This window comes from Streptomyces sp. NPDC102406 (assembly GCF_044765725.1).
Taxonomy (GTDB): Bacteria; Actinomycetota; Actinomycetes; order Streptomycetales; family Streptomycetaceae; genus Streptomyces.
In genome coordinates this window covers 110321-165007 of record NZ_JBIWKP010000001.1, presented here as the reverse complement: position 1 = coordinate 165007, position 54687 = coordinate 110321, and the positions used below count along the sequence as shown (strand labels likewise).

Here is a 54687-nt window from a genome sequence, read left to right as displayed (position 1 = left end):
CAGGGAGTTCACGGCGGCTACGTCATCGCCATGGGAGAGGTCCGGCATGTTCGTTAGCATAACTCATTACTGTGCCTAACGACTACCGGTAGGGCGCACGGTGCCCGTGATACGCGCCACCGAACCCCTTCGTCACTCGTACGAGTGAGCTGGCTCCAGAAAGTGACGCACCGGGCGCGGCCGGGCCGCGACCCTGTCCGCATGGGATCGACAGTGCTCAGCCTGCGGATAGACGGTGAGCTGCTCGACCGGCTCAAGGGGCATGCCGCGAAAAGGGGAATGAGCGTCCAGGACTATGTGGCCCGGACGCTCATTCGAGACGACTTCGACGAACGGTTCAAGACGTCCGTCGAGGAGACGGAGCGGTTCTACGGGGCGGTGTGACGCGCCCCGGGGAGCCGGATCACGTCAGACCGAGCGCCGGCATCAGGTAGTAGAAGGCGAAGACGGCCGAGACCGCGTACATCGCGACCGGCACCTCCTTGGCGCGGCCCGCCGCGACGCGCAGCACGGTGAAGGTGATGAAGCCCATGCCGATGCCGTTCGTGATCGAGTACGTGAACGGCATCATCAGCATCGTCACGAACGCCGGGATCGCGATGGTGTAGTCGCTCCAGTCGATGGCACGGATGCCGCCGGACAGGATCAGGAAGCCGACCGCGAGCAGGGCCGGGGTGGCCGCCTGCGACGGGACCATCGTGGCGATCGGCGTGAGGAACAGCGCGACGGCGAAGAGGCCACCGGTGATCACGTTGGCGAAGCCGGTGCGGGCGCCCTCGCCGACCCCCGCCGTGGACTCCACGAAGCAGGTGGTGGCGGAGGACGAGGAGGCGCCGCCCGCGGCGACGGCGATACCGTCGATGAACAGGACCTTGTTCATGCCGGGCATCTGGCCGCGCTCGTCGGTCAGGTGCGCCTCGTCGCTGATGCCCATGATCGTGCCCATCGCGTCGAAGAAGCACGACAGCAGCACGGTGAAGACGAAGAGGATGCCGGTCAGCACGCCGACCTTGTCGAAGCCGCCGAACAGGCTGACGTCGCCGACGAGCCCGAAGTCCGGGGTGGAGACCGGGTTGCCGGGCCACTTCGGGGAGGTCAGACCCCAGGAGGGCACCTTGGCGACGGCCTCCACGATCACCGCGACGACCGTCATCACGACGATGGAGATGAGGATGGCGCCCGGCACCTTGCGCACGAGCAGCGCCAGCGTGAGCAGCACACCGAGGACGAAGATCAGTACCGGCCAGCCGTTGAGGTGGCCGTCGGCGCCGAGTTGGAGCGGCACGGTGGTCTGCGCGGCGTCCGGCATCCGGGAGACGAAGCCCGAGTCGACGAGGCCGATCAGCATGATGAACAGGCCGATACCGATGGCGATGCCCTTGCGCAGGCCGAGCGGTACGGCGTTCATGACGCGCTCCCGCAGACCGGTGGCGACGAGCAGCATCACGACGAAGCCCGCGAGGACGACCATGCCCATCGCGTCCGGCCAGGACATGCGCGGCGCGAGCTGGAGGGCGACGACGGTGTTCACGCCGAGCCCGGCGGCGAGCGCGATCGGCACGTTGCCGATGACGCCCATGAGCAGCGTGGTGAACGCGGCGGTCAGCGCGGTCGCGGTGACGAGCTGCCCGTTGTCGAGCTGGTGCCCGTACATGTCCTTCGCGCTGCCGAGAATGATCGGGTTCAGCACGATGATGTAGGCCATCGCGAAGAACGTGGCGAAGCCGCCGCGGACCTCACGGCCGACCGTCGAGCCGCGCTCGGAGATCTTGAAGTACCGGTCGAAGCCGTTCTTCGGGGGAGACGGCGGCTGTTCGTGGGCATCGACCGGAGCGGTGGCCGAAGTGGACATGGGTGACCTCAGCGGTATTCGGAGCGGGGCTTCTGTGGGCGGGGAACGTGATCGAGTCTGGGCCTCGCTTGATCACCGAACGGTTTCCCCGGTGTTTCCGTTGGTGTTTCGTACGAACAGAAGTGGCCAGCCTCAGGCCGTTTCAGTATGAACATATGAGCCCCAAATCGCTATCTCCGCGCGTAGACCCTTGCGGCACCTGGGCGAAGCGGTGCCCCGAAGATGTCTGAAGCAGTGCCTGTCAGGCACAGAACCGGTCACTCGTAGACTGTGCGCATGGCGAAGTGGATCCCGCAGCACGAGGCACCGGAACCCCTGGAGGGTCCCGTCGTCGCCACCGTCACCGGCGGCACCATCCTGTGGTTCGTCCTCTTCCTCGTCCAGTTGCCGTTCTACGGCTGGTTCGACGACCACGGACGCACCTGGTGGGTGTGGACGTGCCTGGCCGGTGCCGGGCTCGGACTCATCGGCATCTGGTACGTCCGCAAGCGTGACGCCGCGATCAAACGGGCGGCGGCCCAGGTGTCCTGACCCCGCGCACCACCGCGGAATCGCCCGTACTGTCGGATTCATGACGCACATCGACGCGGGCGCCGAACTGGACCCGGTGCACCCGGTGCCTGTCCCGGGGCGGGCGACAGGGCTCACCGGCGCCGAGGTCGCGGAGCGCGTCGCCCGCGGCGAGGTCAACGACGTACCGGTACGCAGCTCACGCTCGCTCACCGAGATCGTCCGCGCCAACGTCTTCACCCGCTTCAACGCGATCATCGGCGTGCTCTGGCTGATCATGCTCTTCGTCGCGCCGATCCAGGACAGCCTCTTCGGCTTCGTGATCCTCGCCAACACCGGCATCGGCATCGTCCAGGAGTGGCGCGCCAAGCAGACCCTGGACGCGCTCGCCGTGGTCGGCGAGGTCCGCCCGACGGTACGCCGCGACGGGGAGGCCACCGAGGTCGCCACCTCCGACATCGTCCTGGGCGACCTCATCGAGGCCGGTCCCGGGGACCGCGTCGCCGTCGACGGCACCTGCGTCGAGGCCGACGGCCTGGAGATCGACGAATCCCTGCTGACCGGCGAGGCCGACCCGGTCGTGAAGCGGCCCGGCGACGCGCTCATGTCCGGCTCCTTCGTCGTCGCGGGCACCGGCGCGTACACGGCGACGAAGGTCGGACGGGAGGCGTACGCGGCCCAGCTCGCCGAGGAGGCCAGCCGCTTCACCCTCGTCCACTCCGAACTGCGCTCCGGCATCTCCACCATCCTCAAGTACGTGCAGTGGATGATGGTCCCGACCGCGATCGGCCTGGTCGTCAGCCAGCTCGTCGTCAAGGAGCACGGCTTCAAGGACTCGATCGCCCGCACCGTCGGCGGCATCGTGCCGATGGTCCCCGAGGGCCTCGTCCTGCTCACCTCCGTCGCCTTCGCGATCGGCGTCATCCGCCTCGGCCGCAAGCAGTGCCTCGTGCAGGAACTGCCCGCCATCGAGGGGCTGGCCCGCGTCGACACCGTCTGCCTCGACAAGACGGGCACCCTCACCGAGGGCAGCATGGACGTCGCCGCGCTGCGCCCGCTCGGCGACACCGACGAGGAGTACGTCCGCCGGGTCCTCGGCGCCCTCGGCGCCTGCGACCCACGGCCCAACGCCTCCCTCCAGGCCGTCATCGACGCCTACCCGGACCACGGACGGTGGCGCTGCACCCAGGCGCTGCCCTTCTCCTCCGCCCGCAAGTACAGCGGCGCCGCCTTCAGCGAGGACGACGGGACGCACAGCGCCTGGCTGCTCGGCGCCCCCGACGTCCTGCTGCCCGACGGCGACCCGGCCCTCGCCGAGACCGAGGAGCTGAACCGGCGGGGCCTGCGCGTCCTGCTCCTCGCCCGGGTGCGCGAGGACCTGGAGGACCCGCGCGTCAAGGAAGGTGCCGAACCGGCCGCGCTCCTCGCCCTGGAGCAGCGGCTGCGCCCCGACGCCGCCGACACGCTGCGCTACTTCGCCGAGCAGGACGTCAAGGCCAAGGTCGTCTCCGGCGACAACGCCGTCTCCGTCGGCGCGGTGGCCGCCAAGCTCGGCCTGAGCGGCGCCGAGCACACCGTCGACGCCCGGACCCTGCCCGAGGACCGCGCGGAGATGGCCGACGCGCTGGACGCGGGCACGGTCTTCGGCCGCGTCACCCCGCGGCAGAAGCGGGACATGGTGGGCGCGCTCCAGTCCCACGGGCACACGGTCGCGATGACCGGCGACGGCGTCAACGACGTGCTCGCGCTCAAGGACGCGGACATCGGCGTCTCGATGGGCTCGGGCTCGGAGGCGACCCGGGCCGTCGCCCAGATCGTGCTGCTCGACAACAGCTTCGCGACACTGCCCTCGGTCGTCGCCGAGGGCCGGCGCGTCATCGGCAACATCACGCGCGTGGCCACCCTGTTCCTGGTCAAGACCGTCTACTCGGTGATCCTGGCGCTGCTCGTCGTCTGCTGCCAGGTCGAGTACCCGTTCCTGCCCCGGCACCTGACGCTGCTGTCGACGCTGACGATCGGCGTCCCCGCGTTCTTCCTGGCCCTCGCGCCGAACACGGAACGCGCGGAGCCGCACTTCGTGCGCCGCGTCATGCGGTACGCGATCCCGGGCGGGGCCGTCGCGGGCCTCGCCACCTTCGTGATGTACATGATCGCCCGGCACTTCTACCGGGGCTCGGGCGCGCTCGACGCGGAGACCAGCTCGGCGACGCTGACGCTGTTCCTGATCTCGATGTGGGTGCTCGCCATCATCGCCCGCCCCTACACGTGGTGGCGGGTGTGTCTGGTGGCGGCGATGGGGCTCGGGTTCCTGCTGGTCCTGGTGGTGCCGTGGCTCCAGGACTTCTTCGCGCTGAAACTGGTGGGCTCCACCATGCCGTGGACGGCGGTGGGCGTCGCGGCGGTCGCGGCGGTCGCCCTGGAACTCCTGTGGAAGTGGGTCGGCCGCCGCTTCACCGGCTGAAAGCCTGTCGCCGAAAGGCTCTCAGTCGAACCAGCGGTCCCGCGCCAGCTCCGCCGTGCGGGACGGGTCCTCCAGGAGCGCCGCCACCTCGAACCGCCGCGGCCACTGCCCCGCCGCCCACGCGAGCCCCGCCGCGACACCCTCCAGGGTCGCCGCGTGCACGGTGCCGTCGGGGGTGCGACGCCAGTCGACCTCGGTCCCGGCGACGTACAGCTCCTCGTGTTCGACGTACGAGTCCGGGACCGCGGGCCCGAGGAGGGTGCGGACGGCGTCGGGCACCGGGTGCTCGACGCCCTCCCCGCTCACCTCGGCGTCGACGGCCTCGCTCAGGCGGCGCACCTGGAACAGCTCGGCGAGGTGCGCGGCCCCGGCCGGGGCGACCGGCAGCAGCGCGCGGCCACCGGCGAGCGGCAGCAGGTCGGGGGCGTCGGCGACGAGTGCGTCCCGGGCGTCCACGACGACCACCTCACCGTCGCGCACCGCGCGCACCTCGTCCGGGAGCGTCACCTGCTCGGGATCGAGCTCGGCCAACGCCCCGTAGATCGCGTGCAGTTGAGCCGCGCCCACCTCGCGGTCCGGATCGGCGAGGCGGTCCAGTAGTTCGGCGGCGCCGCCGGGCTCGTCGAGCAGCGCGGCGACGGAGGTGCGCACCCCGAGGGAGCGCAGCACCTGCTCGTCGTCGAAACCACCGGCGTCGGCGGACTCGTACAGGCCGACGAGGAGCGGGTCCGTGCCCGCGGCGCGCAGTCCGGCGGGGCGGCGGCCGTCGAGGACCGGGTTGCCGCGCAGCCACCACGCCGTGTACGGGCGGACGAGTTCATGGGTGCCGTCGGGCAGCAGGACGCGGACGGGCTGGGTGAGGGCGTCGCGCAGCGGCGGCCTGGACAGCAGGGCGAGCGCCTGCGGCCAGCGGTCCTCGTCGACCAGGTCGAGGTCGCGTACGGCGATCAGCTCGGTGGCGACGGGCGGTACCGGCGTGTCGGGCAGCCGGTCGAGGACGTCCTCGCACCACACGTCGACGGCGTCGAGGAGACCGGGATCGTCGGGCTCGGGGTAGTCGGAGTCCCCGGAGTAGCGGGGTTCGAGCTCGTCCGGGTCGAGGACCACGTCGGTGGCGCGGACCAGGGCGAAGGTGGCGAGCACCCCGCAGGCGGCGAGCGGCTGTTCGCCCCACCGCTCGGCCAGCTCCTCGTCGACGTAGGGGAGTTCCCCTTCCCGGACGACGGAGGCGAGGGGGCTGCCGGGCAGCAGCAGCTCGGCGGCGGGGGCGAGTTCACCGTTCTCGTCGGGCAGGGCGAGGGCGCCGAGCCACGGCTCGTCGACGGGGTCGAGGTGGGCGTCGCGCACCAGGGCGAGGACGACGTCGGCCAGCTCGTCGACGCTCAGGGTGCCCTCGTCGTCCCAGGCGGGCTCGTCGTCCAGGGACGCGGCGACGGCGGCCCGCAACTGCGGCGTCCGCAGCACGGCGCGGGGCGTCGCGGGCAGCGCGCCCAGCTTCTCCAGGAGCGGGTGTGCGGCGTCGGGGTGGGCGACCTTGAGGCCGAGCCGGGCGAGGGAGTCGCCGGGCGGCGTGGACGCCTCGCCGGTCGGCAGCAGCACCTGGCGCGGCCCGATGACGGTCCGGCCCCCGGCGAGCGGTACGGGCAGCCCGCTGAGCCGGTCGGGGTCGACCCCGGCGAGGGAGTCGTAGAGCCGCCGCCACCAGCCGGGCTCCTTCTCCAGGCCGGCCAGCCGGTCGATCGCCTCGGTCAGCGGGACCCGGGCGACACCGACCGTGCGCAGCTCCGCGCGGCGTTCGAGCCCGGCGGGCAGCAGGCAGGGCAGCACCTCGGCGAGGACCCGCACGGTGTCGGCGCCGACCCCCTCGACGACCTCCGCTTCACGCGGCCGGAGGGCGACGGGCCGCCCGGTGTCCTCGTCGTCGGCCTCGGCGACGGGTTCGAGCGCGGGCGGCAGGAACGCGACGCGGGGCAGGCGGTGCAGGATCGCGGCCCGCAGCGCCCCGTCCAGTTCGCTCTTGCCGAGCGGGCCCGGCACCAGGTCGAGGATGCCCGGGCCCACCGGCCGCCAGTCGCCGAGCAGTTCGGCGTACGCGTCGGCGGCCCGCTCCGTGAGGAACGCGGTGAGCGGGCCGGGCGCCACATGCCGCCGCGCGGTGTCCAGCGGGAACGAGCCGATGAGCAGCGCGGGCACCCCGAGGGCCTCGTCGCTCGGGGTGGGGGCGTACAGCACGGGCTCGCTGAGAGGCCGTCGCGGGGCACCCTCGTCGTCGACGGGCACCGCCCAGGTGACGGACCAGTGGGGGCGCAGCCGCTCCTCGACGGGCCGGTCGGCGAGCAGGTCGGAGGTGAGGGCACCGGAACGGGTGACGGTGCGCCAGCGCAGTTCGGCGGGTACCCGGGCGTCGTCCGAGACGACCGTGTACGCGTCCGCGGCGCGGCGGCGCAGCACGCGCGTCCCGGCGTCGGTGGTGACGGTGACCTCGGCGAGACCCGGCAGGGCCAGCAGCAGCGTGTCGTCGATGTCGGCGAGGAGGCGGGCCGCGAGCGCCTCCGCGGCCTCGTCGCGCAGCGGCAGGATCACGACGGTGTCGTACGGCTCGGGGGCCTGCCCCTCGGCCGCGAACGGGAGCCGCAGCAGCGGTACGTGGCCGTCCCTGCGGCGCAGTTCGTCGCCCAGGGCCGGGCTGTGCCGGGCGGTGTCGGCGGCGGCGATGCGCGCCTCCCCCAGCGACCACCGCACGCCCCCCGTACGGCCGACGACGGCGGGCTCGTCGCTGACGGCGAGCACGGCGGCGAACCCGACCCCGAACCGGCCCACCGCCCCCACCGCCCCGTCGACGGGCTCTCGCTTGGCGGACGCCCGCAGGGTGGACAGGGACTCGACCCCGGCGGCGTCCAGCGGCGCCCCGGTGTTCGCCGCGGCCAGCACCCCGCCGCGCAGGGTGAGCGCGAGCCGGCCCTCGACACCCGCGCGGGCGGCGGCGTCGGCGGCGTTCTGTGCCAGCTCCACGACGAGCCGGTCCCGGTAGCCGCCGAGCGCGAGATCTTCCTCGGCGTTGGCGTCCTCCCGGAACCGGGCCGCGCTCCCGGCCCACGCGTCGAGCACCCCGCGCCGCAATCTGGCGGTGCCGAACGGGTCCATGTGGCCCGGTGCGGCTTTGCTGACGCTCACGGGTGTCTCCTTCTGGGCGCTGTCATCGGTGGGCCCGCACGGTATCGCGGCGCTCGCGGGGGCCCGTTCGGCGCGTCGCCGGGTGCGGCCCGGTGGGGCTTCTCGCGCAGTTCCCCGCGCCCCTGAGGCATGCGGCTTCGCCGCAGCCCCATGAGGGCGCACGCAGTGCGCCTTCCAGGGGCGCGGGGCTACGAGTGCCCCAGATCCTCCACGCCGTCGGCCGGCGCCGCCCCGACCGAGCCCCCGTCCGCGTCCAGGCGCAGCGAGAACGGGTCGAGCCGGGTCTCGTCGATCACCGGCGGGGCCGGCCGCGGCGCCTTCGGCATGACCGCGGCCTCCGAGTGCCCGCCGCAGCCGTACGCCAGCGAGACCACTCGCCCGTCGGCCGGCGAGAACTCGTTCGCACAGACACCGAACGCCTGACCGAGCGAACCGCCGATCGGGGCGAGGAACCCGCACGAGACACAGGTCGCCGGGGCCGCCTGCGCCATCGGGGTCTTCGCCCCGAACGACTCCTCCCAGCGGTCGGCGGCGACGTGCAGGCCGTAGCGCGAGAGCACCCGCGCCCGGCGCATGCCCAGCTCCTCCGCGACCGCCGCGATCGAGCCGCGCGTCGGCACGACGGGCAGCTCCGACACCGGGCCCTCGGTGACCTCGGCGTCCTCGGCCTCGACGAGCTCGGTCATCTCCTCGGAGAGCAGCGCGTTCGGCGGCGGCGCGTCCTCGCCCGTGTAACCGGGCTCCAGCCGCAGATCGTCGGCCTCGGTGGGCAGCAGATCGCCGGGGCCCATGTCGCCGGGGCGCAGCCGCTCGCTCCAGGGCACCCACTCCGGGGCGAGGAGGGCGTCGGGGCCGGGCAGCAGCACCGTCTCGTCGAGAGTGACGTACTTGGCACGCGAGGCGCGGGCCACGGTGACGGCCCACCGCCAGCCGCGGTAGCCGAACTCCTTGCACTCGAAGAGGTGCGTGACGACACGGTCGCCCTCGACGACGATGTCGACGTGCTCGCCGACCACTCCGGGCGCGGCGGCCTCCTCGGCCGCTGTCCGGGCGAGGTCGACCGCCTCGGCGCACAGACGGTCAGGGGTGCGGCTACGCGTTGTCGCTGCGCTCACAGGTATCGCTTCTCTCCTACGCCGTCTCTCGAGTGCGCCATCCTGTGTGCGGGAGCGCGGACGGAGCGGACCGGAGGGCCGCGTCGACGTCCGCACCCGACGTTCCGGGCGCACCTACGTCATCCATTCTGCGGGATGGCCGAGAGGCGCGCGGCCGATAACAACCGCCGCGGGCGCGCTACGCACGCTACCTCCTCCCGCGCTCCGCGCCCACACCGACGTACGAGCCGCACCTGACGCGAAAGCCGACCCGCGTACCCATATCGGCACTAGTACGCCCGTTCCCGGGGCACTATGACGGGGTGGCAACCGCGCGGTCGGCATACGCACACAGCGGTTCGGGCCCGGTGCGCGGGGCCGTCCGCAGGATCGGGCGTGCGCTGCGACGCCCGTTCACCGGCACGGGACGCGGTATCCGAAAAGTGACACACGCGCACGGCGCGGGCGAGTCGGGTCTCGGAAAACTCATCGAACTCCACGCCGTGAACGGCGCGGGCGACGTCATGATCACGGTGGCGCTCGCCTCGACCGTCTTCTTCTCCGTCCCCACGGACGAGGCCCGCGGCCGTGTCGCCCTCTACCTCGCCATCACCATGGCGCCCTTCACCCTGCTCGCCCCCGTCATCGGCCCGCTCCTGGACCGGCTGCCGCACGGGCGGCGGGCCGCGATGGCCGGATCGATGGCCGCCCGGGCGCTGCTCGCCCTGGTCCTGTCGAGCGCCGTGGTGACCGGCGGCATCGAGCTGTACCCCGCCGCACTCGGCGTCCTCGTCGCCTCCAAGGCCTACGGCGTCGTCCGCTCGGCAGTCGTGCCACGCCTCCTCCCACCTCGCTTCTCCCTGGTCAAGGCCAACTCACGGGTGACGCTCGGCGGACTCCTCGCCACCGGGGCCGCCGCACCCGTCGGAGCGGGCCTCCAGATGCTCGGGCCGCGCTGGCCCCTCTACGGCGCCTTCGTCCTCTTCGTGGCGGGGATGTTCCTGTCGTTCACGCTGCCGCCCAAGGTCGACTCGGCCAAGGGCGAGAGCAGGGCGCTGCTCGCCGCCGACGAGGCCCATCTGCACGGCCCCGTGAAGCGACAGCGCAGACCGGGCCTGCGGACCGTCGGCACCGCCGTCACGCACGCCCTCGCCGCCAACGCCGCGCTGCGCTGCCTCTCCGGGTTCCTGATCTTCTTCCTCGCGTTCCTGCTGCGCGAGCATCCGCTGACCGGGCAGAGCGCGGCCGTCTCCCTCGGTCTGGTCGGCGTGTCGGCGGGCGCGGGCAACGCCCTGGGCACGGCCGTCGGGGCGTGGCTGAGAGCGCGGGCGCCCGAGGTCATCATCGTGACGGTCGTCGCCGTGGTGCTCGGCGCCGCCATCACCTCCGCGATCTTCTTCGGCGCCTTCATGACGGCCTGCCTGGCGGCCGTCGCCGGTTTCGCCCAGGCCCTCGCCAAGCTCTCCCTGGACGCGACGATCCAGCGCGACGTACCGGAGGCCGTGCGGACGTCCGCCTTCGCCCGCTCGGAGACCCTGTTGCAGGTGGCCTGGGTCCTGGGCGGAGCCATCGGCATCGCGCTGCCCCTGAACGGGACACTGGGCCTCTCCGTGGCGGCCGGGATCGTGGCACTGGGCTGGCTGTCGACGGCCCGCGGCCTCCTGTCGGCGGCCCGCAGAGGCGGACCGGCACGGTCGCGCGTGGCGTAGTCCGGGGCCCGTCCGCGCGGCTCACCCCGGGACCGGCCACGCCGACGGGCGACCCACCCCCGGGCCCACCGGCGGCGCCCGATAGCCTTCGGCCATGACCTCCCAGCGTTTCGTAGTGCGCCACAGGCGCACCGTGGCCGCCGTCGGTGCCGTCGGCGCCGGACTGCTCGTGCTCTCCGCCTGCGACAAGCCGACCCCGCTGGCCACCGTCACGGTGGGCCGCTCCTCGGTGAACTCCGACGCCTCCTGCCACAACGACGGCAAGGCCCTCAAGGCCTCGTCGCTCGAAGGCTGCCTGAAGGACAAGAGCGCCAAGACCATCAAGGTCGATCCCGACGAGACGGTCCGCTTCGGCGTCGACCCGGAGATCGCGGACAAGGGCTGGACGATCCTGATGAACGGTCAGCCCCTGACCGACGCCAGCAAGAAGACGTACCGCACGGTCCCCGGCAGCGTCTTCTTCAACCAGCAGTACGGCGCCACCGGCGGCTCCACCACCGTGACGATCCTGGAGGGCGGCAACTCCAAGGCGTACGGCCTGTGGTCGTTCAAGCTGAAGAAGGACTCCTGACGGACACCGGCACGACGCGCACCCGCGTACTGATCGCCACCGCCGTCCCGGCCGAACGGGACGCGGTGGCACGCGGACTGCCCGCACCCCACCCGGCGGTCGACGTCATCGCCGTCGGTGTCGGCCCCGCCGCCGCGGCGGCCGGCACCGCCACCGCACTCACCCGCGCCGCCCTGGCCGACCAGCCCTACACCCTGGTCGTCTCCGCCGGGATCGGCGGCGGTTTCGCCGCCCCGCCCGGCACGATCCTGGTCGCCGACGCGATCACCGTCGCCGACCTCGGCGCCGAGACCCCCGAGGGCTTCCTGCCGGTCACCGAACTCGGCTTCGGCACCGTCACCCACCGTCCCCCGGCGTCCCTCGTACGAGACCTCGCCGCGTCCACCGCCGCCACCGTCGGCACCGTGCTCACCGTCTCCACCGTGACCGGCACCGCCGACCGCGCCGCCCTGCTCGCCCAGCGCCACCCCGGCGCCGTGGCCGAGGCCATGGAGGGCTTCGGCGTCGCCGAGGCCGCCGCCGCGCACGACGTGCCCGTGGCCGAGATACGCACCGTCTCCAACGCCGTCGGGCCCCGCGACCGCGCCGCCTGGCGCATCGGTGACGCTCTCGCGGCGCTCACCGACGCGTTCGGGAAGGCGGCGCCCGTACTGGAGAGTTGGAAGACCACATGACGACACGCATCGCCTTCTCGCCCTGCCCGAACGACACCTTCGTCTTCGACGCCTGGGCCCACGGCCGCGTCCCGGGCGCCCCCGCGCTCGACGTGACGTTCGCCGACATCGACATCACCAACGGGGTCGCCGAGCGCCGCGAGGACACGTACGACCTCCTCAAGGTCAGCTACGCGGTCCTGCCGTACGTCCTCGACGACTACGCGCTGCTGCCGTGCGGCGGCGCGCTCGGCCGCGGCTGCGGTCCGCTGGTCCTGACCCGTGAGCCGGGCGTGGACCTGAGCGACAAGCGGGTCGCCGTGCCGAGCGAGACCTCCACGGCCTATCTCCTCTTCCGTCTGTGGGCGGCGGACACCGTCCCCGGCGGCGGGGTCGGCGAGATCGTCGTCATGCCCTTCCACGAGATCATGCCCGCGGTACGGGACGGCAAGATCGACGCCGGGCTCGTCATTCACGAGGCCCGCTTCACGTACCAGAACTACGGCCTGCACAAGCTCGCCGACATGGGCGAGCACTGGGAGGCCACGACCGGCCTGCCGATCCCGCTCGGCGCGATCATCGCCCGCCGCGACCTGGGCGCCGAGAAGCTGCGCGCGTACGCGGAGACGATCCGCGCCTCCGTCCGCGCCGCCTGGGACGACCCCGAGGCGTCCCGCCCCTACGTGATGGAACACGCCCAGGAGATGGACCCGGCCGTCGCCGACCAGCACATCGGCCTGTACGTCAACGAGTTCACGGCCGACCTCGGCGAGGACGGCTACGCGGCCGTCCGGGGCCTGCTGACGCGGGCCGCGGCCGAGGGCCTGGTCCCGGCCCTGGCCCCGGACGCGCTCACGTTCCCGTAGCCCCCCCGTGGAACCGCGGGGGCTCAGACGTCCAACTGGTCCGCCACCGCCCGCAACAGCCCAGCGATCTTCGCCCCCGCGGCCTTGTCGGGATAGCGCCCGCGCTCCAGCATCGGCGTGATGTTCTCCAGCAGCGTCGTCAAGTCCTGGACGATGGAGGCCAGTTCGTCCGGCTTGCGGCGCTGCGCCGCGGCGACGGACGGGGTCGGGTCGAGGATCGTGACGGAGAGCGCCTGGTCACCGCGCTGACCGGCGACCACTCCGAACTCGACGCGCTGGCCGGGCTTGAGGGCGTCGACACCGTCGGGAAGTACGGAGGAGTGCACGAAGACGTCGCCGCCGTCGTCGCGGGAGAGGAAGCCGAAGCCCTTCTCGCTGTTGAACCACTTGACCTTGCCGGTAGGCACCTGAAGTCCTCGTCCTCGTACTAGAAAGAAAACGCTCTGGATAGCAGTACAGCGGGTCGTGGTCCGACCCGCCGTGACCAAGACTATGGGTCCCGGGGCCGGTGGCAAGACGTCGCCGGACAGTCGGCTTGCTTGTCCCTCCGGCCTGGGAACTACCCTTGCGGGGTGCGCGACAAAACCCAAGTCAATTCCCGGGCGGCCGAGCCGGGGCCCGGTGACGGTCTCGTGAGGGCGGGGGGCATCGTCTTCGTCGTGGGGGCGATCGCCACCCTGGTCACGGTGGCCCCGCTGTTCCTCGACACCGACCCCTTCCCGCCCATCGCCTACGCCGTCTGCATGCTGATGGGCGTCGGTTTCCTGCTGGCCGCGGCCGGTGTGGTCCGGGGCGTCTCCGCTCAGCGGCGGGCGGCCCGCTCCACGTAGCCGTCCAGCCAGGCCGGGAAGGCGGTCAGGTCGGGGAGCACCACGTCGGCGCCCGCCGCCCGCAGCTCGGCGGCGTCGCAGGGCCCCGTCGTGACGGCCACCGAGAACGCGTCGGCCGCGCGTGCCCCGCGTACGTCGCCGACGTGGTCGCCGACGTAGACGCTCGCGCCGTGCTCGCGCAGCGCCTCCGCCTTGCCCTCGGCCCAGAGGTCGCCGACGACGACGTCCGCGTCGATGCCGAGGTGCGCCAGGTGGAGCTTGGCGTTCGGCTCGTACTTGGCGGTGACGACCATCGTGCGACCGCCCGCGGCGTGCACGGCGTCCATGGCTTCGTGGACGCCTGGCAGCACCAAGGTCGCCTCGATGGCGTAGGTGGGGTACATCGCGCGGTAGAGCTCGGCCGTCGCCGGGATCCGCTCGGCCGGGAACCACTCGGCGAGTTCGTCGACCAGGGGCGGCCCGAGCCGGCTGATGGCCAGGTCCGCGTCGACGTGCACGCCGGTCCGCTCGGACAGGGCCACCCAGGTCGCCCGGATTCCGGGGCGCGAGTCGATCAGCGTCATGTCGAGGTCGAACCCGACGGTGGGGGCGGGGTCTATGTGGGCAGCCATGCCCCCATTGTGCCCGCGCCCCACCACCGTCGATCAGAGGCGTACGCCTCTCAGACCCGGCCGCGCTGTGAGCGCCACACCAGGTACAGGGCGGAGCCGATCGCGGCGCACCGCAGGACCCAGGGCCATGTCTCGCCCAGCGCGGCGTTCATCTGTCCCTCGGCGATCGGGTCGCCCCATCTCCCGGTGCTGCGTCCCCAGAGCCAGCCGATGCCGCCGGCCACGGCGAGGGCCGGCATGCCGAACACGGCGAGTTTCTTCTGGCCCATGGTGAGGCGCCGGGAGAGGTAGACGACGGCCCAGCCGATGAGGAGCGCGAGTACGTTGCCGAGGACGGCGCCCGCGACGAGGGCCGCGGCGGCGAGCAGGAGCAGCGGGTTGGTCCAGCCGCCGGCCGGGGCGACGCGCGGCACGTTCCGTGGCATGAAGCGCCGCGTGCGGCGCGGCGCGTACTCCTCGGCGTCGCCTTCGTCGTCCCCGTCGCCGCTGCCGCTCGTGCCGCCCGTGTCGCTCGCGGGTTTGCCGAGCGGGACGACCGGCCGGGACGGTGTGGAGGGCGGGGGTTTGAGGATGTCCGGGATCTCGATGCCGCCCGTGAACCCGGGCACGCTGTCGGTGTCGGTGAGCGATCCGCCGCCTGCCCCGATCCGCCACCAGTCGGTCTCCTCGCCGGACGCGCCGAGTTCGTCGGTTCCGGCGAGGTGCGGTGGTGAGGGCAGGTCCGAGGGGGCGCGCGCGGGTTCGGACGTGGGGCCGCGCCGGGGGCGGGGCACGCCCGGGACGCGGGGGATCCTGCGGCGCGGGGAGCGGCTCTTGGGGTCGCCGTCGCGTTGCTCGGGAAGCGGGCGGGTGAGGGGTGCCGCCGGGTCGGTGGCGGGCCCGCCGTTCTGGGCGCCGCTGACTATCCGGTCGGGGGTGCCGAGCCGGTCCAGGATGCGGCGGACGGCGGCCGGGCTGTCGACGGTGGCCCGTGCGCGGTGCCGGTCGATCTCCCCGCGCAACTCCGTCACCAGGCGCATCCGCGTCGCCGACGGGAGTTGCCGCTGCTGGGCCAGGTCGCCGACCCGGCTCAGATAGTCGAAGACGAGCTGATCACTCTCGATCCCCACGAAGTCCCCTCCGGGGTGCAGCAGTTGTTGTCCCGACGGTATCGCGAATGCCGGGGGCCGCCAGAGCGCGCCCCGCAGCGCGGCGGCGAGAGAGCGAAGGCCGCGGGGCCCGGCCCGCTACCGTGGGTCAGATGAGCCCCAACGAGCAGAACCCGGCGGTGACCGCGACGACCCCGTCAGCCCCGCGTTCCCTGGCGGAGGCCCTCCGCGCCAGGGACGACGCCTCGCTGGCCCGCCTGCTGCGTGCCCGCCCCGATCTGCTCGGCCCGGTACCCAGCGATCTGACGCAGCTCGCCACCCGGGCGGGCACCCGTGCCTCGGTGGTGCGGGCGCTCGATCGTCTCGACCGGTTCACGCAGCAGGTGGCGCAGGCGCTGGCGGTGGTTCCGGAGCCGACGGCGTACGGGACGCTGCTGGGCTTGCTGCCGGGTGAGGACGCCGCGCGGGCGTTGCCGGGTGCGGTGGCGACGTTGCGGGAGCAGGCGTTGCTGTGGGGCGGCGACGATCAGCTCCGTCTGGTGCGCACGGCTCGTGAACTGCTCGCGCCGGGTCCGCAGCATCCTTCGCCCACGGGTCTGGGTCCGACGGTCGCGGAGGCCACGGCGGGTATCTCGCCGACCCGGTTGCAGGAGATCGTGGCGGCGGCGGGGCTGCCCTCGACGCACGACAGTGTGTCGGCGGTGGCGGCGCTGACGGAGTTGTTCACCGATCCGGACCGGATGTCGGCGTTGCTGGACGAGGCGCCGACGCAGTCCATCGACGTGTTGAACCGGCTGGTGTGGGGGCCGCCGTACGGGCAGGTGACGGCGCAGCCCGCGGCGCACTTGCGGTGGCTGCTCGACCGGGGGCTGCTGTTGCCCACGTCGCCGGGGACGGTGGTGCTCCCCCGGGAGGCGGCGTTGCATCTGCGCGGCGGCCGGGCGCACCGTGAGCTGGAGCCGGTGGCGCCGGAGGTGCGGGAGAAGGCGGCGCACCGTCCGCAGGTGGTGGACGCGACGGCGGCGGCGCAGGCGTACACGGCGCTGGCGACGGTCGAGGAGCTGCTGAAGGACTGGGACGAGGGCGGCCCGGCGGTGCTGCGGGCGGGCGGCCTGAGCGTGCGGGACCTGAAGCGCACGGCGTCGGCGCTGGACTGTACGGAACCGCAGGCGGCGTTCTGGGTCGAACTCGCCTACGCGGCGGGTCTGCTGGCGGCGGACGGTGAGGCCGACGAGCGGTACGCGGCGACGCCCGCGTACGACGAGTGGGTGGAGCGGCCCGCGGCGGAGCGGTGGGCGCGGCTGGCCGCGGCGTGGCTGCCGGCGACGCGTACGGCGGGGCTGGTGGGCGGCCGGGACGGCAAGGACCGTACGTTGTCGGCGCTCGGCCCGCACCTGGATCGTTCGGCGGCGCCCGAGGTGCGCCGCCGGGTGCTGACGCTGCTGGCCGGGTTGGAGGAGGGTGCGGCGCCCGATCCGGAGTCGGTCCTGGCGCGGCTGACGTGGGAGCGGCCCTCGCCCGCCGCCCGTGAGCTGCGGACGCGGCTGGCGGAGTGGACGCTGTCGGAGGCCGAGTTCCTGGGGGTGACGGGTCGCGGGGCGCTGTCGGCGCACGGTCGCGCGCTGCTCTCGGAGCAGGACCCGGCGCCGTCGGGTCGGGGCGTGGCGACGGCGGAGGCGGAGCGGCTGATCGCGCCGCTGCTGCCCGAGCCGCTGGACCATGTGCTGCTTCAGGCGGACCTCACGGCGGTGGCCCCGGGGCCTTTGGTGCGTCCGCTGGCGGAGGCGCTGTCCGTGCTGGCCGACGTGGAGTCGAAGGGCGGGGCGACGGTGTACCGGTTCACGCCGGGTTCGGTGCGCCGGGCGCTCGACGCGGGGCGTACGGCCTCCGACCTGCACGCGTTTTTGGCTCAGCACTCTCGTACGCCGGTCCCGCAGCCGCTGACGTATCTGATCGACGATGTGGCGCGGCGCCACGGGCATCTGCGGATCGGGGCGGCGTCGGCGTACGTGCGGTGCGACGACGACGCGCTGATGGGCGAGATCCTGGCGGACAAGCGGGCGGCGGCGCTGCGGTTGCGGCGGCTGGCGCCGACGGTCCTCGCGGCGCAGGTGGACCCGGGCACGCTCCTGGAGGGTCTGCGGGCGATGGGTTTCGCGCCTGCCGCGGAGACGCCCGAGGGCGATGTCCTGATCACGCGCGCGCACGCGCACCGCACGTCGGCGCGCACGGCGCCCGAGCCGGTTCCGGACGGGCCGGCGCTGCCCGACGGCCCGCTGCTCGACGCCGCGATCCGGGCGATCAGGGCGGGTGACGTGGCGGCGACGGCGCCCCGCAAGGAGCCGCGGGAGGCGGTGGCGTCGGCCGGTCCTGCGGACGGGTTCCCGCGGACGGCGGCGGCGGAGACGCTGGCCACGATGCAGGCGGCGGTCCTCACCGGCGACACCCTGTGGATCGGCTATGTGAACGCGGAGGGCGCGGCCAGCCAGCGCGTCATCGCCCCGATCCGGGTCGAGGGCGGCTTCGTGACGGCGTACGACCACACGGCCGAGGAGGTCCGTACGTATCCGCTGCACAGGGTGACGGGCGTGGCGGAGCTGGAGCCGGACGCGAACTGAGTCACTCCGCGCACGGTGCGGCATGCGGCACACTGGACGTTTGGCCACACCCAGCCAGGCTGGCCCAAGCAGAAAGGGTGCCGCGTGTGAACGGTCCACTCATCGTCCAGTCGGACAAGACCCTGCTCCTGGAGGTCGACCACGAGCAGGCCGACGACTGCCGTCGGGCGATCGCCCCGTTCGCCGAGCTGGAGCGGGCCCCGGAGCACATCCACACGTACCGGCTCACCCCGCTGGGGCTGTGGAACGCGCGGGCGGCCGGGCACGACGCGGAGCAGGTCGTGGACGCGCTGGTGCAGTACAGCCGCTACCCGGTGCCGCACGCGCTGCTGGTCGACATCGCCGAGACGATGGACCGCTACGGGCGGCTCACGCTCTCCAAGCACCCGGCGCACGGCCTGGTGCTCACCAGCACGGACCGGCCGGTCCTGGAGGAGATCCTGCGCTCGAAGCGGGTGCAGCCGCTGGTCGGCGCCCGTATCGACGCCGACTCGGTGGCGGTGCATCCTTCCGAGCGCGGGCAGATCAAGCAGACGTTGCTGAAGCTGGGCTGGCCGGCCGAGGACCTCGCCGGGTACGTGGACGGCGAGGCGCACCCGATCGAGCTGGCGGAGGACGGCTGGGCGCTGCGCCCGTACCAGAAGCAGGCGGTCGAGGGGTTCTGGCACGGCGGTTCCGGTGTGGTCGTCCTGCCCTGCGGCGCGGGCAAGACGCTGGTGGGCGCGGGTGCGATGGCGCAGGCCAAGGCGACGACGCTGATCCTCGTCACGAACACGGTGTCGGCGCGCCAGTGGAAGCACGAGCTGGTGAAGCGGACGTCGCTGACGGAGGACGAGATCGGCGAGTACAGCGGTACGCGCAAGGAGATCCGTCCGGTCACGATCGCGACGTACCAGGTGCTGACGACGAAGCGGAAGGGTGTCTACCCGCACCTGGAGCTGTTCGACTCCCGTGACTGGGGGCTGGTCGTCTATGACGAGGTGCATCTGCTGCCCGCGCCGGTCTTCAAGTTCACGGCCGATCTCCAGGCGCGCCGCCGTCTCGGCCTGACGGCGACGCTGGTCCGCGAGGACGGCCGTGAGTCGGACGTCTTCTCGCTGATCGGCCCGAAGCGGTTCGACGCGCCGTGGAAGGAGATCGAGGCGCAGGGGTACATCGCACCCGCCGACTGCGTGGAGGTCCGGGTCAATCTCACGGATGCCGAACGTCTCGCGTACGCGACGGCGGAGGCGGAGGAGAAGTACCGCTTCTGCGCGACGACGGCGACGAAGCGCAAGGTGACCGAGGCCCTGGTGCGCAAGCACGCGGGTGAGCAGACGCTGGTCATCGGCCAGTACATCGACCAGCTCGACGAGCTGGGCGAGCACCTGGACGCGCCGGTCATCAAGGGCGAGACGACGAACGCTGTGCGCGAGAAGCTGTTCGAGTCGTTCCGGCAGGGCGAGATCAGCGTCCTTGTCGTCTCGAAGGTCGCGAACTTCTCGATCGACCTGCCCGAGGCGACGGTCGCCATCCAGGTGTCGGGCACGTTCGGTTCGCGCCAGGAGGAGGCCCAGCGCCTCGGCCGGGTGCTGCGTCCGAAGGCGGACGGCCACGAGGCCCGCTTCTATTCGGTGGTCGCCCGCGACACGATCGACCAGGACTTCGCGGCGCACCGCCAGCGCTTCCTGGCCGAGCAGGGGTACGCGTACCGGATCGTGGACGCGGACGAACTGCTCGCTTAGGGGCGCCGGTCACCGCGTCACCGGGTCACCGGGCGGAAACTCCGTAGCCGCAGGCTGTTGCCGACCACGAACACCGACGAGAAGGCCATCGCCGCCCCGGCGATCATCGGGTTGAGCAGACCCGCCGCGGCGAGCGGCAGCGCGGCCACGTTGTAGGCGAACGCCCAGAACAGGTTCGAGCGGATCGTGCCGAGTGTCCTGCGGGCCAGCCGGATCGCGTCGACGGCGACGCGCAGGTCACCCCGGACCAGCGTGAGGTCGCTCGCTTCGATGGCCGCGTCCGTGCCGGTCCCCATGGCGAGTCCGAGATCGGCCCGGGCGAGGGCGGCGGCGTCGTTGACCCCGTCCCCGACCATGGCCACGGAACGGCCCTCTGCCTGGAGCCGCTTGACGACGTCGACCTTGTCCTGGGGCAGCACCCCGGCGATGACGTCCTCGGCGCCGATCCCGACCTCGGCGGCGACACTGCGGGCGACCGCCTCGTTGTCCCCGGTGAGCAGCACCGGCCGCAGCCCCAGCGCCCGCAGCCCCCGCACCGCCTCCGCGCTGGTCTCCTTGACCGCGTCGGCGACTTCGAGGACGGCACGGGCCTCGCCGTCCCAGGCCACGGTGATGGCCGTACGCCCCGCCGCCTCGGCGGCGGACTTGGCGCGGGCGAGGTCCGCGGGCAGGCGGATCTCCCACTCGGCGAGGAGTTCTTCCCGCCCGACGAGGACGGCGTGGCCGTCGACGACGCCCTGGACGCCGCGCCCGACGATGTTGGTGAAGTCCTCGGGGACGGGGAGTTCGCCCACGCGGGCGACCGCACCGGCGGTGACGGCCCGGGCGACCGGATGCTCGGAGGAGTGCTCCAGGGCGCCCGCGAGCCGCAGGACCTCGTCCTCGTCCGTGCTCGCGGCGGTGTGCGTCGCGAGGAGGGTCATCCGCCCGGTGGTGACGGTGCCGGTCTTGTCGAGGACGATCGTGTCGACCGCGCGGGTCGCCTCCAGAACCTCGGGCCCCTTGATGAGGATGCCGAGCTGCGCGCCGCGCCCCGTCCCCACCATGAGCGCGGTGGGTGTGGCGAGGCCGAGGGCGCACGGGCAGGCGATGATCAGCACGGCGACGGCGGCGGTGAACGCGGCGGTCAGGTCCGCGCCGCTGCCGAGCCAGAAGCCGAGCGTGGCGACGGCGAGCGCGATGACGACGGGGACGAAGACGGCGGAGATCCGGTCGGCGAGGCGCTGGGCGGCGGCCTTGCCGTTCTGCGCGTCCTCCACGAGCCGGGCCATGCGGGCGAGCTGGGTGTCGGCGCCGACCCGGGTGGCTTCGACGACGAGCCGGCCACCGGCGTTCAGCGTGGCCCCGGTGACGGTGTCGCCGACCGCGACCTCGACCGGGACGGACTCGCCGGTGAGCATGGAGGCGTCGACGGCGGAGGACCCCTCGACGACCGTGCCGTCGGTGGCGATCTTCTCGCCGGGGCGTACGAGGAAGCGGTCGCCGGTCTGCAACTCGCCGACCGGTACGGTCTCTTCGCGTCCGCCGTCCCGCAGGACGGTGACGTCCTTGGCGCCCAGTTCGAGCAGCGCCTTGAGCGCGGCGCCCGCCTTGCGCTTGGAGCGCGCCTCGAAGTAGCGGCCCGCGAGGATGAAGGCCGTCACTCCGGCGGCGGCCTCCAGGTAGATGTTCCCGGCGCCGTCGCCGCGCGCGATGGTCAGCTCGAAGGGGTGTTTCATGCCGGGGGTCCCGGCCGTGCCGAGGAACAGGGCCCACAGCGACCACAGGAACGCCGCCGACGTGCCGACGGAGATCAGCGTGTCCATCGTCGCGGCGCCGTGCCGCGCGTTGGTGACCGCCGCCCGGTGGAAGGGCCAGGCCGCGTACGTCACGACGGGCGCGGCCAGGGTGAGCGAGAGCCACTGCCAGTAGTCGAACTGGAGGGCGGGGACCATCGCCAGGGCGATCACGGGCACGGCGAGCACGACGGCGGTGATCAGCCGCTGACGCAGCGGCCGCAGCTCGTCGTCCTCGGACGCCCGCGCGTCCCGGGCTCCTTGCGGCCCGTGCTCCGCCGCCGGGGGTGCGGGCTCGCGGGCGGTGTATCCGGTGGCCTCGACGGTGGCGATCAGGTCCGCGACCCGGACGCCGTCGTCGAAGGTGACCTTCGCCTTCTCGGTGGCGTAGTTGACGGTCGCCTCGACACCGTCCATGCGGTTGAGCTTCTTCTCGATGCGGGCGGCGCACGACGCGCAGGTCATGCCGCCGATGGCCAGTTCCACCTGTGCGGGTGGGGCGACGGTCCGCGTCGACATGCTGCCTCCTGGGGACGGGGTGGAACGGATACCCGGGCCGGGTACCCGATGTGGCTTCACTCTATACCCCCGGGGGGTATCAGGAGCAAGGCCCGTCTTCTCTTGACTTTATACCCCCCGGGGGTATCGTGATGGCCCTATGGACGTACCGGACAGGGAGCCCACCATGCACACCGGACTGAGGATCACCGCATTCGCCGCCGCCGTCGCCGCCACCTTCGGCACCGCGTACGGGGTGGGCAGCGGGCTCGGCCCCGACCCCGCCGAGAAGCGCCCGGCGGCGCACCAGGAGGAGCACGGGGCACATGAGATGGACGAGACGCACGAGGTGGAGCCCGTGAGCGGCGCCGTGCCCGGCGGGCTCCAGGTCTCCGAGCGCGGCTACACGCTCGACCTGGAGCGCGACCGGCTGCCCGGCAGGACGGGTGAGCTGCGCTTCACCATCCGCGAGGACGCCACCGGCAAGCCCGTGACCGCGTACAAGAAGGAGCACGACAAGGAGCTGCACCTGATCGTCGCCTCCCGGGACCTGACCGCGTACCGGCATCTGCATCCGGTCCGCGCCGCCGACGGCACCTGGTCCACGCCCGTGTCGCTGCCGAAGGCGGGCGACTACCGGGTCTTCGCGGACTTCACGCCGCGCGGCGAGAAGGAGGGGCTGACGCTCGGCGCGGGGCTCGGGGTCGCCGGGCGGTACGCGCCCGCGCCGCTGCCCGCGCACTCGGCGACGGCGCGGGTGGCGGGCGGTTACGAGGTCCGGGCCGAGGGCCGGCTGCGTCCGGGTACGGCGGGCGAGCTGACCCTGCACGTCAGCAGGAACGGGCGGCCGGTCACCGATCTGGAGCCCTACCTCGGCGCGTACGGGCACTTGGTCGCGCTGCGCTCCGGTGACCTCGCGTACCTTCACGTGCACCCGCACGAGGGCGCCGCGGGGCCCCGGGTCTCCTTCACGGCGACCGCGCCGAGCGCGGGGACGTACCGGCTGTTCCTGGACTTCAAGCACGGCGGCGAGGTCAGGACGGCTGCGTTCACCGTGCACGCGGCGTAGGCTGAGCGGGACATTGGACTAGACCTGTCTCCGGTGCCCCGGGCAGGCCGTCGCGACAGGAGCCTCATGAGCAAGCGTGCAGTCCTGGAGGTGATCGCCCTCGACGTGCGGGACGCGGTCGCCGCCCAGGCCGGGGGTGCGGACCGGCTCGAACTGGTCACCGACATGGCCGCGGACGGGCTGACGCCGTCGCCGGAGACGTTCGCGGCGATCCGCGCCGCCGTGGACATCCGGCTGCGCGTGATGCTGCGGCTCACGGACGGTTTCTCCGCGGGCGGCCCCGAAGGGCTCGATGCGCTGGTGGCAGCGGCACGGGCGCTTCGCGCCGAGGGCGCGGACGAGTTCGTGCTCGGCTTCCTGGACGAGCAAGGCGGCGCCGACCTCGCGGCCGTCGAGCGGATCGTCGCGGAGCTGGACGGGTGCCGCTGGACGTTCCACCGGGCCATCGACCGGGCCGCCGACCGGGACGCCCTGCGCAAGCACCTCGCCGACCTGCCCGGGCTCGACACGTATCTGACGGCCGGGTCCGCGGCCGGGGTCGACGCCGGGCTCGGCGTGCTGGTCGCGGAGGCGGCGCGCGCCGGTGAGCCCGGCTACGAGCAGCAGGTCCTGGTCGGCGGCGGCCTCCGCCTCGACCATGTGCCCGGGCTGCGCGCCGCGGGGGTCTCGGGGTTCCACATCGGCGGCGCGTCACGGCCCGACGGGTGGGACGGGCCGGTCTCCGCGGACGCGGTGCGGGTGTGGCGCGAGGCGCTGGACGGCTGACGCGCGGCCCGCACCCCGCACTTCTACGTGAGTTGCGCCGGGAGTGGGGCCGTGTGCGTCACCACCAGGCCGGACACCGCCCGGGTCAGCGCCACGTACAGGCGGCGCAGACCGGTCCGCTCGTCGGGCTCGCCGTCGACCACGGCGGCCGGCTCGTCCAGGACCACGTAGTCGTACTCCAGGCCCTTGGCCAGCGACGCGGGCACCAGGGTCAGCCGGGACTCGGCCGTCGTCTCCTCGCCCGGGGCGAGGAACGCCAGCCCGGCCGCGTCGAGGGCGGCCCCGAGCACCGCGCAGCGCGCGTCCGCCGCGATGAGGCCGACCGAGCCCTCGTTCCCGAGGGCCCGCTCGCACGCGGCGACGATCTCCGCGGGGTCCGCCACCGTACGCACCTCGAAGGCGCCCGGGTTCTCCCGCACGGACTCCACGGGCGCGAGCCCGGGCGCGATGGACGGCAGCAGCCGCGAGGCGTACGCGATGACGTCCGACGGCACACGGAAACCGGCCGTCAGCTCCTCCACCACCGCGTCCGGTTTACCCAGGTGGGCCAGTGCCTCCTCCCAACTCCGGGTCGCCCAGGGCGTGGTGCCCTGCGCGAGGTCGCCGAGGACGGTCACGGAGCCGGTCGTCGCCCGTCGCCCCACCGCCCGGTACTGCATGGGCGACAGGTCCTGCGCCTCGTCGAGGACGACGTGCCCGAGCGAGTGCGTCCGCGCCACGAGATCGCTCGCCTCGTCGATCAGCACCGCGTCCGCGGCGGACCACCTGGCGCTCTTGACGCTGCGCGCGGGCTTCGCCCACAGCACCGCCTTCTGTTCCTCGGCGTCGAGCAGCCCGTCCGCGTGCTCGGCGAGGAACTCCGCGTCCGAGAGGAGCCGCAGCACGAGCTTGGCCGGGTCGACCGCCGGCCACACCGTCTTGACCAGGGCCTTCACGGCGGCGTTGCGTGCGACCGCGTCCTGCACCCGGTCGTCAGGCGCCTCCCCCGCCCGCTCCATCTGGACGAGCACGGCGTGCGCGACGCGCTGCGGCAGGGCGTCGCGCGCCGCCCCGTACCGCATGTCGCGCTCCATCAACTCGCGGACGATGTCCACCAGTTCGTACGAGGGGACGCGCCAGCGGCGGGACCCGCGCACGATCACGACGCCCTCGGTCGGCAGCGTGATGTGCGAGCGCAGCGCCCGCCGCACCACCTCGGCCATCCGGGCGTCCCCCTTGACCAGGGCCGCCTCGGCACTGTCGGCGCCCCGTACCTCCACCCGCGCGACGAGGTCGTCGACCGTCGCCTGCCTGACCTCCAGCTCGCCGAGCGCGGGCAGCACCTGCTCGATGTAGTGCAGGAAGGACGCGTTCGGCCCGATGACCAGGGTGCCGGTGCGGGCGAGCCGGTCGCGGTGCGCGTACAGCAGGTACGCGACGCGGTGCAGGCCCACAGCGGTCTTTCCGGTGCCGGGCCCGCCCTGGACGCACACCGACCCGGCGAGCCCGCTGCGCACGATCTCGTCCTGCTCGGGCTGGATGGTGGCGACGATGTCGCGCATGGGGCCGACGCGCGGCCGTTCGATCTCCTGCTGGAGCAGTTTGCTGGTCCGCTCGGCCTCGGCCGGGTCGGAGAGGTGTTCGTCCTCGTACGCGGTCAACTCGCCACCGGTGTAGCCGAACCGGCGGCGCAGCGCGACGTCCATCGGGTCCTTCTTGGAGGCCCGGTAGAACGGCTGGGAGACCGGCGCACGCCAGTCGATGACCATGGGGTCGCCGTCGGCGTCGTGCACGTGGCGGCGCCCGATGTAGAACTGCTCGCCGTCGGCGCCCTCGGCCAGGTCGACGCCGGGCGCGTGCAGGTAGTCGAGGCGGCCGAAGAACAGCGGGGTGTGGCTCAGGTCGGCGAGCGCCTTGATCCGCTCGTCGATCTGGCGTTGCAGGACCTCGGCGTTGACCCAGTTGGCGGTGACATCGCGGATGTCCAGGGCCTCGGCGTCCTCGCGCATGGCGCGCAGCGCGGCCCGGGACGCGTGCAGGTGCGCGCGCTCCCGGTCGAGCGGCGAGGAGGAGGCCGCGGGCGTGGACGCGGCCTCGGAGGTGGGCGACGGTGACGGTGACGGGCTCACGGGGTGGTGCCTCCGGCTCCAGGCACACGTACGTGTGCGGGCGCCGGTAGAGGCGGGGCGGCTACCGGTGTCCGCGCGGGTACGCGTACGCGACGGTGGTCCGGCCGGTTTCCGACCGGTCGGCGGCGCTCCTGCTTCGGCGGTCGCGGCGAAGGGAGGCGGGCGGGACGCGCGAGTGTACGGGACGACCAGGTGACCGTGCCAACGGTTTGCCCGCGCGGGGACCCCTCGTCCGAGGAGGTCGAGTTCCGCCCCAGGGGAGGACAGGCCCTAGGCTCGGGGCATGACGCACGAGTACGAGGATCCGCGGGACCTGCGCGAGCACTGGGCCGCCGCCTTGCGCGCGACGACCGCCGCGCGGGACGTCGACCCGTACCCGTACGCCGACAACCTCCTGGCCCGTTGGGCCGAGCCGCAGCGCAAGTACCACACGACCGCCCACCTCGTGGCGGTCCTCGGGCGGGTCGACGTCCTGGCGGACCACGCGGCCGATCCGGCGCTCGTGCGGCTGGCGGCCTGGTTCCACGACGCGGTGTACCGGCCGGAGCGCTCGGAGAACGAGGAACGCTCCGCCGTCCTGGCCGAACGGGCGCTGACCGAGGCGGGCCTGTCGGCGGATCAGGTGGCGGAGGTCGCGCGCCTGGTGCGTCTCACGGTCGGCCACGACCCGGCCGACGGCGACACCAACGGTGAGGCCCTGTGCGACGCCGACCTGGCGATCCTGGCCGCGCCCCCGGAGGCGTACGCCGCGTACACCAAGGCGGTCCGCGAGGAGTACGCCTTCGTCCCGGACGAGGCGTTCCGCGAGGGCCGGTCGGCGGTCCTGCGCCACCTCCTGTCCCTGCCCCGCCTGTTCCGCACCCCGCACGGCGCGGCGCACTGGGAGACGTCGGCCCGGGACAACCTCACGACGGAACTCGACCTGCTGGCACCGCGATAGCGACAGCGGCAGCGCAGGTCACGCGGGGCGGCCCTTGGGGCGTCTCAGCCCCGCCTCCGTGATCCTGCGGACCAGTTCCTTCGAGCCGACCGCGACGGCCCCGGCCCGCAGCGCGTCCTCGTAGCGGTGCGACGGGATGTCGTAGTGGTCGCGCTCGAACGCGCGCCGGGGCGCCCCCAGCCGTTCGGCGAACGTGTGCAGTTCGTCGAACGAGACGTCACTGACCAGGTGGGACCACATACGGCCGTGACCGGGCCAGGTCGGCGGGTCTATGTAGACGGTCACCCGGTCCTCACCCCGCGACCGTGCCGAGCGAGCCCACCGGCGCCACCACGACGCCCGCCTCCGAGCAGACCCAGTGCGGGTCGGGGCCCAGCTCCGGTTCGACGTCCAGGGCGTGCGGGCCCTCGGTGTCCGAGCCGGGCCCGCAGACCGGGCACAGCGGCCAGCGGCCGTACCGCTCCAGGAGTCCGTCCTTGACGTCCTGGGCGACGAGCCCGGCGACGTACTCGACGCCCTCCGGCCACTGCTCGACCCACCAGCGGCGTTCGGCGATCGACTCCTCGACGAGCGAGACGACGTCCGGGTCGGCGACGTCCACCGCCTTCAGGTCGGCGAGGACGAGCGCGCGGGCCGCGTGCAGGGCCTGTTCCAGGGGGCTGATGGTGTCCATGCAGTCAATTGTGCGCCTCTTGACCCCCCACTCTTTTGAAAATATCTTTCAGCCGTGAGCAATGACGTGAAGGAAAGTTTCTCAAACGACGCGCCGCCCGCCCCCGCGGCCCTCGCGGCCAAGGTGCGCACCCTCGCGCCCTCGATGACCCGCTCGATGCAGCGGGTCGCCGAGGCCGTCGCCGCCGACCCCGCGGGTTGCGCGGCCCTCACGGTCACCGGCCTCGCCGAGCTCACCGGCACGAGCGAGGCGACGGTGGTCCGCACCGCCCGCATCCTCGGCTACCCCGGCTACCGGGATCTGCGCCTCGCCCTCGCCGGGCTCGCCGCCCAGCAGCAGTCGGGCCGCGCCCCTTCCGTCACCGCCGACATCGCCGTCGACGACCCGATCGCCGACGTGGTCGCCAAGCTCGCCTACGACGAGCAGCAGACCCTCGCCGACACCGCGGCCGGACTGGACACCGTGCAGCTCGGCGCCGCCGTCAGCGCGCTCGCGAGCGCCCGCCGCGTCGACGTGTACGGCGTCGGCGCCTCCGGGCTCGTCGCCCAGGACCTCGCGCAGAAGCTGCTGCGCATCGGCCAGGTCGCCCACGCGCACAGCGACCCGCACCTGGCGATCACCAACGCGGTGACCCTGCGCTCCGGTGACGTCGCCGTCTCCATCACGCACTCCGGCGCCACCGGCGACGTCATCGAACCGCTGCGCTTCGCCTTCGAGCACGGCGCGACGACCATAGCGATCACCGGCCGCCCCGACGGGCCCGTCTCGCAGTACGCCGACCACATCCTCACCACGTCCATCGCCCGCGAGAGCGAGCTGCGGCCCGCCGCGATGTCCTCCCGCACGAGCCAGCTCCTCGTCGTGGACTGCCTGTTCGTCGGCGTGGCCCAGCGCTCCTACGAGACCGCGGCCCCCGCCCTCTCCGCCTCCTACGAGGCCCTGGCCCACCGCCACCGGGCCGCTCCGCGGGGGAGCCGGTCGTGAGCGCGGGGTTCCCCGCGGCCCCAGGGGGAGACGGCGCACGCGGTGCGCGTCTCAGGGACGCGGGGAACTGCGCGAGAAGCCCCCACCGGCCCGCACCCGCCGACAGACCCGCACCCCGCACACGCCACGCGTAACAGCCACCACCACCCGCCGCACCAGAAAGAGCCGCCGAACATGACCACCACCGACGCCGCCGCCGCCGCCGAGGGCAACTACGACGAGCTGCGCGCCCAGCTCGCCACCCTCACCACCGAGGCCTTCCGGCCGGAACTCGCCGAGATCGACCAGCGCTCCACCCTGGAGATCGCCGAGATCATGAACGGGGAGGACGCCTCCGTCCCCACCGCCGTCGCGGCCCAGCTCCCCCGGATCGCCGCCGCCATCGACGCCACGGCGCAGCGCATGGCCCGCGGCGGTCGCCTGATCTACGCGGGCGCGGGGACGGCCGGCCGGCTCGGGGTCCTGGACGCGTCGGAGTGCCCGCCCACCTTCAACACCGACCCGGGCGAGGTCCTCGGCCTGATCGCGGGCGGCCCGTCCGCGATGGTCACGGCGGTCGAGGGCGCGGAGGACTCCAAGGAGCTGGCGGCCGAGGACCTGGACGCGCTGAACCTGACGGCGGACGACGTGGTCGTCGGCATCTCCGCCTCGGGCCGCACCCCGTACGCGATCGGCGCGGTCGAGCACGCGCGGGCCCGCCACGGCGCGCTCACCATCGGCCTGTCCTGCAACGCGGACAGCGCGCTGGCCGCCGCCGCGGACCATGGCATCGAGGTCGTCGTCGGCCCGGAGCTGCTCACCGGTTCCACCCGCCTGAAGGCGGGCACCGCGCAGAAGCTCGTCCTGAACATGCTGTCGACGATCACCATGATCCGGCTCGGCAAGACGTACGGAAACCTGATGGTCGACGTACGCGCGTCGAACGAGAAGCTGCGGGCCCGCTCCCGCCGCATCGTCTCCCTGGCCACGGGCGCCGACGACGCCGTCATCGAGGCCGCGCTCGCCGCGACGGACGGGGAGGTGAAGAACGCGATCCTCGTCGTCCTGGGCGAGGTCGACGGGCCCACGGCGGCCCGGCTCCTCGCCGAGTCGGACGGCCACCTGCGCGCCGCGCTCGCCGCGGCGGTGACCACCACCCCCTGACTCCCCGCCCCTTCGCACCACCCGCACAGCAAGGCACCACGCACATGACCGAGAACAAGAACCGCGCCATCGCCGCCGCGATCCTCCCCCTCGTCGGCGGCGCCGCGAACGTCACTTCCGTCGTCCACTGCATGACCCGGCTCCGGCTGGGTCTCGCGGACCGTTCGCTCGTCCAGGACGAGGCGCTGAAGGCGCTTCCCGACGTCATGGGCGTGGTCGAGGACGAGACCTACCAGATCGTCCTCGGCCCGGGGAAGGTCGCCCGCGTCACCCCCGAGTTCGAGGCGCTGGTCGCGGAGGCCGATGTCACGCCCTCTGCCCCGGCCCCGGAGCCCTCCCCCGCCCACGGCACGACGGCCGCCGAACTGGCCGACCGCGGAGCCGAGTTGAAGGCGGCGCGGAAGGCGAGGAACGCGACCCCGGTCAAGCTGTTCCTGCGCCGGATCGCCAACATCTTCGTCCCGCTGATCCCGGCGCTGATCGGCTGCGGCATCATCGCGGGCATCAACGGGCTGCTCGTCAACCTGGAGTGGCTGCCCGCCGTCACCCCCGCCCTCGCCGCGATCGCCTCCGGTTTCATGGCGCTCATCGCGGTCTTCGTCGGCTACAACACGGCGAAGGAGTTCGGCGGCACCCCGATCCTGGGCGGCGCGGTCGCGGCGATCATCGTCTACGCGGGCGTCGCCGACATCACGGCGTTCGGCCAGAAGCTGAGCCCCGGCCAGGGCGGTGTCCTCGGCGCGCTCGGCGCGGCGGTCCTCGCGGTGTACGTCGAGAAGTGGTGCCGCAGGTGGGTCCCGGAGGCGGTCGACGTCCTCGTCACCCCGACCCTCACGGTCCTCGTCTCGGGCCTGGTCACGATCTTCGGCCTGATGTACGTCGCGGGCGAGATCTCGACGGGCATCGGCACGGCGGCCGACTGGCTGCTCGACAACACGGGCGCGTTCGCGGGCTTGGTCCTGGGCGGCCTGTTCCTCCCCCTGGTCATGCTGGGCCTCCACCAGGCGCTCATCCCCATCCACACCACCCTCATCGAGCAGCAGGGCTACACGGTCCTCCTCCCCATCCTGGCGATGGCGGGCGCGGGCCAGGTCGGCTGCGCGATCGCCGTCTACAAGCGCCTCAAGCACAACAAGTCGATCCGTACGACGATCAAGTCGGCGCTCCCTGCGGGCTTCCTGGGCGTCGGCGAACCCCTCATCTACGGCGTCTCGCTCCCGCTGGGCCGCCCGTTCGTCACGGCGTGCGTGGGCGGCGCGGCGGGCGGCGCGTTCGTCGGCCTCTTCTCGATGCTCGGCACGAAGGTCGGCTCGACGGCGATCGGCCCGTCCGGCTGGGCCCTGTTCCCCCTCCTCAAGGGCAACCACGGCCTGGGCACGACCTGCCTGATCTACGGCGGCGGCCTCCTCATCGGCTACGCCGTCGGCTTCCTGGCCACGTACTTCTTCGGCTTCAGCAAGCAGATGCTCTCCGAGCTGAACCATGACGTCGACGCGGGCGAATCCCCGACGGCCCGCGCGGAGGCCACCCCGGCGACCCCGGAACCGGCGCGGGCCTGACCAACCCGACCTGCGGCTTCGCCGGTGCCCGGGGCACGGGAACCGCAGGGACGTCTACCGCGACCCGTGACGTCCCGCGCCCCACCCGCTCAGGGCAGCCGCTCCTCCTGATCGACCGCCCGCACACGCGCCCGCAGCTCCTCCGCCACCGGCGCGGGCGCCACCGCCTCCGGGGGGCAGTCCCACTCGCACCCGCCCCCCGGAGGCCGCAACTGCACATACCCGCCCTCCCGCCCCATGACCTGCCCGACGCGCCCGCTCCGCGCGTCGATGACATAGGGACCGAGACTCATCGCGCATGCCTCTCGTGCAGCACGGCCACCATCCGCATCGCCGTGTCCAGGTTCACGCACCCCAGATCGACCAGCGGGTACCGCGCCTCCCCCGCCGCCGACACGGGATCGACCCGCAGGGACGGCAGCAGCACGCCCAGTACCGCGAGTTCGGCCCGTAGTTGGGCGATGACCTCCTCCACCACCCGCAACCGCTCCGCGTCCCGCACGACCATGGCTCCACTCCTTCACGCCGAGTTCCGCTTGCGGCACACAGCGTGACCGGTCCGGCTCTACGCTGACCAGGGGCTCAAGCCCAACAAACTCTTTGTTGCCCTGGGAGTCGACGCACATGACCGGAGCGAAGGAACCCGATCCCTCATCCCGCCGCCTGATGGTCGGCGAGGAACTGCGCCACGCGAGAGAGCGGGCGGACCTGACCCAACAGGCGCTGGGTGAGCGGCTGTTCGTGAGCGGGTCGTACGTCGGCCAGATGGAGGCGGGCACGCGGCGGATCCTGCCGGACATGGCGCAACGGCTGGACGAAGCGCTGGGAACGGCGGGCTTCTTCACCCGGCACGCGGCGAAGGCCAACCAGTCGAAGCATCCCGAGCACTTCGCGGAGGCCGCGGAGGCGGAGGTTCTGGCCATCGAGATCCGGCAGTACGAGTCGCTGCTGATCCCCGGTCTGCTCCAGACGCCGGCCTACGCCCGGGCGGTTTTTCTCGCGTATCAGCCCACGGCGCCGCAGGAGACCATCGACAATTTGGTGGCGGCGCGGATGGAGCGCACCAGACTGCTCACCGATCCAACAAAGCCGTTGTTGTGGACGGTCTTGGACGAGGCCGCCCTGCGCCGGAAGATCGGCGGGCCTTCGGTGATGGCAGAAGCCCTGAGCCACATCACCGATCTGGCCCGCAGACGTCGGGTGATCGTCCAGGTCGTGCCGTTCTCAGCGGGTGCACACGCCGCCCTGGACGGCCCGTTCAAGCTCATGTACTTCCTGGACGCACCACCGCTGTCCTTCGTTGAGGCCCCGAGCACGGGACAGTTGACGGACGATGCGGCCACGGTTGCCCGCCATGAGCTGTCCTACGATCTGCTCAGGGCCGACGCACTCTCCCCGAGGCAATCCCTGGTCTTGATCGAATCAGTGGCGGAGGATTACGCGCATGAAGATCACGCACCCGGAGTTTGACCTCACCTCGGCAACCTGGCACAAGTCCTCTTACAGCGGCGGCCAGGGCGGCGACTGCCTTGAGGTGGCCCGGAACTTCCCTGGCGCCGCGTGGCACAAGTCCAGCCACAGCGGCGGCAGCGGCGGCGAATGCCTGGAAGTCACCTACACCCACCCCGGACTGATCCCGGTCCGCGACTCCAAGGACCCCGACGGCCCGAAGCTCGTGCTCCGGGCGGAGACCTGGTCCGCGTTCATCGCCGACCTGCGGCAACGCTGACCCGAAGCTCAAGCCCCGAGCCCCGAGCCCTGCTTTCAAGGATTGGGTGGTGGGTCTCAACCCACCCACCCTCCCCGCGCGTTGGGCAGCGCGGCCACTTTCCGGGACCGGCTTGCCACGCAGGGTGACGACGCTCTAACGTGCCCGATAACCGAACGACCCCCGCCGGTGCGCCAACACCGGAACGGGGGTCTGTCCAACAAGATCTTCCAAGGAGATCTCGTGGCTGACGCCCACTTTAGTGCTTCCCCCCATGCGCCGCACCCGATGGCCAGCCCGGGCTACGGCAAGCGATCCGCCCCGGACGAACTCCGTCGGAACGGGCACGACTTCGCGCATCTCCCCGAACGGGAGGCGCACATCGCCGCGTTCATCGACCGTCTGCCCGACGGCTCCGACATGTCGGTGAAGCTGCTCTCCCGCTGCCTCCCGTACGGGCAGGCGGCGATGCGTACGGCCCTCAACAACCTGCAACGCGCGGGGCACTTGCGGCGCGGCCGGGAGCACGTCCACGGATCGGGGAGCGCGCGCTGGGTGACCCGGACGTGGTTCTCCCGGACGGCGCGGGACGACGCGTGGTGGACGGCGTACGCGATGGGCGACGTACCGGAGGCGACGCCCGAGCAGGCCGAGCCGACCCAACGCCCGACCCGGACGAGGGCGTTGCTGCTGCTCGCGGCGCTCGGCCGCACCGCGCCCTCGCTCGCGCTGTCCGCCGCCGAGTGCGCGCGGCTCGCGCCGGAGACGGAGCGGTGGTTCACGCGGGGCGCCACCGAGGACGAGCTGACGCAGGCGTTGACGGCCGGGCTGCCCGTGCCGGTCCACAGTCCGGCCGCGTTGATCCGCCGCCGTCTCGTCGACAAGCTGCCGCCACCCGCCCCGCTGGCGACGCGCCCGATCCTGCGCCTGATCGAGTGCACGAAGTGCACGATGCCCGGCCATCCCGAGACGGTGGTGGGCGGCTTCTGCGACGTGTGCCGAGGCGTACGGTCCACGCGCAGGGCGCCCGCCCCCGTACCCCCGGAGATCGTCCGCTCCCGGGTGGCGGAGATGCGCCGGGCGGTGGCGCAGAGCCGGGAGAAGGTACGGAGGTGAGCGCGGCGCCCGCCCGCTCCGCATGCGGCCCGCCGCGCCCTCCCGCATCCTGGGCCCATGGCTGAGAGCACCCTTTCGAAGATCTCCTGGACCGAGTTCCGCCCCGACCGGCGGCGGCTGGTGACCGGCGCCGCGCTGGCCGGTGCGGGCATGCTCGTCGCCGCGGCGGGCGCCGCCGTCCTGACCTACGAGCTGGTCCGCGCGGGCCGCACCTGGACCGGCGGCTGGCAGGTGCCGCCCGCCGAGCTGGCCTCGCGCGCCTTCCACCAGGCGCAGAGCGCGGCGCAGGCCGGCCGCGACGCCTGGACCAGCTACCAGGAATCACCCGTTCGCTAGAGCCCCGCCCAGCGGCAGCAGAAAAACGCCCGAGGGCGGCACCCCCTCGTGAAGAGGAGATACCGCCCTCGGGACGAACAGACCAGCCGAACCGGAGGAATCCGGATCAGAAGTCCATGTCACCGCCCGGCATGCCGCCGCCGGCCGGGGCAGCGCCCGCCTTCTCCGGCTTGTCGGCGATGACGGCCTCGGTGGTGAGGAACAGCGCGGCGATCGACGCGGCGTTCTGGAGCGCGGAGCGCGTCACCTTCGCCGGGTCGATGATGCCCTCGGCGATCATGTCGACGTACTCACCGGTCGCGGCGTTCAGGCCGTGACCGACGGGCAGGTTGCGCACCTTCTCGACGACGACGCCACCCTCGAGACCACCGTTGACGGAGATCTGCTTGAGCGGGGCCTCCAGGGCGAGCTTCACGGCGTTGGCGCCGGTCGCCTCGTCACCTTCGAGCTCCAGCTTCTCGAAGACCGCGGAGGCCTGGAGCAGGGCCACGCCACCACCGGCGACGATGCCCTCCTCGACGGCCGCCTTCGCGTTGCGAACGGCGTCCTCGATGCGGTGCTTGCGCTCCTTGAGCTCGACCTCGGTGGCCGCGCCCGCCTTGATGACGGCGACGCCACCGGCGAGCTTGGCGAGGCGCTCCTGGAGCTTCTCGCGGTCGTAGTCCGAGTCGCTGTTCTCGATCTCGGCACGGATCTGGTTGACGCGGCCCTGGACCTGGTCGCTCTCACCGGAGCCGTCGACGATGGTCGTCTCGTCCTTGGTGATGACGACCTTGCGGGCGCGGCCGAGCAGGTCGAGACCGGCGTTCTCCAGCTTGAGGCCGACCTCCTCGGAGATGACGGTGCCACCGGTGAGGATGGCGATGTCGCCGAGCATGGCCTTGCGGCGGTCACCGAAGCCCGGGGCCTTGACGGCGACGGACTTGAAGGTGCCACGGATCTTGTTGACGACCAGGGTCGACAGGGCCTCGCCCTCGACGTCCTCGGCGATGATCAGCAGCGGCTTGCCGGACTGCATGACCTTCTCGAGCAGCGGAAGGAGGTCCTTCACGTTGCCGATCTTGGAGTTGACGATGAGGATGTACGGGTCGTCGAGCGACGCCTCCATACGCTCCATGTCGGTGGCGAAGTACGCCGAGATGTAGCCCTTGTCGAAGCGCATACCCTCGGTGAGCTCCAGCTCCAGACCGAAGGTCTGGGACTCCTCGACGGTGATGACGCCTTCCTTGCCGACCTTGTCCATCGCCTCGGCGATGAGCTCGCCGATCTGCGTGTCGGCGGCGGAGATGGAGGCCGTGGAAGCGATCTGCTCCTTGGTCTCCACGTCCTTGGCCTGCTCCAGGAGGGCGGCGGAGACGGCCTCGACGGCCTTCTCGATGCCCCGCTTGAGAGCCATCGGGTTGGCACCGGCGGCCACGTTGCGCAGACCCTCGCGCACCAGGGCCTGGGCCAGGACGGTCGCGGTCGTCGTGCCGTCACCGGCGACGTCGTCCGTCTTCTTCGCGACCTCCTTGACCAGCTCGGCGCCGATCTTCTCGTACGGGTCCTCGAGCTCGATCTCCTTGGCGATGGAAACACCATCGTTGGTGATCGTGGGGGCGCCCCACTTCTTCTCGAGGACGACGTTGCGACCCTTGGGGCCCAGGGTCACCTTGACGGCGTCGGCGAGCTGGTTCATGCCGCGCTCGAGGCCGCGCCGTGCCTCCTCGTCGAACGCGATGATCTTGGCCATGTGAAGTGGTCCTCCCGGACGGGGTGGAAACGCAAACGGACCGTGCTGGTGCCCGCGACGGACGGACCTTGAGCCTTGTGGTTCCTTGCCCCACCCGGCTCCCGGACCTCACCGACCCGATCCAAGTTCTGTCACTCTCACCTGGAGAGTGCTAAGCCAATGATTAGCACTCGACCCATGCGAGTGCAAGCGGCTACCACAGATTCGCGGGGGGCGCGCGCAGCACGAAGGGCCCGCGCCCCCGGTGGGGACACGGACCCTGCGTCTCGTACGAAGCCTCAGTCAGTCGCGACGCGCTTCAGCCGGCGGCGGCCAGGCGGACCATGTCGGCCTGCGGCCCCTTCTGGCCCTGCGAGATCTCGAATTCCACTCGCTGACCCTCTTCGAGGGTGCGGTAGCCGTCCATCTGAATCGCGCTGTAGTGGACGAATACATCCGCACCACCGTCGACCGCGATGAAGCCGTACCCCTTCTCCGCGTTGAACCACTTGACGGTGCCCTGAGCCATGCCTAACTCCCCTATTACTGGCCCTTGCACAGACCCGCACTTCGCGGATCCGGGTCAGACCTCACCCCCCCACAAGCGTTGGGGTGTGCGCCGGAACGCGTCGACCGCGGCTGAATGTATCTGCCCAACTGCCGTCTGCAACAGGTCAATCGGACGAGAATTCTGGGCAGCCGCGATCGGGGGAACCGGGCCAACTCACCGGAACCCGGGGCAAGTCGGGCCGGGTAAATGCCATAAAAGGCCCGAAAGGGCGGGGCACTTTGGCTGCTTCTTGTCGCGTCTCGCGCGAGAACTCATATGCGCCCGTCATGCGCCACGGGCGGAAGCGAATCAGCTTTCCCAACTGTACCGCGCTCAACCATGCAGAATTGCCCCCTCCGCTTCTCCGGCGGAGGGGGCAACAAGGAGGACGCGGGGCGGAACGGAAAAGATCAGCCGCCCGCGACGGCGGGAATGATCGAGACCCCGGCGCCGTCCGGCGTCGCCGTCTCCAGGCCCTGCTCGAAGCGGACGTCGTCGTCGTTGACGTAGACGTTGACGAAGCGGCGCAGCTTGCCCTGGTCGTCCAGGACGCGGGCGGCGATCCCGGTGTGGTTCTTCTCCAGGTCGGCGATGACGTCGCCGAGCGTGGCGCCCTCGGCGCTCACCTCGGCCTGCCCGCCGGTGTAGGTACGCAGAATGGTGGGGATCCGGACCTTGACGCTCATGCTGGGTGACTCCTGAGGCTGGGCTGCGTGCGAGTGAGGATGGCTCAGTGGTCCAGGCCGGCGGCCCGGAACGCGTCGAGGGACGGCCGGATCGTCGCCGTGGCCTGCGAGGACTCGGCGACGGCGTCCAGCGTCTTGAGACCGTCACCCGTGTTGAGCACGACGGTCGTGAGCGTCGGGTCGATGAGGCCCGCCTCGATGAGCTTCTTGGTGACGCCGACCGTCACTCCACCGGCCGTCTCCGCGAAGACACCCTCCGTCTGCGCGAGCAGCTTGATCGCCTCGACCACCTGCTCGTCGTCCACGTCCTCCACCGCGCCACCCGTTCGGCGGGCGATATCCAGGACGTACGGCCCGTCGGCCGGGTTGCCGATGGCGAGCGACTTGGCGATGGTGTCCGGCTTCTGCGGGCGCACCACGTCGTGGCCGCCCTTGTAGGCGACGGAGACCGGCGAGCAGCCCTCGGCCTGGGCGCCGAACAGCTTGTAGGGCCTGTCCTCGACGAGGCCGAGCTTGATCAGCTCCTGGAGCCCCTTGTCGATCTTGGTGAACTGGGAGCCGGACGCGATGGGGATGACGAGCTGGTCGGGCAGCCGCCAGCCGAGCTGCTCGCAGATCTCGTAGGCCAGCGTCTTGGAGCCCTCGCCGTAGTACGGGCGCAGGTTCACGTTGACGAAGCCCCAGCCCTCGCCCAGCGGGTCGCCGATCAGCTCGGAGCAGAAGCGGTTCACGTCGTCGTAGTTGCCCTCGATGGCGACGAGGTCACCGCCGTAGACACCGGCCATGACGACCTTGCCCTGCTCCAGGTCGTGCGGGATGAACACGCAGGAGCGGAAGCCCGCGCGGGCGGCGGCGGCGCCCACGGCGCCGGCCAGGTTGCCCGTCGAGGAGCAGGACAGGGTGGTGAAGCCGAAGGCGCGCGCGGCCTCGATGGCCTGGGCGACGACGCGGTCCTTGAAGGAGTGCGTGGGGTTGCCCGAGTCGTCCTTGACGAACAGCTTGCCCGGCTCGACGCCGAGCTCCCGGGCGAGGTTGTCGGCCTTGACCAGCTTGGTCCAGCCGGGGTTCAGGTTCGGCTTCTCGGCGACGTCGGCCGGGACGGGCAGGAGCGGGGCGTAGCGCCAGATGTTGGCCGGGCCCGCCTCGATCCGCGCGCGGAGCGCCTCAGGGTCGCCGACGGGCAGGTCGTAGGCGACTTCCAGGGGGCCGAAACACTCGACGCAGGCGAAGATCGGCCCGAGCTCGAAGGTGGTGCCGCACTCGCGGCAGGAGAGGCCGGACGCGGGGCCCAGGTCGACGGTCTTCGCGGTGGTGCCCGTGGTGGCGACGGCGGTGGCGACGGTCTGTACAGCCATGAGAGGCGAGGCCCTTTCTCCTCATCTTCCTCGCGGCGCATCTCGCCGCGAGACGGATTTGGCACCTTCCCTAGCCGGGAGCCTCGCGGGCGCACTGCGATGCGCGGACGAGACCGGCTGGAGGGTTGCCGGGGCTTCAACGGGCCGTATCCCTCTGCCCCTCTGGATGAGCGGTATTCGATTGTGGGCGGCGGCGACCCCGACATGCGATGGTCACCGACGTTGTTCAAGACTGTAACCGAAGGCCCGGACCCTTGAGATAGTCGTCCGAACCGCGAGATGGATCACATAGGGAAGGACCCTGACCGTGCTGGAAGAGGTCGAGACCTGGCTGAACAGGCGTTCCTGGTCCGTGGCCGACCGCCCGCGGCATCAGCTCGTCGCCGCGAAACGTGCCACAGGACAGCGCGTCAGTGTCGTCCTGCCCGCCCTCGACGAGGAGGCGACGGTCGGTGACATCGTCTCCGTGATCAGGGGCGAGCTGATGACCCCCGCCATGCCGCTCGTCGACGAGGTGGTGGTCCTGGACTCCGGTTCCACGGACCGCACCTCCGAGGTGGCCGCGGCGGCCGGGGCGCGCGTCGTGCACCGCGACAGCGTCCTGCCGCGCATCCCCGCCCTACCCGGCAAGGGCGAGGTGCTGTGGCGGTCGTTGTTCGTCACCTCCGGCGACATCGTGTGCTTCGTGGACGCGGACCTGAAGGAGTTCTCGGCGGACTTCGTCACCGGCATCCTCGGCCCGCTGCTCACCGACCCGGACGTGAGCTTCGTGAAGGCCATGTACGACCGGCCGCTGGGCTCCGCCGCCGGCCAGGGCGGCCGGGTCACCGAGCTGCTGGCCCGCCCGGTCCTGAACATGCACTGGCCGCGCCTGGCCGGGTTCGTGCAGCCGCTGGGCGGGGAGTACGCGGCGCGCAGGTCGCTCCTCGAACGGCTGCCGTTCCCCGTCGGGTACGGCGTCGAGCTCGGGCTGCTCGTGGACGCGCTGCACACCGTGGGCCTGGACGCGCTGGCCCAGGTCGACGTGGGCGTGCGCAAGCACCGGCACCAGGACGGGCAGGCGCTCGGCCGGATGGCGGCGGCGATCTACCGCACGGCGCAGCTCCGGCTGGCCCGCGGCCATCTGGTGCGGCCGGTCCTGACGCAGTTCGAGCGGGGCGACGACGGGTTCGTACCGAGGACGTACACGGTGGACACGGCGGAGCGGCCCCCGATGGCGGAGATCGACGAGTACGCGCGGCGCCGCGTGGCGTAGCCGCGGCGGTACGCCGGACCCCTGACGGAATCCGGCCGTACGTTTGAACCGGGGCGAGCCGGGCTAGCGTGCCCCTATGGCTTCCACGCAAGGTGCTGCTGAGGTTCTCGTCGCGTCCAATCGCGGCCCCGTCTCGTACGTCGTCGAGGACGGTGACGACGGTTCCATCGAGACGAGGCGCGGCGGCGGCGGACTGGTCTCCGCGCTCAGCGTCGTCGAGGACAAACTCTGGGTGTGCGCGGCGCTCTCCGACGGCGACCGCGAGGCGGTACGGCGCGGTGTCGCCGAGCCGGGCGTGCGGATGCTGGACATCGACGCCGCCGTGCACACGGACGCGTACAACGGGATCGCCAACTCGGTGCTGTGGTTCGTGCACCACATGCTGTACCAGACGCCTCTGGAGCCGTCGTTCGGCCCGGAGTTCCGCCGCCAGTGGGCCGCCTACGAGGCGTACAACCGGGCCTTCGCCGAAGCCCTCGCCGAGGAGGCCGCGCCCGGCGCCACCGTCGTCGTGCAGGACTACCACCTGACGCTCGTCCCCGGCATGCTGCGCGAACTGCGCGGCGATCTGCGCATCGGGCACTTCTCGCACACGCCCTGGGCGCCCGTCGACTACTTCCGGATGCTGCCCGACGACATCGCCGAGCAGATCCTCAAGGGCATGCTCGGCGCGGACCGGCTCGGCTTCCTGACCCGCCGCTGGGCGGACGCCTTCACCGACTGCTGTACGCGGATCCTCGGGGGCACGTCGGGGACCCGGATCGGGGTGCACGGGCTCGGTGCGGACGCCGACTTCCTGCGTGAGCGCGCGGGCCGGGAGGACGTCGGGGAGCGGCTGGCCGCACTGCGGGAGCAGGTCGGTGAGGGCCGCAAGGTGATCGTGCGGGTGGACAGGACCGAGCTGTCGAAGAACATCGTGCGGGGCCTGCGCGCCTACGAACTGCTCCTGGAGGACCGGCCCGAGCTGCGCGAGAAGGTCGTGCACGTCGCGTTCGCCTACCCCTCGCGGCAGGACCTCGCCGTGTACCGGGAGTACACCGACGAGGTGTCACGCGTCGCCGAGGCCATCAACGCCCGTTTCGGCACGGAGGGCTGGACGCCGGTCGTGCTGCACGTCAAGGACGATTTCGCGCGCTCGCTGGCGGCGTACCGGCTCGCGGACGTGGCTCTGGTCAACCCGATCCGCGACGGCATGAACCTCGTCGCCAAGGAGGTGCCGGTCGTCTCCGAGGAGGGGTGCGTGCTGGTGCTGTCGCGGGAGGCGGGGGCGTTCGAGGAGCTGGGCGAGGACGCGCTCGTGGTGAACCCGTACGACATCACCGGGACGGCGAAGGCGCTGGGCGCGGCGCTCGACATGCCCGCGGACGAACGCGCCGAACGCACGAAGCGGTTGGCTGCCGCCGGGACCGCGCTGCCCCCCGGGCAGTGGTTCCTGGATCAGCTCGGGGCGCTGCGGGAGTAGTTCTCGGCCGGTCGCCGGGTGCGGGTTCGGTGGGGGCCGGTCGCGCGGTTCCCCGCGCCCCTGAGATGCGCACCGCGTGCGCCATCTCAGGCAGGCGCGCGTAGCGTCAGGCCCCCACGGCCCGGCCCAGGTGGGTCAGGAGGGCCACGACGCCCGCGGGGCCGTCGAGGACCAGGTCCGCTCGCTCGGCCAGTTCGGAGATCACCGTGTCGGCGGCGACCAGCACGCCCGGCATGCCCTCCGAGCGCAGCTTCTCGACCGCCGCGAACGCGGGGAGGTCGCCGAGGTCGTCACCCGCGTAGAGCACCGACTCGGCGCCCGCCTCGCGGACGTACTCGGTGAGCGCCACGCCCTTGTCGACGCCCGGCGGGCGCAGTTCGAGGACCATGCGGCCCGGCTCCACGACGAGGCCGTGCCGCGCGGCGAGCGCGGTCAGCGGCGCGCGCAGCGTCTCGAAGGCGCCCTGCGGGTCGTTGGCGCGGCGGGTGTGGACGGCGACGGCCCGGCCCTTCTCCTCCACGTACGTGTCATGCCACAGGCCCAACTCGCCGAGTACGCCCGGGAGTTCGGAGCGCACGGCGGCGACTCCGGGGTGCGGCGCGGGGGCTCGCACGGTGCCGGTGGCGGCGTCCCAGCGCTCGGCGCCGTAGTGGCCGAGGACGACGAGGTGCTCCAGGCCGGGGACGCCCTCGAACGCGCCGTTGCGCACCGCGACGCCCGCGGGCCGCCCGGTGATGACGGCGACGGAGGCGACGCGGGGCGCCAGCGCGGCGAGCGCCGGTACCGCGTCGGGGTGTGCGCGGGCCTGCTCGGGGTCGGCGACGATGGGGGCCAGCGTCCCGTCGAAGTCGACGGCGATGACGCTCCGCCCGGGGCGCGCGACGATGGCGGCCAGGCCGTCGCGCCCGGCGGTGGTGGTCGGGGTCCAAAGGTCGTCCTGGTGGCTCACCATAGGACCGACCTTATCCGCGCCCGGGGCGGCGCGGGGACCCGGGCTCAGCGCTCGCGGCGCTTGCCGTCCCGCACCCGGCGCAGCCGGTTCACCGTCACCGGTGCCAGCTCCAGGGCCCTGGGATCGTCGAGGAGCGCGTTCAGGAGCTGGTAGTAGCGCACGGGCGCCAGGTCCAGCTCCTCGCGGATCGCCCGCTCCTTGGCGCCCGGCGACTCCCACCCGCGCCCCTCGAACGCGAGCACCGCGCGCTCGCGCTGTCCGAGAGGGGGGCGGGACTCCATGCCGGTCACGTTACTCGGCGGCCTCGGCTGCCGCCGCCTGGTTCTGGATGCGGCCGAGCACGGCGCCCGCGCTGTTGTTCGCGGTGACGGCGGTGCCGACCTGGTCCTTGATCTCGGCGCTGACCGACGCCCAGGACGTCTTGCCGACGGGGTAGATCTCGGCGTTGGGCAGGCTCTCGAGGAACGGCCAGAGCTTCTTGTCCTCCTGGGCGGCCGACATGGCCTCGGAGGCGCTGGTGGTGACGGGCAGCAGGTCGTACTCGCGGGAGAACTCCAGGACGTTCTTCTCGCTGTAGACGTAGTTGAGGAAGTCGCCGACCTGCTCGCGGTGGCCGTTCTGCTTGAAGGCCATCATCCAGTCGGCGACGCCCATCGTGGACCTGGCCTGCCCGTTCGGACCGGGCAGCGGCACGGTGCCGTAGTCGACGCCCTGCTTCGCGGCCATCCCCATCAGCGTGGGGTGGCCGTTGAGCATGCCGACCTCGCCCTTGGCGAACGCGGCGAAGGCGTCGGCCCGGTTCAGCTTGCCGGGCGCGGTGGGGCCGGTCAGTCCCTTGTCTACGAGGTTGGTCTTGAGCCAGTCGAACGTCGCGACGTTCTGCTTGGAGTCGATGGTGTACGAGCCGACGTCGTCGGTGTAGCCGTCCCCGCCGCTCAGCATCCAGATCATGGTCTCGGCCTGGGCCTCCTCACGGCCCAGCGGCAGCGCGTAAGGGGTCTTCACCCCGTCCGCCTTGAGCGCCTTGGCGTCGGCGGCCAGTTCGGCCCAGGTGGTGGGCGGGGTGATGCCCGCGTCCTTGAACAGCTTCTTGTTGTAGAACAGCAGCCTGGTGGAGGAGGCGAACGGCATGCCGTACTGGGTGCTGTCGACCTTGCCCGCGTCGGCGAGCTGGGACAGGAAGTCGGCCTGGGTCGGGACGTTGAGCAGGTCGCCGACGCGGTAGAGCCTGCCGTCCGCCGCGTAGTCCGCGTAGGCGCCGATCTGTGCCAGGTCCGGGGCGTGGCCCTCGTCGACCATGGTCTTGACCTTGGCGTCGACGTCGTTCCACGAGTAGACGTCGACCTGGACGTCGACGCCCGGGTGGTCCTTCTCGTACGCGGCGGTCAGCTTGTCCCAGTACTTCTGCGTGCTGTTGCCCGCGGAGTCGCCGTAGTCGGCGGCGACGAGCTTGAGCGTGACGTCGCCCGAGCCCGAGCCGCCGCAGGCGGTGAGCGCGCCCGCCATGCCCAGTGCGGCCGTCGCCGCTATCAGACCGGTGATGTGCCGCTGCACCGCTGTTCCCACCCTCGTATGTGTGTCACGTGTGATGTCGCGGGTTCTCCGGGGGTCCCCCGGGCCCGCACCGAACCTTAAGGTCTACACCACCCTGATCTCACACCGGCAACAGGGCGGTACCGGCGCAAGATCCATGCGAATGGACTAGACCTCTCAAGGGTCTTCGCGCGACACTGTGCCCCGTGGAACATGTCATCGCCCTGGACGTGGGCGGCACCGGGATGAAGGCCGCCCTGGTCGGGGCGGACGGCACGCTGCTGCATCAGGCGCGCCGAGCGACCCTGCGCGAACGCGGCCCCGAGGCGGTCGTCGAGACCATCCTCGGCTTCGCCGCCGAGCTGCGCGCCTACGGCGAGGAGCACTTCGGGGGACCCGCGGTGGCGGCCGGGGTCGCCGTGCCCGGCGTCCTCGACGAGGCGAACGGCATCGCCCTGTTCGCCGCCAACCTGGGCTGGCGGGACGTGCCGATGCGGGCCCTGCTCAGCGAGCGGCTCGGCGGTATCCCGGTCGCCCTCGGCCACGACGTGCGCACCGGCGGCCTGGGCGAGGGAAGGCTCGGCGCGGGCAAGGACACCGACCGGTTCCTGTTCCTGCCGCTGGGCACCGGCATCGCGGGCGCCATCGGCATCGAGGGGCGCATCGAGCCCGGCGCGCACGGTTCGGCGGGCGAGATCGGCCATGTGGTCGTGCGCCCCGGCGGGCTGCCGTGCGGCTGCGGCCGGCGCGGCTGCCTGGAGCGGTACGCGTCCGCCTCCGCCGTGACCCTGGCCTGGCAGGCCGCGAGCGGCGACGAGAAGGCCACCGCGGCGGACTGCGCACGCGCCGTCGACGCCGGGGACCCGGCCGCCGCGCGGGTCTGGCAGGACGCCGTGGACGCGCTGGCCGACGGGCTCGTCCTGGCGATCACTCTGCTGGACCCCCGCACCCTGATCATCGGTGGCGGTCTCGCCGAGGCCGGGGAAACCTTGTTCACACCCCTGCGGGCGGCGGTCGCCGAGCGCGTGACGTTCCAGACGGCCCCCACGATCGTCCCGGCCGTCCTCGGGGACACCGCCGGCTGCCTGGGCGCGGGCCTGCTCGCCTGGGACCTGCTCGCCGACAGCCGCGACACCCGCAGCACCGACAGCACCGACAGCACCGACAACCCGCCCAACACGGAGGTAACCGCCTGATGGCCACAGCAAAGGTGCTCGCCGGTGCCCGGGTGGTACTGCCCACCGGCATCGTCACCGACGGGCGCGTCGTCGTCGACGGCACGAAGATCGCCGATGGGGATACCTCCCTGCTCCGGCGAAGCCGAGAGCCTGGGGGAGTTCCCGAGGGGGTCCCCGCCGTCGACCTGACCGGCCACTGGGTGGTGCCCGGCTTCGTCGACATGCACAACCACGGCGGCGGCGGCGCCTCCTTCACCTCCGGCACGGTCGAGGAGATCCTCAAGGGCGTCCACACGCACCGGCTGCACGGCACGACGACGCTCGTCCCCTCGTTCGTGACCGGCGAGACGGACTTCCTCACCCAGCGCGCGGGCCTGCTGTCCGAACTGGCCGAGCAGGGCGAGATCGCGGGCATCCACTTCGAGGGCCCGTTCATCTCGCCGTGCCGCAAGGGCGCCCATGACGAGACGCTGCTGCGCGACCCCGACCCGGCCGAGGTGCGCAAACTCGTCGACGCGGCCCGCGGCAAGGCCCGTATGGTCACGCTCGCCACCGAACTGCCCGGCGGCATCGACTCCGTGCGCCTCCTCGCCGAACAGGGCGTGATCGCGGCGATCGGACACACCGACGCCACCTACGAGCAGACGGTGGAGGCCATCGACGCGGGCGCCACCGTCGCCACCCACCTCTTCAACGCGATGCCGCCCCTCGGCCACCGCGCGCCAGGACCGATCGCGGCGCTCCTGGAGGACGAGCGGATCACCGTCGAGCTGATCAACGACGGTACGCATCTGCACCCGGCCGCCCTGCAACTGGCCTTCCACCACAAGGGCGGGGAGAGGGTCGCGTTCATCACCGACGCGATGGACGCGGCCGGTTTCGGGGACGGGCGCTACATGCTCGGCCCGATGGAGGTCGAGGTGAAGGACAGCGTGGCGCGGCTCGTGGAGGGCGGCTCCATCGCGGGCTCGACGCTGACCCTGGACCGGGCGTTCAAGCGGGCCGCGACCGTCGACCGGCTGCCGGTGGAGGACATCGTCCGGGCGGTCTCCGCCAACCCGGCGCGGCTCCTCGGCATCGACGACACGGTGGGCTCCCTGGAACCCGGCAAGGACGCCGACCTCGTGGTCCTGGACGCGGAGTTCGAGCTCAAGGGCGTCATGCGCAAGGGTGAATGGCTGGTCGCACCCCAACAGGCGTGACCAGCGGGGCGGTTGGCCCGGAGCCCGGGGACGGGGCTGGGCCGACCGCCTTGACTTTGGCATGATCAACCCCCGTAACTGAAAGCGTTGCCGCACGTACGCGTATCCATCGGGGGGCGAGGTCCTGTGATCCTCACGGTCACCTTGAACACCGCGCTCGACATCACCTACAAGGTCGACGCACTGCGTCCGCACACCTCGCACCGCGTCACCGAGGTCACCGAACGACCGGGCGGCAAGGGCCTGAACGTGGCCCGGGTGCTCGCCGCCCTCGGCCACGAGGTGACGGTGACGGGCTTCGCGGGCGGCGCGACCGGACGCGTGCTCCAGGACGGGCTCCTCGGCGTCGAGGGCATCGCGGACGCCCTGGTCCCCGTCACCGGCACGACCCGCCGCACGGTCGCGGTGGTCGACGCCTCGACGGGCGACACGACCCAGCTCAACGAGCCGGGCCCGCTGGTCTCCCCCGCCGAATGGGCGGCCTTCCAGGAGGCGTACGCGCATCTGCTGGGCTCCGCCGAAGCGGTGGCCCTGTGCGGCAGCCTCCCGCCGGGCGTCCCGGTCGGCGCCTACGCGACGCTGGTGCGGGCGGCGCGGGCCGCCTCGGTCCCCGTACTCCTCGACACCAGCGGTGAGCCGCTGCGGCGCGGCATCGCGGCCCGCCCCGACATCGTGAAGCCCAACGCGGACGAGCTGGCCGAACTCACCGGTTCGCACGAGCCGGCCCAGGCGATGCGCGACGCCCGCAGGCGCGGCGCGCACGCCGTCGTCGCCTCGCTCGGCGCGCGGGGGCTGCGCGCCCTCACCCCGGACGGCGCCTGGCAGGCGCCCGCGCCCGCCCGGCTCACCGGCAACCCGACGGGCGCGGGCGACTCGGCGGTCGCGGGGCTGCTCTCCGGCTGCGTGGAACACCTGCCGTGGCCGCAGCGGCTCGCCCGCGCCGTCGCGCTGTCGGCGGCGACGGTGGGGGCGCCGGTGGCCGGCGAGTTCGACGCGGCGACCTACGAGCGGCTGCTGTCCGAGGTGACGGTGACGGACCAGGCCGGCGCGGCCTGATCCGCCGACGGCGTCAGTTCTTGGCCAGCCACATCTGGTCGATGTTGGCGTCGCACGTGTTGCCCTGCTCGCAGGAGACCGCGATCGCGTTGGTCCCCTTGGTGAGCTGGACGATGGCCCACGTGTTGGTCCAGCCGTTCGCCCAGTCGCCTTCCTTGGCGTGGGCGAAGTTCGTCATGTTCAACGGACGGGTCTGCTTGGTGCCGTTGACGTTGATCGTGGCGTCGGAGTCCTTGCCGGGCACCCCGTAGTTCACGTACAGCCGGTACTGCCCGTCCTTCGGGATGTCGTTGACGGTCCAGGTCACGCTCGCGCCGACCTTGTTGAACCCGGCGACGTACACCCCGCCGGCCGCCTTCGCGCCCTTGACGTCGGAGGCGGTGACGGTGCCGCCGTCCAGCTTCAGCGCCTTCGCGTCGGTCTTCGGCAGGTCGACCGGGTCGGCCGACGCCGACGTGGAGGGTGTCGCGCTCGGCTGCACCGTCTGCGAGGTGCCGGACGGCTTGTTGTCGGCCTCCGGCTCGTCGTCCCCCGAGTCCTTGCTCAGCATGGCGACGCCGATGCCGATGACCACGGCCGCCACGACGGCGACCGCGCCGATCAGCAGCGCCTTGGTGTTCGGCCCGCGACCTCGGCCACCACCGCCGCGCGGGGGCTGCGGCGAGCCCGGCTGCGCGGGCGCGCCGCCGCCGGGCAGCGTCTCGGGCGCCTGGTAGTAGGCGTTCGGCTGGTTGTACGCGGCCGTCTGCTGCTGCGCCTGCTGCTGCCCGCCGTACTGACGCTCGCCGACCGTGCGGACGTGGTGGTACGAGGAGCGGGGATTCGGGTAGCCGTAGCCGCCACCCCCGCCGCTGGGCGGGGTCGCCCCGGCCGCCTGTCCGTCGGCGTACAGATAGCCGAACGGATCGTCGTCCTCGGGCGTGGTGCTCGCGCCGTTGTTGCCGGGCGCCATCCCTGATCACTCCCTACACGATTGCTTACCGGGGCGAGCGTACCCGCTGCGAGTGACCGCAAGACGTGGCCTTGACCTCACCGAAACCCGGGATTCAGGCCATTGTGCCCGGTCAGCCGGCCCGCCTGTGCTGCTTGGCCCGGGACCTCTTCTCCACGTACATCCGCTGGTCAGCGGAGCTGAGCACTTCCTCGGCCGTCATCCCGCAGTGGGCCCAGCCGATACCGAAACTGGCTCCGACACGTACCGCGCGGCCGTCCACACGGATCGGCGGAATGATGGCGTTCCGCAACCGGACGGCCAGATCCTGGGCGTCCTCGCGGCCGAGTCCGTCGGCGAGGACCACGAACTCGTCGCCGCCGAGCCGGGCGACCGTGTCCCCGTCCCGTACGCCGTTGGTCAGGCGGCGGGCCACCTCGATGAGGACGGCGTCGCCCGCGTTGTGCCCGAACCGGTCGTTGATCGACTTGAATCCGTCGAGGTCGCAGAAGAGGACGGCGAGCCCCTTGGTGCCGTCGTCGGCCACCGGAGCCGTCCCGTCGGGGCCCTCGGGCGCGACCAGGTGGACATGGCGGTCGAAGCCGTCGAACCCGTCGTACAGGCCGGACTGGGGCGGGACGGGAAGGGCGGAGCCGAAGTCGAACCCGTGCCCGTCGGAGGCGGAGGCGAGCTGCGCGCCCTGTGCGCGGTGGTCGCCGTAGGCCGCGTCGAGCGAGTCGATGGCGCTCGGCCTGCTCTCCTGCGGGCGGCGGCACAGCCGGGCGGAGAGGCGGGCGCGCAGTTCGGCCGAGTTCGGCAGACCGGTGAGGGAGTCGTGCGAGGCGCGGTGGGCGAGCTGGAGCTCGCGGCGCTTGCGCTCCTCGATGTCCTCGACGTGGGTGAGCAGGAAGCGGGGCCCGTCGGTGGCGTCGGCGACCACGGAGTTGCGCAGGCTCACCCAGACGTAGGTGCCGTCGCGCCGGGCCAGGCGCAGCTCGGCGCGCCCGCCCTCGGCGGAGGTGCGCAGCAGGGTGCCTATGTCCTCGGGGTGCACGAGGTCGGAGAAGGAGTAGCGGCGCATCGCGGAGGCGGGGCGGCCGAGGAGGCGGCACAGCGCGTCGTTGGTCCGCAGGATGCGGCCGTGCTGGTCGCCGCCCATCTCGGCGACGGCCATGCCGGAGGGCGCGTACTCGAAGGCCTGCCGGAAGCTTTCCTCGCTGGCGCGCAGGGCCTGCTGCTCGCGTTCGAGGCGGACGAGGGCGCGCTGCATGTTGGCCCGCAGGCGGGCGTTGCTGATCGCGATGGCGGCCTGGAACGCGTACATCTGGAGCGCCTCGCGGCCCCAGGCGCCGGGCCTGCGTCCGTTGCGCGGGCGGTCGACGGATATCACGCCGAGCAGTTCGCCACCGGCGGCGCCGGTCGCGTACATGGGGGCGAAGAGACGGTCCGAGGGGTGCCACTCGTCGTCGAAGCGGGGCGGCGGTCCGTCGGTGAACCACTGCGGCACGTCGTCCTCGTCGAGGACCCAGCCCTCGGTGTACGGGATGAAGCGCAGCTCGCCCCAGGCCTCGCCCATGCTCAGGCGGCGCTCCCAGGATTCGCGGGAGCCGACGCGGCCGGTGATGAGGGCCTCGGCCGCCGAGTTCCCCGAGAAGGCGGCGACGACCAGGTCGCCGTCGGGGCGGACGAGATTGACGCAGGCCAGCTCGTACCCCAGCCCGTTGACGACGCCGTCCGCGACGGTCTGGAGGGTGTCGGCCAGACTGCGGGCGGTGTTCATGTCCGCCATCACCTGGTGCAACTGATGCAGGGTCGCAAGACGGACGTACGGCTCCGACTCGGTCTCCATGCTCAGTTCTCCCCGAGACCTCGACAGCACTCCAGAATTCTGATCGGCTCTCTACGCGCACGTGCAGCCGCACGTTCATCTCGCAGTATCAACGCCACTGAATCACAGCGAGCTGCCCACTCGGTACACAGGGTCAACAAAATATGGCTCCTGTGACTCAAGTCACAAGGTGGGAGTGGGGGTTGGGAAGGGATTCCCGGGGAACTCTGTGAGTTTGCTGTGCGGATCAAGGCGTTGGGATCAAGGCTGTGCGGGACGAGGCTGTGCGGGACGAGTGGGGGCCGAGGTCCTAGGTCGCAGGCGCGGGTCCGGTCTCCGTCATCGGTCCGATGCGGGGGGCGCGGGGGCGGGGCTAGCGTTTCGAGGGTGCTGAAGACTTCCCCTGCCACCTCCGCCCGTACTGCCGATTCCTCCCCCTCCGGGCCCGCCGGGCATCCTGAGGGGGTGAGCACCGACGAGTTCCGCGCCGCCCTGTCCCGTCTCGCCTCGGGCGTCGTCCTGCTGACCGCGCACGAGGCCGCGCTCGACCCCGAGGGACCCGTCGGCGAGGACGCCGGTATGACGGTGACCGCGTTCATGTCGGTGTCGCTCGACCCGCCCCTGGTCCTCGTCTCACTGCGCAACGGCTCCCGCATGGACGACCTGCTCGACGACCAGCCTCTGTGGGCGGTGTCGCTCCTGTCGGAGTCGCAGAGCCACATCGCCGGGCGGTTCGCCATGAAGGGCCGGATCAGCGACCGGCTCCTGTTCGAGGACATCCCGTACGTACGCGGCGCGCACACCGGCGCTCCGCTGGTGGGCGGGGCGCTGGCGACGCTGGAGTGCCGCACGGAGCAGTTGGTGCCCGCGGGCGACCACACGCTGGTGATCGGCCGGGTCCTGAGCACCGCGCTGCCCAGCGCGGACGGTGGCCCGCTGACGTATTTCCGGGGGCGGTACCGGGGGCTGGGCTGAGAGGTCGCCGGATGCCGGGGGCCGGGCTGGTCGGCGGCACCCCCGTGGTCGCCTACCAGTCCCGGCCTGCCCGCCCCCGCTTCGTGTCGGACCGCGCCTTCTTCTCGCGCAGCCTGCGCTCGTTGACACCCCGCGACTTGCGGGTGGGCCGCCGCGGCTTGGGCGGCGGCGCCGTGGCCTCCGCGAGGAGCGCCGCGAGGCGGATCGCCGCCGTCTCCCGGTTGCGCCACTGCGAGCGGTGCTCCGAGGAGCGCACCGAGACGACCCCGTCCACGAGGCGGGACGCCAGCCGCTCCAGGGCGCGCGCCTTCCACACCTCGGGCAGCGCCTTCGTGGCCGCCAGGTCGAACCGCAGCTCCACCTGCGAGTCGCTGGTGTTCACGTGCTGCCCGCCCGGCCCCGACGACCGCGAGAAACGCCAGAGGAGCTCGGCCTCCGGAAGGACGACCGAACCGCGGACGGGATAAGGACCGGACATGTGTCCATGGTCGCGTGCCCGCGCCCCGCAGTCACCCGGTTTTAGCGGGCGGGTAAAGAAAGTAAAGGGACCTGGAACCTCCGATACCCGCTCGGCGTTCATAGGGGTACGAGTAGCTTCGGCTACGCACGCACGACTTCACGAAGGAAGGGACTCCCGCAATGGCAGTAAGCCTGTCCAAGGGTGGCAACGTCTCGCTCACCAAGGAGGCTCCGGGCCTGACCGCCGTCACCGTGGGCCTCGGCTGGGACGTCCGCACCACCACCGGCACCGACTTCGACCTCGACGCCTCCGCGATCGCGGTGAACCCGCAGGGCAAGGTCTTCTCCGACGCCCACTTCGTCTTCTTCAACAACAAGGCGACGCCGGACCAGACCATCGTGCACACCGGAGACAACCGCACGGGCGAGGGCGCGGGCGACGACGAGGCGATCAACGTGAACCTGGCGGGCCTGCCCGCCGACGTCGACAAGATCGTCTTCCCGGTCTCGATCTACGACGCGGAGAACCGCTCGCAGAACTTCGGCCAGGTGCGCAACGCGTACATCCGCATCGTCAACCAGGCCGGCGGCGCCGAGATCGCCCGTTACGACCTGTCGGAGGACGCGGCCACCGAGACGGCGATGGTCTTCGGCGAGCTCTACCGGAACGGGGCGGAGTGGAAGTTCCGCGCCGTCGGCCAGGGCTACGCGTCGGGCCTCACCGGCATCGCCCAGGACTTCGGCGTCAACGTCTGATCGTTCGACACCCACACAGGTGCCGGTACGGGCCCCGGGAGCGCCGCACGCGGTGCGCCCGGGGCCCGTCGCGTCATCCCGGCGACGGGCTGTCCGGCCGGGGTTGTCCGGTCGGGGCTGCCCGGCCGCGGCTACCCGGTCAGGGTTGTCCGGTCGGGGTTGTCCGGTCGGGGCTGCCCGGCCGCGGCTACCCGGTCAGGGTTGTCCGGTCGGGGTTGTCCGGTCGGGGCTGCCCGACCGCGGCTGACCGGCCGCGGCTGACCGGCCGCGGCTGCCCGACCGCGGCTGCCCGACCGCGGCTGACCGGCCGGAGCTGCCCGACCGCGGCTGCCCGGCCGCGGCTGCCCGGCCGGAGCTACCCGGCCGCGGCTACCCGGTCAAGGCGAGTCGGACCGCGAGCACCGCGATCAGCGCGCTCGACACAAGGCCCGTCACCAGCCGCCCCCGTACGCCGGTCAGCGCCCGGCCGAGCAGGGCGCCGCCACCCGCGAGCAGCAGTTGCCAGCTCGCCGACGCGGCGAACGCGGCCACGGTGAACGCGACGCGCGGGGCGACGCCGGTGACCGTGTCGCCGCCGCCCAGGACGAGCGCGGCGAAGTAGACGACGGTCATGGGGTTGAGCAGCGTCAGACCGAGGAGCCCCAGGTAGGCGCGGCCGGGCGCGAGTGGCGGGGCGGTGGGCGCGTCGGCGCGGCGGGTGCGCAGGGCCCGTGCGGCGCCGTGCGCGGCCAGCGCCAGCAGCACGGCCGCCGCGCCCCAGCTCAGCGGGGTCCTGGCGGTCCGGATCAGCGGGGCAGCGGCGGCGCCACCGGTCACGGCGACCAGAGCGTAGAGCCCGTCCGCCGTGGCGACGCCCAGCGCGGCGCAGACACCGGTCCGCAGATTCGTGCGGGCCGTCAGGGAGACCAGCAGGGCCGCGACGGCGCCGACCGGGACGGCGATGCCGTACCCGGCGAGCACCCCCGCGACCAGGGCCGCGCTCACGCGAGGCGCGGGATCGGCCTCCGGTCCGGGGCGGTCCGCTGCTGTCGCCGGGCCGGGACGGCCGGGGCGGACAGCGGGCGCGGCAGGTGCACGGACGAGGTCATGCCCGGATTTTGCGGGGTGGCGTGCCGCTCGCGCAACGCATTGACGCGGGGTCCGGGCGGGCGGTCACAGCACCGCGATGCCCAACGGGCGTTCCCCCGCGGCCAGTCGGCGGGTGCCCCCGCTGTCGAGGTCGACGACGGTGAGGCCGTTCCAGTAGCCGTCGCGGGTGAACCCGCCGGTGACGTAGGCCGTGTGACCGTCGGCGGAGACGGTGACGTCCTCGTGCGGGCCGTCGAGCGGGATCAGCTTCTCCCCGGAGCCTCGCGGGCCGCTGCCCGGCGGGCGGACGGTGAGGGACGGGCCCTTGTCCTGGGCCGGGTCGATGGGTCCCGTGCCGACGGCGAGGAGCGTGCCGTCGGGGGTGATCGTGGTGCCGTGCTGGTGCGTGTCGGCCGTCATGCGCTCGACCGTGGAGCGGCCGGTGTCCGGGTCGACGACCACCAGCTTCTCGCCCTCGAAGGGGAGAAGGAGCTTGCCGTCCGACGGCCGTACGGCCGCGTAGTGCGGCTTCAGCCAGGAGCCGAGACCGCCCTCGGTGCCGTACGGCGCCACCTCGATCCGGCGGGTGACGGCGAGGACCGTGGGGTCGGCGGGGGCTGTGGGGGCGGTGGGGGCGACGACAGTGACGTCGAACGAGTCGTGGCCGGTCGCGTACACCTGCTTCCCGTCCCGCGACACGTCCACATCGAAGGGGCGGCGGCCGACGTCGGCGGTGCCGGTCACCTTCAGCGTGCGGGTGTCGACCGCCTCCAACGTGCCGTTGCCACCGGGGACGTTGACGCCGACGTAGACGTGGTCGCCGTCGGGGGCGAGGGCGATGCCCATGCCGCCGCCGCGGTACTCGCCGTGCGCCGGGGCGCCGAGGTTCCTCGTCTCGTACGGGACGAGCGCGGTCCGCGTCCGGCTGCCGGTGTCGACGACCGCGACGCCCTCGGCCGTGGCGACCCAGGCCCGGCCGTCGTCACCGACGGCGAGACCGTAGGGGGCGGTGCCCACGCGTACGGAGTCGACCGGTCCCTCGTCCGGGTCCACGAAGGTGACCGTGTCGGCGCCGAAGTCGGTGACGAGGAGGGTGCCGTCGGGGGTGCGGCCGGTGGGGCGCGAGCCGGCCGGACCCGGGCTCGCGCCCGCACTCTCGCCCTGCCGCGCGGTGCAGCCTGCGAGCAGGGCGACGGCCGTCGCGGCGAGCACGAGGCGCTTCACAGGACCGCCCTCAGCAAAGCGGCGATCTGCTGGAAACCGCGCCGCTCGGCGTGTTCCAGCGCGGTCACGCC

Annotated in this window: 53 protein-coding genes and 1 riboswitch (2 of these 54 only partly in view); of the genes, 27 read left to right on the top strand and 26 right to left on the bottom strand. The window is 72.4% G+C overall.

Annotated features, from left to right (window positions below):
* On the bottom strand, window positions 1-48 hold the start of the coding sequence (locus ACIRF8_RS00835) for a MarR family winged helix-turn-helix transcriptional regulator (RefSeq protein ID WP_404209499.1). The gene continues 390 nt to the left of window position 1, outside the view; only the first 48 of its 438 coding nucleotides appear in the window; the start codon lies at window positions 46-48; the stop codon falls past the left edge of the window.
* A 153-nt stretch (window positions 49-201) separates the two neighbouring features.
* On the opposite strand from ACIRF8_RS00835, the gene ACIRF8_RS00830 reads away from it, so the two are divergent.
* Window positions 202-384, top strand: coding sequence for a ribbon-helix-helix protein, CopG family (locus ACIRF8_RS00830; protein ID WP_404209497.1), 183 nt, complete (start codon window positions 202-204; stop codon window positions 382-384).
* Between the two features lie 19 nt (window positions 385-403).
* On the opposite strand, the gene ACIRF8_RS00825 is transcribed toward ACIRF8_RS00830, so the two are convergent.
* Window positions 404-1852 (bottom strand): NCS2 family permease, encoded by a 1449-nt coding sequence (locus tag ACIRF8_RS00825; protein ID WP_404209495.1) that lies wholly within the window; start codon window positions 1850-1852, stop codon window positions 404-406.
* Between the two features lie 276 nt (window positions 1853-2128).
* Between ACIRF8_RS00825 and ACIRF8_RS00820 the strand changes: the two genes are divergently transcribed.
* Window positions 2129-2383 carry a DUF2530 domain-containing protein gene (locus tag ACIRF8_RS00820; RefSeq protein ID WP_404209493.1) on the top strand — a complete coding sequence of 85 codons (255 nt, stop codon included), beginning with the start codon at window positions 2129-2131 and terminating at the stop codon, window positions 2381-2383.
* 40 nt (window positions 2384-2423) lie between these two features.
* The gene (locus ACIRF8_RS00815) at window positions 2424-4823 is read left to right on the top strand and encodes an HAD-IC family P-type ATPase (protein ID WP_404209492.1); all 2400 of its coding nucleotides are present in this window, start codon (window positions 2424-2426) and stop codon (window positions 4821-4823) included.
* A 21-nt stretch (window positions 4824-4844) separates the two neighbouring features.
* On the opposite strand, the gene ACIRF8_RS00810 is transcribed toward ACIRF8_RS00815, so the two are convergent.
* Together ACIRF8_RS00810 and ACIRF8_RS00805 are read right to left on the bottom strand one after the other, a co-directional pair.
* Complete coding sequence (locus ACIRF8_RS00810) at window positions 4845-7967, bottom strand: sacsin N-terminal ATP-binding-like domain-containing protein (protein ID WP_404212198.1); 3123 nt, start codon at window positions 7965-7967, stop codon at window positions 4845-4847.
* 218 nt (window positions 7968-8185) lie between these two features.
* Window positions 8186-9112, bottom strand: coding sequence for a DUF3027 domain-containing protein (locus tag ACIRF8_RS00805; RefSeq protein WP_404209490.1), 927 nt, complete (start codon window positions 9110-9112; stop codon window positions 8186-8188).
* A 347-nt stretch (window positions 9113-9459) separates the two neighbouring features.
* Between ACIRF8_RS00805 and ACIRF8_RS00800 the strand changes: the two genes are divergently transcribed.
* From ACIRF8_RS00800 to ACIRF8_RS00785, 4 genes are all read left to right on the top strand, one after another.
* Window positions 9460-10800 (top strand): MFS transporter, encoded by a 1341-nt coding sequence (locus tag ACIRF8_RS00800; RefSeq protein WP_404212196.1) that lies wholly within the window; start codon window positions 9460-9462, stop codon window positions 10798-10800.
* Between the two features lie 94 nt (window positions 10801-10894).
* Window positions 10895-11371 (top strand): DUF2771 domain-containing protein, encoded by a 477-nt coding sequence (locus ACIRF8_RS00795; protein WP_404209488.1) that lies wholly within the window; start codon window positions 10895-10897, stop codon window positions 11369-11371.
* Entirely contained in the window at window positions 11341-12045 is a 705-nt protein-coding gene (locus tag ACIRF8_RS00790) for a futalosine hydrolase (protein ID WP_404209486.1), read from the top strand. Before ACIRF8_RS00795 ends, ACIRF8_RS00790 begins: the two co-directional genes overlap by 31 nt.
* Window positions 12042-12890 (top strand): 1,4-dihydroxy-6-naphthoate synthase, encoded by an 849-nt coding sequence (locus ACIRF8_RS00785; RefSeq protein WP_404209484.1) that lies wholly within the window; start codon window positions 12042-12044, stop codon window positions 12888-12890. The genes ACIRF8_RS00790 and ACIRF8_RS00785 overlap by 4 nt, the downstream gene beginning before the upstream one ends.
* Window positions 12891-12913: 23 nt before the next feature.
* On the opposite strand, the gene ACIRF8_RS00780 is transcribed toward ACIRF8_RS00785, so the two are convergent.
* On the bottom strand, window positions 12914-13297 hold the full coding sequence (locus ACIRF8_RS00780) for a cold-shock protein (protein ID WP_164305339.1): 384 nt from the start codon (window positions 13295-13297) through the stop codon (window positions 12914-12916).
* 165 nt (window positions 13298-13462) lie between these two features.
* Between ACIRF8_RS00780 and ACIRF8_RS00775 the strand changes: the two genes are divergently transcribed.
* Window positions 13463-13720 (top strand): hypothetical protein, encoded by a 258-nt coding sequence (locus ACIRF8_RS00775; RefSeq protein WP_404209482.1) that lies wholly within the window; start codon window positions 13463-13465, stop codon window positions 13718-13720.
* Here ACIRF8_RS00775 and ACIRF8_RS00770 read toward each other — a convergent pair.
* Together ACIRF8_RS00770 and ACIRF8_RS00765 are read right to left on the bottom strand one after the other, a co-directional pair.
* A complete protein-coding gene (locus ACIRF8_RS00770; protein ID WP_404209480.1) occupies window positions 13693-14331 on the bottom strand; it encodes an HAD family hydrolase in 639 nt (212 codons plus the stop codon). The two genes, ACIRF8_RS00775 and ACIRF8_RS00770, sit on opposite strands and share 28 nt — an antisense overlap.
* Window positions 14332-14381: 50 nt before the next feature.
* Window positions 14382-15440 carry a hypothetical protein gene (locus ACIRF8_RS00765; protein WP_404209478.1) on the bottom strand — a complete coding sequence of 353 codons (1059 nt, stop codon included), beginning with the start codon at window positions 15438-15440 and terminating at the stop codon, window positions 14382-14384.
* Window positions 15441-15571: 131 nt separating this feature from the next.
* Here ACIRF8_RS00765 and ACIRF8_RS00760 point away from each other — a divergent pair, with 131 nt between their 5' ends.
* Together ACIRF8_RS00760 and ACIRF8_RS00755 are read left to right on the top strand one after the other, a co-directional pair.
* Window positions 15572-18037 carry a helicase-associated domain-containing protein gene (locus ACIRF8_RS00760; protein ID WP_404209476.1) on the top strand — a complete coding sequence of 822 codons (2466 nt, stop codon included), beginning with the start codon at window positions 15572-15574 and terminating at the stop codon, window positions 18035-18037.
* Window positions 18038-18123: 86 nt separating this feature from the next.
* Window positions 18124-19761, top strand: a complete 1638-nt coding sequence (locus ACIRF8_RS00755; RefSeq protein WP_404209474.1) for a DNA repair helicase XPB — start codon at window positions 18124-18126, stop codon at window positions 19759-19761.
* Window positions 19762-19778: 17 nt separating this feature from the next.
* Here ACIRF8_RS00755 and ACIRF8_RS00750 read toward each other — a convergent pair whose 3' ends face one another.
* Entirely contained in the window at window positions 19779-22055 is a 2277-nt protein-coding gene (locus ACIRF8_RS00750; protein WP_404209472.1) for a heavy metal translocating P-type ATPase, read from the bottom strand.
* Window positions 22056-22221: 166 nt separating this feature from the next.
* Here ACIRF8_RS00750 and ACIRF8_RS00745 point away from each other — a divergent pair, with 166 nt between their 5' ends.
* The gene (locus ACIRF8_RS00745) at window positions 22222-23103 is read left to right on the top strand and encodes a hypothetical protein (protein ID WP_404209470.1); all 882 of its coding nucleotides are present in this window, start codon (window positions 22222-22224) and stop codon (window positions 23101-23103) included.
* A 66-nt stretch (window positions 23104-23169) separates the two neighbouring features.
* Window positions 23170-23868 (top strand): copper homeostasis protein CutC, encoded by a 699-nt coding sequence (locus ACIRF8_RS00740; RefSeq protein WP_404209468.1) that lies wholly within the window; start codon window positions 23170-23172, stop codon window positions 23866-23868.
* Window positions 23869-23891: 23 nt separating this feature from the next.
* On the opposite strand, the gene ACIRF8_RS00735 is transcribed toward ACIRF8_RS00740, so the two are convergent.
* Window positions 23892-25856: a HelD family protein gene (locus ACIRF8_RS00735; protein WP_404212194.1), complete on the bottom strand. Its 1965-nt coding sequence runs from the start codon at window positions 25854-25856 to the stop codon at window positions 23892-23894.
* A 403-nt stretch (window positions 25857-26259) separates the two neighbouring features.
* On the opposite strand from ACIRF8_RS00735, the gene ACIRF8_RS00730 reads away from it, so the two are divergent.
* A complete protein-coding gene (locus ACIRF8_RS00730; RefSeq protein WP_404209466.1) occupies window positions 26260-26916 on the top strand; it encodes a hypothetical protein in 657 nt (218 codons plus the stop codon).
* An 18-nt stretch (window positions 26917-26934) separates the two neighbouring features.
* Here the strand turns inward: ACIRF8_RS00730 and ACIRF8_RS00725 are convergent, their stop codons facing one another.
* A complete protein-coding gene (locus tag ACIRF8_RS00725; protein WP_404209464.1) occupies window positions 26935-27201 on the bottom strand; it encodes a DUF4031 domain-containing protein in 267 nt (88 codons plus the stop codon).
* Window positions 27202-27208: 7 nt separating this feature from the next.
* On the bottom strand, window positions 27209-27589 hold the full coding sequence (locus ACIRF8_RS00720) for a hypothetical protein (RefSeq protein ID WP_404209462.1): 381 nt from the start codon (window positions 27587-27589) through the stop codon (window positions 27209-27211).
* A 54-nt stretch (window positions 27590-27643) separates the two neighbouring features.
* Between ACIRF8_RS00720 and ACIRF8_RS00715 the strand changes: the two genes are divergently transcribed.
* The 3 genes from ACIRF8_RS00715 (at window position 27644) to ACIRF8_RS00705 (ending at window position 31275) form a co-directional block, all read left to right on the top strand.
* Window positions 27644-28573 carry a MurR/RpiR family transcriptional regulator gene (locus ACIRF8_RS00715; RefSeq protein WP_404209460.1) on the top strand — a complete coding sequence of 310 codons (930 nt, stop codon included), beginning with the start codon at window positions 27644-27646 and terminating at the stop codon, window positions 28571-28573.
* A gap of 174 nt (window positions 28574-28747) precedes the next feature.
* Window positions 28748-29716, top strand: a complete 969-nt coding sequence (murQ, locus tag ACIRF8_RS00710; RefSeq protein ID WP_404209458.1) for an N-acetylmuramic acid 6-phosphate etherase — start codon at window positions 28748-28750, stop codon at window positions 29714-29716.
* 44 nt (window positions 29717-29760) lie between these two features.
* Entirely contained in the window at window positions 29761-31275 is a 1515-nt protein-coding gene (locus tag ACIRF8_RS00705; protein WP_404209456.1) for a PTS transporter subunit EIIC, read from the top strand.
* Window positions 31276-31364: 89 nt separating this feature from the next.
* Here ACIRF8_RS00705 and ACIRF8_RS00700 read toward each other — a convergent pair whose 3' ends face one another.
* Both ACIRF8_RS00700 and ACIRF8_RS00695 read right to left on the bottom strand, forming a co-directional pair.
* Window positions 31365-31568: a hypothetical protein gene (locus tag ACIRF8_RS00700; protein ID WP_404209454.1), complete on the bottom strand. Its 204-nt coding sequence runs from the start codon at window positions 31566-31568 to the stop codon at window positions 31365-31367.
* Window positions 31565-31783, bottom strand: a complete 219-nt coding sequence (locus ACIRF8_RS00695; RefSeq protein WP_404209453.1) for a hypothetical protein — start codon at window positions 31781-31783, stop codon at window positions 31565-31567. Before ACIRF8_RS00695 ends, ACIRF8_RS00700 begins: the two co-directional genes overlap by 4 nt.
* A 116-nt stretch (window positions 31784-31899) precedes the next feature.
* Here ACIRF8_RS00695 and ACIRF8_RS00690 point away from each other — a divergent pair, with 116 nt between their 5' ends.
* The 4 genes from ACIRF8_RS00690 (at window position 31900) to ACIRF8_RS00675 (ending at window position 34435) form a co-directional block, all read left to right on the top strand.
* A complete protein-coding gene (locus ACIRF8_RS00690; protein WP_404209451.1) occupies window positions 31900-32745 on the top strand; it encodes a helix-turn-helix domain-containing protein in 846 nt (281 codons plus the stop codon).
* Window positions 32720-33004 (top strand): DUF397 domain-containing protein, encoded by a 285-nt coding sequence (locus tag ACIRF8_RS00685; protein WP_404209449.1) that lies wholly within the window; start codon window positions 32720-32722, stop codon window positions 33002-33004. The genes ACIRF8_RS00690 and ACIRF8_RS00685 overlap by 26 nt, the downstream gene beginning before the upstream one ends.
* Before the next feature lie 267 nt (window positions 33005-33271).
* Window positions 33272-34099, top strand: a complete 828-nt coding sequence (locus tag ACIRF8_RS00680) for a hypothetical protein (protein ID WP_404209447.1) — start codon at window positions 33272-33274, stop codon at window positions 34097-34099.
* Window positions 34100-34156: 57 nt separating this feature from the next.
* Window positions 34157-34435 (top strand): hypothetical protein, encoded by a 279-nt coding sequence (locus ACIRF8_RS00675; RefSeq protein WP_404209445.1) that lies wholly within the window; start codon window positions 34157-34159, stop codon window positions 34433-34435.
* Between the two features lie 106 nt (window positions 34436-34541).
* On the opposite strand, the gene groL is transcribed toward ACIRF8_RS00675, so the two are convergent.
* From groL to thrC, 4 genes are all read right to left on the bottom strand, one after another.
* The gene (gene groL / locus ACIRF8_RS00670) at window positions 34542-36167 is read right to left on the bottom strand and encodes a chaperonin GroEL (RefSeq protein WP_404209443.1); all 1626 of its coding nucleotides are present in this window, start codon (window positions 36165-36167) and stop codon (window positions 34542-34544) included.
* Between the two features lie 298 nt (window positions 36168-36465).
* Entirely contained in the window at window positions 36466-36675 is a 210-nt protein-coding gene (locus tag ACIRF8_RS00665; RefSeq protein ID WP_109445992.1) for a cold-shock protein, read from the bottom strand.
* A gap of 431 nt (window positions 36676-37106) precedes the next feature.
* Entirely contained in the window at window positions 37107-37382 is a 276-nt protein-coding gene (locus ACIRF8_RS00660) for a ubiquitin-like small modifier protein 1 (RefSeq protein WP_404209441.1), read from the bottom strand.
* 44 nt (window positions 37383-37426) lie between these two features.
* Window positions 37427-38737: a threonine synthase gene (thrC, locus tag ACIRF8_RS00655; RefSeq protein ID WP_404209439.1), complete on the bottom strand. Its 1311-nt coding sequence runs from the start codon at window positions 38735-38737 to the stop codon at window positions 37427-37429.
* 18 nt (window positions 38738-38755) lie between these two features.
* Window positions 38756-38910: riboswitch (SAM riboswitch) on the bottom strand.
* 134 nt (window positions 38911-39044) lie between these two features.
* On the opposite strand from thrC, the gene ACIRF8_RS00650 reads away from it, so the two are divergent.
* Window positions 39045-39992: a glucosyl-3-phosphoglycerate synthase gene (locus ACIRF8_RS00650; protein ID WP_404209437.1), complete on the top strand. Its 948-nt coding sequence runs from the start codon at window positions 39045-39047 to the stop codon at window positions 39990-39992.
* Window positions 39993-40068: 76 nt separating this feature from the next.
* Window positions 40069-41454 (top strand): trehalose-6-phosphate synthase, encoded by a 1386-nt coding sequence (locus tag ACIRF8_RS00645; RefSeq protein ID WP_404209435.1) that lies wholly within the window; start codon window positions 40069-40071, stop codon window positions 41452-41454.
* 106 nt (window positions 41455-41560) lie between these two features.
* On the opposite strand, the gene otsB is transcribed toward ACIRF8_RS00645, so the two are convergent.
* Genes otsB through ACIRF8_RS00630 form a run of 3 tightly spaced genes read right to left on the bottom strand, consistent with a single transcriptional unit; the run spans window position 41561 to window position 43912 of the window.
* Complete coding sequence (gene otsB, locus ACIRF8_RS00640; RefSeq protein ID WP_404209433.1) at window positions 41561-42406, bottom strand: trehalose-phosphatase; 846 nt, start codon at window positions 42404-42406, stop codon at window positions 41561-41563.
* A 44-nt stretch (window positions 42407-42450) separates the two neighbouring features.
* A complete protein-coding gene (locus tag ACIRF8_RS00635) occupies window positions 42451-42687 on the bottom strand; it encodes a DUF3263 domain-containing protein (protein ID WP_404209431.1) in 237 nt (78 codons plus the stop codon).
* A 10-nt stretch (window positions 42688-42697) separates the two neighbouring features.
* Window positions 42698-43912: an ABC transporter substrate-binding protein gene (locus ACIRF8_RS00630; RefSeq protein ID WP_404212192.1), complete on the bottom strand. Its 1215-nt coding sequence runs from the start codon at window positions 43910-43912 to the stop codon at window positions 42698-42700.
* A 233-nt stretch (window positions 43913-44145) separates the two neighbouring features.
* Here ACIRF8_RS00630 and ACIRF8_RS00625 point away from each other — a divergent pair, with 233 nt between their 5' ends.
* The 3 genes from ACIRF8_RS00625 (at window position 44146) to ACIRF8_RS00615 (ending at window position 47375) form a co-directional block, all read left to right on the top strand.
* Complete coding sequence (locus ACIRF8_RS00625; RefSeq protein WP_404209430.1) at window positions 44146-45135, top strand: ROK family protein; 990 nt, start codon at window positions 44146-44148, stop codon at window positions 45133-45135.
* A complete protein-coding gene (nagA, locus tag ACIRF8_RS00620; RefSeq protein ID WP_404209428.1) occupies window positions 45135-46319 on the top strand; it encodes an N-acetylglucosamine-6-phosphate deacetylase in 1185 nt (394 codons plus the stop codon). Before ACIRF8_RS00625 ends, nagA begins: the two co-directional genes overlap by 1 nt.
* Before the next feature lie 126 nt (window positions 46320-46445).
* Window positions 46446-47375, top strand: a complete 930-nt coding sequence (locus tag ACIRF8_RS00615) for a 1-phosphofructokinase family hexose kinase (RefSeq protein ID WP_404209427.1) — start codon at window positions 46446-46448, stop codon at window positions 47373-47375.
* Between the two features lie 13 nt (window positions 47376-47388).
* Here ACIRF8_RS00615 and ACIRF8_RS00610 read toward each other — a convergent pair whose 3' ends face one another.
* Complete coding sequence (locus ACIRF8_RS00610; protein WP_404209425.1) at window positions 47389-48327, bottom strand: carbohydrate-binding protein; 939 nt, start codon at window positions 48325-48327, stop codon at window positions 47389-47391.
* Window positions 48328-48439: 112 nt separating this feature from the next.
* Window positions 48440-50155, bottom strand: coding sequence for a diguanylate cyclase CdgB (gene cdgB / locus ACIRF8_RS00605; RefSeq protein WP_404209424.1), 1716 nt, complete (start codon window positions 50153-50155; stop codon window positions 48440-48442).
* A gap of 366 nt (window positions 50156-50521) precedes the next feature.
* Between cdgB and ACIRF8_RS00600 the strand changes: the two genes are divergently transcribed.
* Window positions 50522-51109 carry a flavin reductase family protein gene (locus tag ACIRF8_RS00600; protein WP_404209422.1) on the top strand — a complete coding sequence of 196 codons (588 nt, stop codon included), beginning with the start codon at window positions 50522-50524 and terminating at the stop codon, window positions 51107-51109.
* Window positions 51110-51161: 52 nt separating this feature from the next.
* Here the strand turns inward: ACIRF8_RS00600 and arfB are convergent, their stop codons facing one another.
* A complete protein-coding gene (gene arfB / locus ACIRF8_RS00595; protein WP_404209420.1) occupies window positions 51162-51587 on the bottom strand; it encodes an alternative ribosome rescue aminoacyl-tRNA hydrolase ArfB in 426 nt (141 codons plus the stop codon).
* Window positions 51588-51748: 161 nt separating this feature from the next.
* Here arfB and ACIRF8_RS00590 point away from each other — a divergent pair, with 161 nt between their 5' ends.
* Window positions 51749-52324, top strand: coding sequence for a TerD family protein (locus tag ACIRF8_RS00590; protein ID WP_404209418.1), 576 nt, complete (start codon window positions 51749-51751; stop codon window positions 52322-52324).
* 369 nt (window positions 52325-52693) lie between these two features.
* Here ACIRF8_RS00590 and ACIRF8_RS00585 read toward each other — a convergent pair whose 3' ends face one another.
* The 3 genes from ACIRF8_RS00585 to ACIRF8_RS00575 form a co-directional block, all read right to left on the bottom strand.
* Entirely contained in the window at window positions 52694-53308 is a 615-nt protein-coding gene (locus ACIRF8_RS00585; protein ID WP_404209417.1) for a LysE family transporter, read from the bottom strand.
* Between the two features lie 168 nt (window positions 53309-53476).
* Window positions 53477-54616: a hypothetical protein gene (locus ACIRF8_RS00580; RefSeq protein WP_404209416.1), complete on the bottom strand. Its 1140-nt coding sequence runs from the start codon at window positions 54614-54616 to the stop codon at window positions 53477-53479.
* Window positions 54613-54687, bottom strand: partial view of an ankyrin repeat domain-containing protein gene (locus ACIRF8_RS00575; protein ID WP_404209413.1) — the end only. Its footprint extends 531 nt past the window's final position; 75 of the gene's 606 nt are visible here — the last part of the coding sequence; the start codon falls outside the window, past its right edge; its stop codon occupies window positions 54613-54615. Before ACIRF8_RS00575 ends, ACIRF8_RS00580 begins: the two co-directional genes overlap by 4 nt.

What these genes read in the sequence shown, in the direction of transcription:
- murQ (WP_404209458.1), top strand. Translation starts at nt 28,748, where the DNA reads ATGACCACCACCGACGCCGCCGCCGCCGCCGAGGGCAACTACGACGAG.
- ACIRF8_RS00590 (WP_404209418.1), top strand. Translation starts at nt 51,749, where the DNA reads ATGGCAGTAAGCCTGTCCAAGGGTGGCAACGTCTCGCTCACCAAGGAG.
- ACIRF8_RS00735 (WP_404212194.1), bottom strand. Translation starts at nt 25,856, where the DNA reads ATGCGCGAGGACGCCGAGGCCCTGGACATCCGCGATGTCACCGCCAAC.
- ACIRF8_RS00660 (WP_404209441.1), bottom strand. Translation starts at nt 37,382, where the DNA reads ATGAGCGTCAAGGTCCGGATCCCCACCATTCTGCGTACCTACACCGGC.
- ACIRF8_RS00760 (WP_404209476.1), top strand. Translation starts at nt 15,572, where the DNA reads ATGAGCCCCAACGAGCAGAACCCGGCGGTGACCGCGACGACCCCGTCA.
- ACIRF8_RS00720 (WP_404209462.1), bottom strand. Translation starts at nt 27,589, where the DNA reads ATGGACACCATCAGCCCCCTGGAACAGGCCCTGCACGCGGCCCGCGCG.
- ACIRF8_RS00635 (WP_404209431.1), bottom strand. Translation starts at nt 42,687, where the DNA reads ATGGAGTCCCGCCCCCCTCTCGGACAGCGCGAGCGCGCGGTGCTCGCG.
- ACIRF8_RS00745 (WP_404209470.1), top strand. Translation starts at nt 22,222, where the DNA reads ATGCACACCGGACTGAGGATCACCGCATTCGCCGCCGCCGTCGCCGCC.
- ACIRF8_RS00695 (WP_404209453.1), bottom strand. Translation starts at nt 31,783, where the DNA reads ATGGTCGTGCGGGACGCGGAGCGGTTGCGGGTGGTGGAGGAGGTCATC.
- ACIRF8_RS00665 (WP_109445992.1), bottom strand. Translation starts at nt 36,675, where the DNA reads ATGGCTCAGGGCACCGTCAAGTGGTTCAACGCGGAGAAGGGGTACGGC.
- ACIRF8_RS00785 (WP_404209484.1), top strand. Translation starts at nt 12,042, where the DNA reads ATGACGACACGCATCGCCTTCTCGCCCTGCCCGAACGACACCTTCGTC.
- ACIRF8_RS00830 (WP_404209497.1), top strand. Translation starts at nt 202, where the DNA reads ATGGGATCGACAGTGCTCAGCCTGCGGATAGACGGTGAGCTGCTCGAC.
- ACIRF8_RS00730 (WP_404209466.1), top strand. Translation starts at nt 26,260, where the DNA reads ATGACGCACGAGTACGAGGATCCGCGGGACCTGCGCGAGCACTGGGCC.
- ACIRF8_RS00630 (WP_404212192.1), bottom strand. Translation starts at nt 43,912, where the DNA reads ATGGCGGGCGCGCTCACCGCCTGCGGCGGCTCGGGCTCGGGCGACGTC.
- ACIRF8_RS00645 (WP_404209435.1), top strand. Translation starts at nt 40,069, where the DNA reads ATGGCTTCCACGCAAGGTGCTGCTGAGGTTCTCGTCGCGTCCAATCGC.
- ACIRF8_RS00680 (WP_404209447.1), top strand. Translation starts at nt 33,272, where the DNA reads ATGGCCAGCCCGGGCTACGGCAAGCGATCCGCCCCGGACGAACTCCGT.
- ACIRF8_RS00825 (WP_404209495.1), bottom strand. Translation starts at nt 1,852, where the DNA reads ATGTCCACTTCGGCCACCGCTCCGGTCGATGCCCACGAACAGCCGCCG.
- cdgB (WP_404209424.1), bottom strand. Translation starts at nt 50,155, where the DNA reads ATGGAGACCGAGTCGGAGCCGTACGTCCGTCTTGCGACCCTGCATCAG.
- ACIRF8_RS00795 (WP_404209488.1), top strand. Translation starts at nt 10,895, where the DNA reads ATGACCTCCCAGCGTTTCGTAGTGCGCCACAGGCGCACCGTGGCCGCC.
- ACIRF8_RS00820 (WP_404209493.1), top strand. Translation starts at nt 2,129, where the DNA reads ATGGCGAAGTGGATCCCGCAGCACGAGGCACCGGAACCCCTGGAGGGT.
- ACIRF8_RS00770 (WP_404209480.1), bottom strand. Translation starts at nt 14,331, where the DNA reads ATGGCTGCCCACATAGACCCCGCCCCCACCGTCGGGTTCGACCTCGAC.
- thrC (WP_404209439.1), bottom strand. Translation starts at nt 38,737, where the DNA reads ATGGCTGTACAGACCGTCGCCACCGCCGTCGCCACCACGGGCACCACC.
- ACIRF8_RS00690 (WP_404209451.1), top strand. Translation starts at nt 31,900, where the DNA reads ATGACCGGAGCGAAGGAACCCGATCCCTCATCCCGCCGCCTGATGGTC.
- ACIRF8_RS00685 (WP_404209449.1), top strand. Translation starts at nt 32,720, where the DNA reads ATGAAGATCACGCACCCGGAGTTTGACCTCACCTCGGCAACCTGGCAC.
- ACIRF8_RS00740 (WP_404209468.1), top strand. Translation starts at nt 23,170, where the DNA reads ATGAGCAAGCGTGCAGTCCTGGAGGTGATCGCCCTCGACGTGCGGGAC.
- arfB (WP_404209420.1), bottom strand. Translation starts at nt 51,587, where the DNA reads ATGTCCGGTCCTTATCCCGTCCGCGGTTCGGTCGTCCTTCCGGAGGCC.
- otsB (WP_404209433.1), bottom strand. Translation starts at nt 42,406, where the DNA reads ATGGTGAGCCACCAGGACGACCTTTGGACCCCGACCACCACCGCCGGG.
- ACIRF8_RS00705 (WP_404209456.1), top strand. Translation starts at nt 29,761, where the DNA reads ATGACCGAGAACAAGAACCGCGCCATCGCCGCCGCGATCCTCCCCCTC.
- nagA (WP_404209428.1), top strand. Translation starts at nt 45,135, where the DNA reads ATGGCCACAGCAAAGGTGCTCGCCGGTGCCCGGGTGGTACTGCCCACC.
- ACIRF8_RS00750 (WP_404209472.1), bottom strand. Translation starts at nt 22,055, where the DNA reads ATGTCGACGCGGACCGTCGCCCCACCCGCACAGGTGGAACTGGCCATC.
- ACIRF8_RS00675 (WP_404209445.1), top strand. Translation starts at nt 34,157, where the DNA reads ATGGCTGAGAGCACCCTTTCGAAGATCTCCTGGACCGAGTTCCGCCCC.
- ACIRF8_RS00610 (WP_404209425.1), bottom strand. Translation starts at nt 48,327, where the DNA reads ATGGCGCCCGGCAACAACGGCGCGAGCACCACGCCCGAGGACGACGAT.
- groL (WP_404209443.1), bottom strand. Translation starts at nt 36,167, where the DNA reads ATGGCCAAGATCATCGCGTTCGACGAGGAGGCACGGCGCGGCCTCGAG.
- ACIRF8_RS00815 (WP_404209492.1), top strand. Translation starts at nt 2,424, where the DNA reads ATGACGCACATCGACGCGGGCGCCGAACTGGACCCGGTGCACCCGGTG.
- ACIRF8_RS00700 (WP_404209454.1), bottom strand. Translation starts at nt 31,568, where the DNA reads ATGAGTCTCGGTCCCTATGTCATCGACGCGCGGAGCGGGCGCGTCGGG.
- ACIRF8_RS00810 (WP_404212198.1), bottom strand. Translation starts at nt 7,967, where the DNA reads ATGGACCCGTTCGGCACCGCCAGATTGCGGCGCGGGGTGCTCGACGCG.